Source organism: Pseudomonas sp. CFII68 (assembly GCF_000416195.1).
Lineage (GTDB): Bacteria > Pseudomonadota > Gammaproteobacteria > Pseudomonadales > Pseudomonadaceae > Aquipseudomonas > Aquipseudomonas kilonensis.
In genome coordinates this window covers 1-41,868 of sequence record NZ_ATLN01000103.1, presented here as the reverse complement: position 1 = coordinate 41,868, position 41,868 = coordinate 1, and the positions used below count along the sequence as shown (strand labels likewise).

29 protein-coding genes and 2 pseudogenes are annotated in these 41,868 nt (G+C 60.9%); 10 read left to right on the top strand and 21 right to left on the bottom strand.

From position 1 onward, the window contains the following. The 5 genes and pseudogenes from CFII68_RS08430 to CFII68_RS08450 form a co-directional block, all read right to left on the bottom strand. Positions 1-271: pseudogene (locus CFII68_RS08430) on the bottom strand (energy transducer TonB); the annotation flags it as partial. Continuing rightward, positions 268-714: a protein TolR gene (gene tolR / locus CFII68_RS08435; protein WP_018610437.1), complete on the bottom strand. Its 447-nt coding sequence runs from the start codon at positions 712-714 to the stop codon at positions 268-270. The gene tolR and the pseudogene CFII68_RS08430, both read right to left, overlap by 4 nt. 13 nt (positions 715-727) lie before the next feature. Beyond that, positions 728-1,435 (bottom strand): protein TolQ, encoded by a 708-nt coding sequence (gene tolQ / locus CFII68_RS08440; RefSeq protein ID WP_018610435.1) that lies wholly within the window; start codon positions 1,433-1,435, stop codon positions 728-730. Between the two features lie 64 nt (positions 1,436-1,499). Beyond that, positions 1,500-3,416: a phytase gene (locus CFII68_RS08445; RefSeq protein WP_371103552.1), complete on the bottom strand. Its 1,917-nt coding sequence runs from the start codon at positions 3,414-3,416 to the stop codon at positions 1,500-1,502. A 129-nt stretch (positions 3,417-3,545) separates the two neighbouring features. Next, a complete protein-coding gene (locus CFII68_RS08450) occupies positions 3,546-6,068 on the bottom strand; it encodes a TonB-dependent receptor (RefSeq protein ID WP_018610431.1) in 2,523 nt (840 codons plus the stop codon). A gap of 458 nt (positions 6,069-6,526) precedes the next feature. Between CFII68_RS08450 and CFII68_RS08455 the strand changes: the two genes are divergently transcribed. Further along, complete coding sequence (locus tag CFII68_RS08455) at positions 6,527-7,441, top strand: GGDEF domain-containing protein (protein ID WP_018610429.1); 915 nt, start codon at positions 6,527-6,529, stop codon at positions 7,439-7,441. After that, positions 7,438-8,475, top strand: coding sequence for an AraC family transcriptional regulator (locus CFII68_RS08460; RefSeq protein WP_018610427.1), 1,038 nt, complete (start codon positions 7,438-7,440; stop codon positions 8,473-8,475). The genes CFII68_RS08455 and CFII68_RS08460 overlap by 4 nt, the downstream gene beginning before the upstream one ends. Positions 8,476-8,582: 107 nt before the next feature. On the opposite strand, the gene CFII68_RS08465 is transcribed toward CFII68_RS08460, so the two are convergent. The 4 genes from CFII68_RS08465 to CFII68_RS08480 form a co-directional block, all read right to left on the bottom strand. Further along, the gene (locus tag CFII68_RS08465) at positions 8,583-9,023 is read right to left on the bottom strand and encodes a CBS domain-containing protein (protein WP_018610425.1); all 441 of its coding nucleotides are present in this window, start codon (positions 9,021-9,023) and stop codon (positions 8,583-8,585) included. A 174-nt stretch (positions 9,024-9,197) separates the two neighbouring features. Then, entirely contained in the window at positions 9,198-9,584 is a 387-nt protein-coding gene (gene nirD / locus CFII68_RS08470) for a nitrite reductase small subunit NirD (protein WP_018610423.1), read from the bottom strand. After that, positions 9,584-12,145 carry a nitrite reductase large subunit NirB gene (nirB, locus tag CFII68_RS08475; protein WP_018610421.1) on the bottom strand — a complete coding sequence of 854 codons (2,562 nt, stop codon included), beginning with the start codon at positions 12,143-12,145 and terminating at the stop codon, positions 9,584-9,586. Before nirB ends, nirD begins: the two co-directional genes overlap by 1 nt. 540 nt (positions 12,146-12,685) lie before the next feature. Continuing rightward, positions 12,686-13,309, bottom strand: a complete 624-nt coding sequence (locus CFII68_RS08480; protein WP_033062763.1) for a TetR/AcrR family transcriptional regulator — start codon at positions 13,307-13,309, stop codon at positions 12,686-12,688. Between the two features lie 86 nt (positions 13,310-13,395). On the opposite strand from CFII68_RS08480, the gene CFII68_RS08485 reads away from it, so the two are divergent. After that, positions 13,396-14,022, top strand: a complete 627-nt coding sequence (locus CFII68_RS08485) for an NAD(P)H-dependent oxidoreductase (RefSeq protein ID WP_018610416.1) — start codon at positions 13,396-13,398, stop codon at positions 14,020-14,022. 2 nt (positions 14,023-14,024) lie between these two features. On the opposite strand, the gene CFII68_RS08490 is transcribed toward CFII68_RS08485, so the two are convergent. Beyond that, positions 14,025-15,587: a murein L,D-transpeptidase gene (locus CFII68_RS08490; RefSeq protein WP_018610414.1), complete on the bottom strand. Its 1,563-nt coding sequence runs from the start codon at positions 15,585-15,587 to the stop codon at positions 14,025-14,027. Between the two features lie 162 nt (positions 15,588-15,749). On the opposite strand from CFII68_RS08490, the gene CFII68_RS08495 reads away from it, so the two are divergent. Continuing rightward, a complete protein-coding gene (locus CFII68_RS08495) occupies positions 15,750-16,433 on the top strand; it encodes a murein L,D-transpeptidase catalytic domain family protein (protein WP_018610412.1) in 684 nt (227 codons plus the stop codon). Between the two features lie 80 nt (positions 16,434-16,513). After that, entirely contained in the window at positions 16,514-17,467 is a 954-nt protein-coding gene (locus tag CFII68_RS08500) for a class I SAM-dependent methyltransferase (RefSeq protein ID WP_018610410.1), read from the top strand. 54 nt (positions 17,468-17,521) lie between these two features. Here CFII68_RS08500 and CFII68_RS08505 read toward each other — a convergent pair whose 3' ends face one another. The 4 genes from CFII68_RS08505 to CFII68_RS08520 all read right to left on the bottom strand — a co-directional run bounded on the left by CFII68_RS08505 (position 17,522) and on the right by CFII68_RS08520 (position 25,356). Then, entirely contained in the window at positions 17,522-22,621 is a 5,100-nt protein-coding gene (locus CFII68_RS08505) for a leucine-rich repeat domain-containing protein (RefSeq protein ID WP_018610408.1), read from the bottom strand. Positions 22,622-22,847: 226 nt separating this feature from the next. Continuing rightward, entirely contained in the window at positions 22,848-23,450 is a 603-nt protein-coding gene (locus tag CFII68_RS08510; RefSeq protein ID WP_018610406.1) for a LysE family translocator, read from the bottom strand. Between the two features lie 54 nt (positions 23,451-23,504). Next, complete coding sequence (locus CFII68_RS08515) at positions 23,505-24,341, bottom strand: AraC family transcriptional regulator (protein ID WP_018610404.1); 837 nt, start codon at positions 24,339-24,341, stop codon at positions 23,505-23,507. Positions 24,342-24,930: 589 nt separating this feature from the next. Further along, positions 24,931-25,356, bottom strand: a complete 426-nt coding sequence (locus CFII68_RS08520) for a heme-binding protein (protein WP_018610403.1) — start codon at positions 25,354-25,356, stop codon at positions 24,931-24,933. Positions 25,357-25,635: 279 nt separating this feature from the next. On the opposite strand from CFII68_RS08520, the gene CFII68_RS08525 reads away from it, so the two are divergent. Next, positions 25,636-26,721, top strand: coding sequence for an aromatic ring-hydroxylating dioxygenase subunit alpha (locus tag CFII68_RS08525; protein WP_018610401.1), 1,086 nt, complete (start codon positions 25,636-25,638; stop codon positions 26,719-26,721). Continuing rightward, positions 26,718-27,668 (top strand): PDR/VanB family oxidoreductase, encoded by a 951-nt coding sequence (locus CFII68_RS08530; protein ID WP_018610400.1) that lies wholly within the window; start codon positions 26,718-26,720, stop codon positions 27,666-27,668. Before CFII68_RS08525 ends, CFII68_RS08530 begins: the two co-directional genes overlap by 4 nt. Positions 27,669-27,957: 289 nt before the next feature. Here the strand turns inward: CFII68_RS08530 and CFII68_RS08535 are convergent, their stop codons facing one another. Continuing rightward, a complete protein-coding gene (locus CFII68_RS08535) occupies positions 27,958-28,671 on the bottom strand; it encodes a GntR family transcriptional regulator (RefSeq protein ID WP_003202123.1) in 714 nt (237 codons plus the stop codon). A gap of 100 nt (positions 28,672-28,771) precedes the next feature. Beyond that, positions 28,772-29,803, bottom strand: a complete 1,032-nt coding sequence (locus CFII68_RS08540) for an Ldh family oxidoreductase (RefSeq protein WP_018610399.1) — start codon at positions 29,801-29,803, stop codon at positions 28,772-28,774. 232 nt (positions 29,804-30,035) lie between these two features. Here CFII68_RS08540 and CFII68_RS08545 point away from each other — a divergent pair, with 232 nt between their 5' ends. From CFII68_RS08545 to CFII68_RS08555, 3 genes are all read left to right on the top strand, one after another. Next, entirely contained in the window at positions 30,036-34,868 is a 4,833-nt protein-coding gene (locus CFII68_RS08545) for a dermonecrotic toxin domain-containing protein (protein ID WP_018610398.1), read from the top strand. 160 nt (positions 34,869-35,028) lie between these two features. Further along, on the top strand, positions 35,029-36,030 hold the full coding sequence (locus CFII68_RS08550; RefSeq protein ID WP_018610397.1) for a FecR family protein: 1,002 nt from the start codon (positions 35,029-35,031) through the stop codon (positions 36,028-36,030). 631 nt (positions 36,031-36,661) lie between these two features. Then, positions 36,662-37,972, top strand: a complete 1,311-nt coding sequence (locus tag CFII68_RS08555; protein ID WP_018610394.1) for a sorbosone dehydrogenase family protein — start codon at positions 36,662-36,664, stop codon at positions 37,970-37,972. A 145-nt stretch (positions 37,973-38,117) separates the two neighbouring features. Here the strand turns inward: CFII68_RS08555 and CFII68_RS08560 are convergent, their stop codons facing one another. The 5 genes and pseudogenes from CFII68_RS08560 to CFII68_RS08575 all read right to left on the bottom strand — a co-directional run. Then, positions 38,118-38,654, bottom strand: coding sequence for a C40 family peptidase (locus CFII68_RS08560; RefSeq protein WP_018610392.1), 537 nt, complete (start codon positions 38,652-38,654; stop codon positions 38,118-38,120). A 164-nt stretch (positions 38,655-38,818) separates the two neighbouring features. Further along, positions 38,819-39,445: a C40 family peptidase gene (locus CFII68_RS0126110; RefSeq protein ID WP_024617519.1), complete on the bottom strand. Its 627-nt coding sequence runs from the start codon at positions 39,443-39,445 to the stop codon at positions 38,819-38,821. Between the two features lie 212 nt (positions 39,446-39,657). After that, positions 39,658-40,362: a DnaA regulatory inactivator Hda gene (gene hda, locus CFII68_RS08565; RefSeq protein WP_003178999.1), complete on the bottom strand. Its 705-nt coding sequence runs from the start codon at positions 40,360-40,362 to the stop codon at positions 39,658-39,660. A gap of 169 nt (positions 40,363-40,531) precedes the next feature. Continuing rightward, positions 40,532-41,605 (bottom strand): AI-2E family transporter, encoded by a 1,074-nt coding sequence (locus CFII68_RS08570; protein ID WP_018610388.1) that lies wholly within the window; start codon positions 41,603-41,605, stop codon positions 40,532-40,534. A gap of 32 nt (positions 41,606-41,637) precedes the next feature. Continuing rightward, positions 41,638-41,868, bottom strand: a pseudogene (locus CFII68_RS08575) (DUF2066 domain-containing protein); the annotation flags it as partial.

The following is a 41,868-nucleotide window of genomic DNA, read 5'->3' as shown; positions in this document are numbered from 1 at the left end:
CCAAGGTCGGCTCGACCGGCGGTGCTACAGGAATAACAGCGGCCGAGGCAGGCGCTTCGGGCGCCGGTGCCGCTGGCAACATCACCAGTTGCGTGCGCAACACCCGGGGCGCCTCGGCGGCGGGCTTCTCCACGCTCCAACCCAGCACCAACAACGCCACCACACCCGCGTGCAGGGCCACGGCGAGCCCCGCCGCCAGGCTGTTTTTCCAAAAGCGACGGCCCAGCGCAGGTACGCTCAAGGAGGGACTGTGCATGATCATTGCCGTCATCGCGGCGCCTCGGTCACCAGTCCCAGGTTGCTCACGCCGCCCTGCTGCAGCGCGGCCATGGCTGCAACGACCCGACCGTAATCGGCATGCGCGTCGGCACGGATGTACACCTGGGTATCGCTGCGCTCAGCCACGACCTGCGCCACCTTGGCGCGCATCTGCTCCAGGTCCACGGCGCTGTCGGTCTGGTGACGGGTGTCCAGCTCACCGCCCAGGTTCCAGTAGTAACCGCCCTCGGCCTTGACCGACAGCGTGAGGATTTGCTGGCGACTGTCGCTGGCCAGTGCTTCGCTGGCGACCTTGGGCAGTTCGATCTTCACCCCCTGGGTCAGCATCGGTGCGGTGACCATGAAAATCACCAGCAGCACCAACATCACGTCGATGTACGGCACCACGTTCATTTCGGCCTTGGGACCGTGCTTGCGTTGTGGCTTGACGAGCATCTGCCCTCTCCTCTCAAGCGGCCGTGGCCAGGTTCATCGGGGCACCGTGCAGCTTGCGGTGCAGACGCGCCTGCAGCTCGTTGCCAAAGGCGTAGTAGCGGGTCAGCAGGGTCTGGCCGCGAGCGGCAAAACGGTTATAGGCAATCACCGCCGGGATCGCCGCGAACAAGCCGATGGCCGTGGCGATCAACGCTTCGGCAATGCCCGGCGCCACAGTGGAAAGGCTGGCCTGTTGCACCTGGGACAGGCCGATAAAGGCATTCATGATCCCCCAGACGGTGCCAAACAAACCGATGTAGGGGCTGACCGAACCGACGGTGGCGAGAAATTGCAGGCCTTTTTCCAGCTGTATTTCCTGTTCGCTGATCGCCACTTGCAGCGCGCGCTCGACGCCTTCAAGCACCACTTGCGGCGTGCTTGAAGGTTGGCTGAGCTGAGTGAAGGCCAGCACACCCGCCTGGAAAATCGGCGTGACGCCACCGTCGTCTTCACGGACCTGTGCGTGCTCCCGATACAGGGGCAGCAGATCCTGGCTGCTGCGAAAGCGCTGCATGAAACCGTTGAGCTGGCGCTCGGTGCGTTGCAGCACGGCGCTGCGCTGGATGATCAGGTACCAGCTCAATAGCGAGGCCAGCAGCAATGTGAGCATGACCGCCTTGACCAACAGACTCGCGTCACTGATCAGGCCCCAGATCGTCATGTGTTCCAGAGTGGCTTGCATGGTTGAGACTCCTGTCTGGCGGTTATTCGATGAAATGTTCGTGACCGGTTGATGACAGCGTCGCTCAAGGCAGGCGCAGCGCTTTCGCCACGTCGGCCCAGGGCACGAACTTGAAGTTCTGGGTCTGCTCGGGCATGCGTTTGCGGCCGTCCTGGACCACCAGCATGCCCTGGCTCCAAAGCCCGCCGAGGTTCACCGAGGTTACCTCCAGGCCATCGGTTTGCGACGCACCATCAATGCCTGCGGCAGCGTTCAGACCGACCCGGAAAGCGCCGCGCACGGCATAGGGAGGCTCGGCATCGAGCACCAGGTAGCTGTCATTGCCCTGGCTGGAGATCACCAGGTAGTCGCGGCCCTCGGCCTGGTACAAGGCCATGCCCTCGACGTCAGCGTGCAACGCCGGGCCAACCTTGATCACACTGTTCAAGGTCGCCGGTTGGTCGGCCCGGGCATCCACCGCCCAGACGCCAACGTCCTCTTCACCGAGAAACAAGCGTTGGCGTTGCTCATCGGCGACGCAACCTTCGGGCTGGCTGTCGACGCTGAACTGGCGCACCAACCGGCCTTTCACCACGCCGTCCGGCGCGCTCAGGCGGTACTGCACGAAGCGCCCGTCCTTGCCGTTGGCGAAGGCATACAGTTCGCCTTCGGCAGGCTGGAACAGGCAGATGCCGTAGATTTCCTTCAATGACGTCGCAATCTCACCGGCTTCGCGCAACTCGCCACTGGCGCGGTCGATGCTGAACAGGCTCAAGCTGTTGCGATCTCGGTTGCTGGCCACGGCCAGATCAACGGTTTGCGTGCCCAGCTTGAAGTTCGCCCGCACATCGACGTTATTCAGGCGTCCAACCGCCAGTTCCTGCAGCAACTTGCCTTGCAGGTCATAGGCCAGCAGGCCTTGCTTCTTGTTGGTGCCCAGCACCCGGCTCAGCTCGGGCGTCGTCGGATGAACCCAGATCGCCGGGTCATCGGCTGCATCGCCCTGGCGGGCCACCGGTTCGCTCTGGACGATGGCAGCCACAGTGGGCAATACCGGCGGCAAAGGCGCTGGCGTGGGTTTCCAGCTGATTTCGCCTTGGTACAGGTGCCCGTTGTCATCGTCGCGCAGCAGCACCTCGACGCCACTTTTCGTCAGCCGCGCCGCGAGGTTTTCCGGCTCCTTCAGGCCCGCCAACGGCAGACTGGCTTTAGCACTCCACCCCTCTCCCTGCTGCTGATACACATGCAGTTGCGCCGCTTCCGGGTCCAGCCCCAACAGGCTTCCCGGCAACACGGCCATGGCCCCGGCGCTTTGCTGGAGGTCGCCGAACGGTGCGCGCATCGCCACGGGCACCCGCACGGTCTCGGCCTCTGAGGATGCCGGATAGGCCCACCAACCCACCCGCTCCTCGTTGACGAACAATTGACTGGCGCTGTCCTGCACCTGACAGGTCTTGGCGTCCGGCGGCAATGGCAGGCCGCGCACCCGTTGCGCGGTGTCGCTCAGGCGCTCGCCATTGCCCACCAGCCATTGCTCGCCCTTACCCTCCTCGCCAACCAGAAACACAAACAGGTTGCTCGCCTCGTCGCGATAAAGGCACAGGCCGTTGACCGGGAAATCCCGTGCGGGCAGGTACACCGGCATGCCCCACTGACGGTTTTGTGGGTCGAGGCTGACGACCAGGGCTTGCTGGCGCGTGCTGTCGAGGCTGGCGACCAACACGTTCGCGCCCTGGGCACGGCTATCGACACCTTCGAAGGTGCCCTTCAGGCGCGTCAGTTCGCGACCCTGGGCATCGAGCAAGAACAAGCCCTCGCGGGCGCTGGCCAGCCGCTCGGTCGTCGAAGGGCCAGGCAGGAATGCCAGGGCGTTGATCGCCAGTGGCTCGGTTTGAGACCAGGGTTGCAGTTTTAGCTTGAGCGCTGGGGCAGCCGCCAGGGCGGCGGCTGATGCCAGGCTGATCGCCATCGCCAACAGGTAGCGCTTAGGTAAGAAAAACATCGTGTTCAACGGGAAAATCCTTGTCGTTCAGTCAGACTCAAACGGGCTTGTGGCCCACTTCTATTGCCAGGGAATTCATCTGTGGGAGCAAAGCCAAATCCTCTTGCCACAAGTGATCAGGCTCGCGATTCAGAAATGGGTAAAGGTCAGCCCCAGCTTGTAGGTCGGGCCGTACTCTTCGTACTGGCCGTTGTAGGCGCGGTGACCGGTGTAGACGAAATACGACTCGTCGGTGAGGTTCTGGGCCTCCAGGCTGACTTGCAGGTTCTTGGTCAGCGAATAGCGCGCGCTGAAGTCGACGAAGGTCTGGGCGTCGACGTGCAAGTCGTGGTCGCGGTCGCTGATGGACGCCAGCTCGAACAGGTACGCTGACTTGTAGTTGGCCGACAGCCGCAGGCTCAGCTTGTCGTTTTCCCAACCCAACATCAGGTTGCCGACCGTGTCCGACTGGTTCGGCAAGTCGATGCTGCGTTTGCGCTGGGTACCACTGGCCTGGTCGAAGCCCTCGATCTCGGCGTCCGAACGGCTGAAGGTGGTGTTGGCGCCAAGCAGCAGGCCGTTCCAAGGGGCTGGCAGCCAGTCGAATTTTTGCGAGTAGGCCAATTCCAGGCCATACAGCTTGGCGCTGTCGCCGTTGGCGTAGCTGTGGGCTTCTGAGAAATCGGTCCAGGCACCCGTGCCGGCCAGGTCGGTGTTGTAGACGAAGTTCTTGATGTCCTTGTAGAACACGAAGGCCGAGACGGTGCCGGCGTGGCCCATGAAATGCTCGATGCCCAGGTCCAGGTTGCTCGATTCCAGCGGTTTGAGCTCCGGGTTGCCGAACGTGGCCTCGTCATCGTCGATGACAAAACCCGGCGCCAATTGCCCGAAGGTCGGACGCACCACGGATTTGGTCCAGGCCGCACGCACCTGGGTGTTTTTGTCCAGTTGATAGCGCGCGTGCAGGCCCGGCAACCAGTGGTGATACTTGCGCCGGGTCTCGGTATCGGTGAATACGCCGTCGGTGGCGCCGGTGCCCTTGGCTTCGAACTCGGTGCCTTCGTAGCGCATGCCGGCGATGAAGCGCCAGTCATCGATATCGACGGTGTTCATCAGGTATCCGGCGTTGATGTCCTCGCTCATCTTGAAGTCGTTGACTCGCGACTCCTGCTCGTCAAAAAACTCATCGCGATTCAGACCGCCGAGCAACTGTTTGATCGCGTCGGCGCTGATGCCCGGGCCGAAGCGGCCGAGGCGATAGTCCACGTTGCCTTTCTGGAACCGCCCGAGGTTCAACTGCTCGTCGGTGAAACCCAGGTCGTCAAAATCCTCGTAGACCCAGGCATTGAGGTCGTTGTCCTTGTCCCGCCGGCTGACTTTGCCGCCGAATTTGACTTGGGATGCATAGCCGCTGAAATCGTAGTCCCGGGCCAGGTCCAGGCGCAGGTTTTTCTCGGTGTCGGTGGTCGTCTGTTCTTCCCAGTCCACCTTGTCGAGGCTGAAGTTGGCCGGATCGTAGAACCCCGAGCCGATGATCGGCCGCGGCTTGTCGTTGTCGTAGAAACCACCGTTGAAACCATCGATGCCTTTGAAGGTGGCCCCGGCAATGTGGCCGGGGCTGTCTTCGCTGGATTGGCTATAGCCACCCTGGCCACTCAGGGTCCAGAGCCCGAACAGGCGTTCGCCACCGAGTACGTAGGATTGGATTTCCTGGGTTTCTTCACGTTGCTTGAGTTTGCGCTCGCCCTCGGCATCGCCCAACTCGCCTGCCGCTTGTGGGTCTTCAAAGGCAATACTGGCGGCGTTGCGGGTTTCGCTGTCCTTGTAGCGGCTGTACAGCGTGCGCAGGTAGTAGCTGCTGAAGTCATCGGGCTTGTAGTCGAAGTTCAACCCGCCACCGGCCCGCTCGCGACGGATGTCGTAGTCGCGCTGCTCGAACTCTTCGAGGCGCGAGCCTTGCTCGAAATCCCAGGCACCGCCGGTTTCGACGTTGTCCGAACCGAAGTCTCGCTTCTGCCAGCTCAGCGCTGCGGCCACGCCGAAGTTGTCGATGCCGTCGCCGAGGCTGAAACGGTCGCTGATGGCGCCGGAGAATTTCGGGCTGGTCTGACGGGTGTTCTTGTCATAGCTGGCTTCGCTGCTGCCGGTGTAGAACAGGCCCTTATGGTCGAAGGCCGAGAGGCTTTTGACGTCCACCGTGCCACCCAGGGAGTTGGCGTCCATGTCCGGCGTCAGGGTCTTGATCACCGACAACGATTGCACCAGCTCCGAGGGCAGCACATCCAGGGCAACGGCCCGGCGTTCGCTCTCCGGGGCTGGCACCAGGGTACCGTTGATGGTCACGCTGTTGAGGTCCGGTCCCAGGCCGCGCACGCTGACAAACCGGCCTTCGCCCTGGTCGCGCTCGACGCTGACACCGGGCAGGCGCTGCACCGCTTCGGCGACGTTTTCATCCGGCAACTGCGCAACGCCATCGGCATGCACCACGCTCTTGATGCTGTCAGCGCTGCGCTGCTCCTTGAGGGCCTGATCGATGCTGGCCGCCTGGCCGACCACTTCAACGTGTTCTGTGACCGCCTGCTCGGCGGCGCTCAGTCGCTCACTGGCAATGGCCATCGCCAACGCGGTAACAGTGAAACCGACGAGCCCGGCAGTGCTTGTGCGGTGATACATGGTGGTCCTCCCCAGGAATCCGGAAATCCGCCAGGCAATGGCCCGGCAACTGGGAGGGCACGCTAGGGGTGGGGGATGACGGTTCTGTGACAGGGTTTGGCTGGAGAGGCTGCAATCGGTTGATTTAGGGGGGCTGGCGAGCCGGAATGAGCTGAAATGACCTGTTTTACAGGCTCAGGGAATCTGAAGGGCGAAGGAATCACCTCTGCGGGAGCAAAGCTTGCTCGCGATGCAGGCGCCTCGATTCCCTGAAAAACCGCATCGTCTTCATCGCGAGCAGGCTTTGCTCCCACAAAATCCCCTCGCCACAATGAGATAGGTGGCGATGTCATGAATGAAAAGTTCAGACAATGGATGAGCTGATTCGACCTCCCCCACCCCGTCACCCGCCGTCACCGCACTGTCACATTCATCTGCTGTGCTGGGCCGCATTCCGCTTCTGGCAAAGGATTCCGGTCATGTTCTCCGTGCTGCGCCCGCACCGCCTCAAACTCGCCCTGCTCCTGCTGGCGGCCAACCTCGGGTTGATCCTGCACCTGGCCTGCGGCGAACTCAAACCCGTTGCCGAATGGGTCTGGCTGGACATCCTCGGCGAAGGTGGCTCGGCGCTGCTGGCGCTGGTCTGGTTGGGGCTGGTGCTGAAAAGCCGCCCGGCCGGACGGGTCACCAACTACCTGATCCTGGGCCTGGGCTGCATCTTCTTTTCCTGGTGGATAGACAGCCTCGATGAATTCATCCGCCTGCCCGACAGCATCACCTGGGACCACTGGCTCGAATCCGGGCCGATGCCGGTGGGCATGATCCTGCTGACCCTCGGTATCTATCACTGGCACCGGGAGCAACTGGCAATCAACGGGCAGATGGAGAAGCGCGAGCGGCTGTTCCGTGAGCATCGCCTGTTCGACAAACTCACGCCGTTGGGGGGCGCCGACTTTCTCAAGCACGAACTGTCCGCCAGCCTGGAAGACAGTCGACGCCGCCAGCAACCCTTGTCGCTGCTAGCCCTGGACCTGGACAACTTCACCGCCATCAACCAGCGCTTCGGCCACGGCGAAGGCGATGCGGTGTTGCAGGCTGTCAGCCAGTTGCTGGTATTGAACCTGCGGCGCCAGGATCTGCTGTGCCGCCTGGCCGGTGATCGCTTCGTGGTGCTGCTGCCCGACACCGGCGAGAGCCAGGCCCGGCGCCTGGCCCTGGAGCTGGAAATTGCGGTGCGCAGCCTGGCCCACAAGACCCGGCAACACAGCGAACGGTTGCAACTGGTCGCCAGCACGGCGGTGGTGATGGCGTTCGACGAGTCCCCCGAGGCCTTGCTCAAGCGCCTGAACCTGGCGCTGGCCCAGTCCCGGACCACGTTGGCGAAAAGCGCATGACGCTCAAGACGTGCTGGTACGAAACCGACAGCCGCTTCATTCCGGGGCACTATCAGCCTGCCGCGCTGATCGACCTGGCGCTGTCGCGGGACATCGACAGCCATCGCCTGCTGCGCGGCACCGGGTTGTTTCACGACGATATCCTCGCCGGACAGAGCCGCATCAGCCCGCAGCAGTTCCTCGGCCTGATCGACAATAGCCGACGCCTGCTGGATGCCAGCGACAGCAGTTTCCTGTTTGGCCAGCGGCTGTTGCCGGGGCACTACGGGCCAGCGAGCCACGCCTTGCGCCACGCGCAGAATCTGCATCAAGCCCTGCAAACCCTGATCGACCAGCAGGCGCTGCTCAGCCCGTTGGCCGCCCCGAGGCTGCTGTTGGACGAGCACTATACCTATGTCCATTGGCTGGATAGTTGCGGCGCCGATGAACAATGGCGCTTCGTACTGGAGGCGAGCATGACCTCGATGGTGGCGATGAGCGCCTGGCTCAGCGGCGAACGCCTGCCCTGGCAGTGCAGCTTTCGCCACAGCGAACCGCGCTACGTCGAGCAATATTGGGTGCACCTGGGTGAGCACACCCAGTTCGACCGCCCCCTGGACCTGATGCGCCTGCCCCGCCACTGCCTCGCCCAGCCCTGGCCCAACGTCTCGGCCACCGCCGGCCAGGTGGCGCGGATCGAAGCCCGGGAACAGCTCGATCAACTGGGCTTCGCTTCAAGCTTCCTGGATAGCCTCTACGACTATCTGCACGCTCATGTGCAGCAGACGCCCAGCCTGGAACAGACCGCCCAAGCCTTCGCCATGAGCCCGGCAACCCTCAAGCGCAAGTTGCACAAGCACCACACCGGGTTCCAGCAACAGGTGGATCGGGTGCACACCCACGTGGCCTTGTATCTGTATCAGGTCAAGGGCTTCAGCAACGAGGAAGTGGCGCAGTACCTGCGATTCAACGATACGGCGAACTTTCGTCGCTCGTTCAAGCGCTGGACCGGCAGTACGCCGAATCTGATCCGGCAATTGCTGATGTTGGGCTGAACTGTGGGAGCAAGGCTTGCCCGCGATGCAGGCGCCTCGGTTCACCAAGGACCGCGTTGTCTGCATCGCGGGCAAGCCTTGCTCCCACAGATAAACTCCCTATGGGTTCAATGCCCGCGAATGTAGTGCTCCAACTGCCGGATCAAATCCGCCTGCTCGACAATCGCCTCTTTCACCAGGTCACCAATGGACAGCAGGCCGATCAACTGCCCGTTATCCAGCACTGGCAGGTGCCGCAAGTGGCTGTCGGTCATGACTTCCATGCAGCGGTCGATGCTCTGCTGGCTGTCGGCGGTGATCACTGGCGCGCTCATGATGGTGCGTACCGTCGTCCCCACCGATGAGCGCCCCTTGAGCACCATCTTGCGCGCGTAGTCCCGCTCGCTGAACACACCCACCACCTGGCCGTCCTCGATCACCGGCAACGCACCGACATTTTTCTCGGCCATGATCTGCAGCGCTTCGAGCACCGTCTGCTCCGGTGCGATGCTGTGGACCTGCTGGTTCTGCACACTCTTGAGTCTTACCAGTTGGGCGGCGGTTTTCATTACTAATCCCCAGGTTGCGAATCAAACAATAATTCGAGCTAAACCATTCCTGTGGCGAGGGGATTTAGCGAAACGTCGCACCGCCCCGCTCGGTTGCGTAGCGACCGTAAGATTTTTGGGGCCGCTGCGCAGCCCAGCGGGGATAAATCCCCTCGCCACAAATGGGTAAGCTGGTCAGTCTTCGCCAATCTCCACCACATCGCCGTTGAGCCGCACCGGCCATACCCGCAGGCTTTGTTCCGGGTATTCCAGGCAATGGCCGTCTTCCAGGCGGAAATGTTGCTTGTACATCGGCGAAGCAATCACCAGGTCACCCTTGATGCTGCCCAACAGACCGCGGCCGATGACGTTCGCACCCGACTTGGGGTCGCGGTTGTCGATGGCGTACAGCGGCTTGTCCTGATGCTCGGGCAGGTACAGCAACGCCACTTGGCTGCCGTCGTGCCAGGCGACCACGCCAGAGTTGGGCACCAGGTCGTCGCGGCTGCACAGGGCACGCCATTGCGCCGGTTCCTGGGCGACATTGCGGGCGGGAATACGAACGACGTTTGACTGGCTCATCAGAGCACCTCCTCGGTAACGGGAATCAGGTGGAGTTCGTGGGCGTGAACCGGCCGGCGCTGGCCGCGTTCCCTGACGAAATGAACATCCGGATCGCCGCGCCCATCGTTGACGAAGGTGCGGAAACGCTTGAGTTTGTCCGGATCCTTGAGGGCATTGGCCCATTCGCATTCGTAGCGGTCGACCACCAGTTGCATCTGGGCTTCGAGCTCGGCGCCCAGGCCCAGGCTGTCGTGGATGATCACGTCCTTGAGGTAGTCCAGGCCGCCTTCCAGGCTTTCGCGCCAGACCGAGGTCCGTTGCAGTTTGTCGGCGGTACGGATGTAGAACATCAGGAAGCGGTCGATGTAGCGGATCAGCGTGGCGTCATCCAGGTCCGTGGCGAACAGCTCGGCGTGACGCGGGCGCATGCCGCCGTTGCCAGCCACATAGAGGTTCCAGCCCTTCTCGGTGGCGATCACGCCGACGTCCTTGCTCTGGGCCTCGGCGCACTCGCGGGTGCAACCGGACACCGCGAACTTGAGCTTGTGCGGCGAGCGCAGGCCTTTGTAGCGATCCTCGATGGTCAGGGCCATCTGCACGCTGTCCTGCACGCCGTAGCGGCACCAGGTGCTGCCCACGCAGGATTTCACCGTGCGCGTGGATTTGCCGTAGGCATGCCCGGTTTCGAAACCGGCTTCGATCAGCTCGGCCCAGATGTCCGGCAACTGGTGCAACTGGGCGCCGAACAGGTCGATGCGCTGGCCGCCAGTGATCTTGGTGTAGAGGTCGTATTTCTTGGCGACCACGCCGATGGCGATCAGCTTGTCGGCGGTGATTTCCCCACCGGCGATACGCGGTACCACCGAGTAGGTGCCGTTTTTCTGCATGTTCGCCATGAAGGTGTCGTTGGTGTCCTGCAACGGCACCAGGGACGGGTCCATGATCGGCTGGTTCCAGCACGACGCCAGGATCGAGCCCACTGCCGGCTTGCACAGGTCGCAACCGGTGTGACCACGACCGTGCTTGGCCAGCAGTTCGTCGAAGCTGATGATGCCTTCCACCCGCACCAGCGCATACAACTCCTGGCGGGTGTAGGCGAAATGTTCGCACAGGCTCTTGTCGACGCTGACGCCGCGGGCAGTCAACTCATGCTCGAACACTTGCTTGACCAGGGCCGCGCAACCACCACACCCGGTACCGGCCTTGGTGTCGCATTTGAGCTGGCCCAGATCAGTGCAGCCACCGTCGATGGCCGAGCAGATCGAGCCCTTGGTGACGTTGTGGCACGAGCAGAGGGTGGCGGTTTCGGGCAACGCCGCCGGGCCCAGGGTCGGGGCGCCTGCGGACGACGGCAGGATCAGGCTGGCAGCGTCCTTGGGCAAGGCGATACCGTTCTGCATGTATTGCAGCAAGGTGTCGTAGTAGCTGTTGTCGCCCACCAGCACCGCGCCGATCACGCGTTTGCCATCGGCGTCCACCACCAGTCGCCGGTAGCTGGCGCTGGTTTCGTCGATGAATTGGAAGCTGCGCGACCCCGGGGTGTTGCCATGGGCGTCGCCGATGGAGCCAACGTCCACACCGAGCAACTTGAGCTTGGTCGACATGTCGGCGCCGGTGAAGGCTTCAGCGCTTTCGCCGCACAGCCGGGCCGCGACATTGCGGGCCATTTGGTAACCCGGGGCGACCAGGCCGAAAATGCTGCCGTTCCAGGCCGCGCATTCGCCGATGGCGTAGATGTCTGGGTCGCTGCTCTGGCAATGGTCGTCGATCACCACGCCACCGCGCGGGCCGATCTGCAGGTCGCACTGACGAGCCAAGGCATCCTGGGCACGGATACCGGCGGAAAACACGATGAGGTCGGTTTCCAGGAAATCGTCGTCGCCGAAGTTCATCCGATAACGGTACTGTTCACCGGCGCTGATGGACTGAGTGCCCTTGGACAGGTGCACGCCGACGCCCAGCTTCTCGATACGGGCCTTGAGGGCCAAGCCGCCCTGGATATCCAGTTGCACCGGCATCAGCCGGGGGGCGAATTCCACCACATGGGCTTCAAGGCCCAGGGTCTTCAGGGCGTTGGCCGCTTCCAGGCCCAGCAGGCCGCCACCGACCACCACGCCACGACGGGCATTGCTGGCAGCAGCGCGGATCGCGTCCAAGTCTTCCAGGGTGCGATAGACCAGGCACGAATCGCCTTCGGCGCCTTCAATCGGTGGCACGAACGGGTAGGAACCGGTGGCGAGCACCAGTTTGTCGTAGTGAAGGCGATCATGGGCGGTCACCACCTGATGCGCGTCACGGTCGATTTCCAGCACCGGCACACCCAGGTGCAACGTCACGCCGGGAGTCTGGTACAACGACGCTTCGCCAAGGGCCAGGGACTCGGCATCGCGACCCGAGAAGTACTCGGACAGGTGCACACGGTCGTAGGCACGCATCGGCTCTTCGCTGAACACATGCACACGGTAATGATTGAGGGCACCGCGCTCGATCAGTTGCTCGACACAGTGATGGCCGACCATGCCATTGCCGATCACGATCAGCGTTTGCAGCTTGTTCAGAGAAGCAACGTTGGAATTCATAAAAAGCACCCGACAAAAGCCCATCACGATTTTGAAAGCAAAAAAAAGACGCCTGAAACCTTGCGGTTCCAGGCGTCTTTGCCTGTTCTGTGCGGTATCGGCCCGGCGACTGCGCCCTGACCTACCGTTGTCCCCCGACCTGCTGGCACTCGATCTTCGTTGACCGACGGGGCTGCCCACTCGACTGTGTTCGCGGTGGGCCTGGATAGCCTCTTGCAGCGAGCGTGCCAAACCTGCGTCCCCCCTTATTCACGCCCTCCCGTTCACCCACAATCCCCTGTGGGAGCGGGCCTGCCCGCGAAGACGCCAGCTCAGTCACCGCAAGCCAACCGGCGCCCGCCGCCGCTGCGCAAGCACCGCCAACTGCCTTGCGATGGTGCGATCACCCCGTCAGCGGCTTCATAAAAGTGCAGCCCGCCCTCAGGAAGGGCTTGCTCTCGATATCAGTCGGTCAGTGGGCAAAGATGCCGGATGTGCCGCCGCCATCGCGAGCGAGCTCGCTCCCACAGAGGTAAGTGGTGAGCTCGCGATGGCGGTGGTTCAGCTTGAAAGGGTGTCGACGGTCCTGTTCACCATCGCAACGATACTGACAAGAAGCTCTTCCTTCGCCTCGCCAGCGCTGATCTCCCCGGTGGCAGCGGCGTTGGACAGGGCCTCCGCCGCTCCCAGCATCGCCCGCAAACCGGCCTGGGCGATGCCTTTCGTGCCGGCGAACGGTTCCAGCACGGCGCGGCACTTGTCGAGGAAAATCCCCTCGTATTCGCGCTTGATGCGTTCCAGTTCCGGCGAGCTGGTCAATGCCGCGATCACCCCGGGAATCTCCCGACCTTGCAACAGCACGCACTCGACGTAGGAAGAAGCAATCACCGCCGCCCGGCTTTGCAGGGTCGCGTCGCTGGCGTCCAGGGCCGCGTCCATCAACGCGGTCTGGCGGGCGTCGAAATCCTGGTACAGCGCCGCCAGCAACCCGGACCGGGTGATGAAGTGGTCGTAGACGATCGGCTTGGTCACCCCCGCCTGATCCGCCAGCCGAGCCAATGTCAGGGCGTCGCTGCCCTCCTCCCTCACCAGTCGCCAGGCGACATCCAGCAATTGTCGCTGCCGGTCATGCCGGGATAAACGACGACGAGGTGAAGACTGCGGATGTTCGTCAGTGCTTGACATGCTAACTTTACCAACCGTAACTTACTAACCGTAACTTAACCCAGCATACCTGTCTTCCAGACTGCGTGACCAGAAGGAGTTTCGCCATGCATGCATTGATCGTTGTGGCTCACCACGACCCTCGTTCCCTCACCCACAGCCTGGCCGGAAAAATCGCCGAGGGCATCACCCGCGCCAACCCCGCCGATACGTTCGAGATCGCCGACCTGGCCGCCGAAGGCTTCGATCCGCGCTTCAGCTTCGCCGACCATGCCGTTCACCACCGCGAAGCCTTGCCGCCCGCGGATGTGCTGGCCGAACAAGCCAGGATTGATCGTGCCGATACGTTGGTGCTGGTCTATCCGATTTACTGGTGGTCCATGCCGGCGCTGCTCAAGGGCTGGATCGACCGGGTGTTTTCCAACGGCTGGGCATTCGATTTCAGCCTCGACAAGCCGTTTGTCCAACAACTGCAGCACTTACGGGTGCACCTGGTGGCGGTCGGTGGCGCCGATGCCGACAGCTTCCAGCGCCACGGTTACGGCGAGGCGATGACCACGCAGATCGACCATGGCATTTTCGATTACTGCGGCGCCCGCGTGGTGAGCTCCCAACGTTTGCTCGAATCGGAAACCGTCGATCCGCACCAGCATTTGCAGGTCGCTAGCGTTATCGGCCAGCGGCTGTTCACGACGCTCGACGAGACCACACACGCCGCCACCGCCTGCGCGTGACCTCAGAGTGCTCGACCCCGGGCAGCAGACAGTGTCGCGTCACGAGCATAGATATCCGGGATGTACAACGGCTGGCCCTGGCTGTCCGCTTGTGCTGTCCAGTACCCCAGCAGGATCGGCACGGGCCGGGCCAACCGGAATTCATGGGTCGTCTCGGTGGCCAGCAGCGTATCGGTACGCGCGCGTTCGGCCGGGCTTACCAGCAGGTCGCGCAAGCTCATCACTTGCTCGATCCGCACGCAGCCTGAACTGAAGGCTCGCGGGCCTTTGCTGAACAGCGCCTGGCTCGGGGTGTCATGCAGGTACACCGAGAACGGATTGGGAAAGCGGATCGCCATTTTGCCCAACGGGTTCTTCGGACCTGGATCCTGGCGCAGCATGACGTTGCCCGGGTGCTCCCAGTCGATATCCTCTGCCAGCAACGGCAGGCCTTCACTGTCGAGGATCCGCAGGTTATGACGGGCGAGAAACTCCGGATCGCGGCGAATCTCGGGCAGTTTGTCTTCACGCATGATGGTCGGCGGAATGGTCCAGGTCGGGTTGAGCGTCAGCCGGGTGACATGGGATTTGAGCAACGGTGTCTGCCGTTGCGCTCGGCCCACCTGGGTGCGGGTTTGCCAGACTGGCGCGCCGCCTCGATAAACCGTCAACTGGGCCGCCGCCACGTTGACCAGGACACTATCGTTCTCCACGTCCTGGGCCAGCCAGCGCATGCGTTCCAGATTGATGCGCAACTGCTCGCGACGCGTGGCCGGGCTGACGTTCAGCTCGGTCACGGTCCACGGCCCCACCACGCCATCGGCCTGCAGCGAATGCTGGGTCTGGAAGCTTTTCATCGCGTCCACCAGCGTGGGGCTGTAGTGCTCATCAGTCAGCAGCGGCGGTGTACTCAGGTAGCCCTCGCTGAACAGTCGCTGGGCCAGGGCGGGTACGCGGGCGTCCTGCTTGTCCGGTTGCAGCAGCGGTCCGCCCGGCACGGGTTGCCAGTCGGATAGAGGCTGTTGCCGCAGCCGGGCATAGAGGCCACGCAGGTTGCGATAAAGGTCCAGGTTCGGCCGGGCCTGTTCAAAAGCAGCGGCGACGTCCCGCAGGCCGAGGCCGGCGATGGCCAGCACCACGGCCTGATGATCCTGCGGTGGCGGATTGGCCTTCCATACCGGCTCCAGCCGGGCTTGGGGCAGGTAGCCGAAACGCAGGTCATGCAAGGCTTGCAGGTAGCGCTGGCTGATGGCGATGTCGACGCAGTGAGCGCCCTGGGCTGCCCCCTCGACCGGCAGGCCATAGCGTGTTGGATCCAGGCCGTCATCGGCCAATTGTTGCAACTGGAACTGCAACGCCCCCCGTCGTTCGTCGTCCAACCAGATTTCCTGGCCTGCGTTTTGCTGATAGAACGCCTGCAAGTCGAGCAGCGTCGGAAAGTCGACGCCCGCCGCGACGTCCGGGCACGCGACCGCCAGTTGCGCCAGTGTGGTCTGCACGAATGCAGGATCGCTGTCTTCGGCTGTCGCGACCAATGGCGCAGTGAGCAATAAAAGGCTCAGGTAACATGCGGACTTTTTGAACAACTGCTTTACTCCAATCCATGGCCGTCTCGTTGACGGTGAATTTTGCGACAGGTACGACCCGCCATCATGCAAACAATCAAAATCGGACGGGATGCCGCTAACGAACACCACGCTGGAAACGCTTCGCCTGTACAGGGCTTTTTGCGCCGATTCTGTCTGGTCATGCTGGGCCTGGGCGTCATTTGCAGCCCGGCGCTGGCGGAAAAAAAGGCGAATTCGAAAACGCTCTACCACAGCCTCGCCTACGCAGCGCCGGAACTCAATCCCCTGGCGCTCAAAAGTGCCTTGAGCGCCATGCAATGTGCGGTCGCCAACGGTGCCAACCCAGCCCGTCACCTCGCGGTCATCGACTACTCGCAACCCTCCACCGCCCGTCGCCTGTGGATCTTCGACCTGCGCCAGAAAAAGCTGGTGTTGCGCGACCTGGTGGCCCATGGACAAAAGTCCGGGGAAAACTTCGCGACACAATTTTCCAATCGCCTGGGCAGCTACCAGTCCAGCCTGGGCCTGTTTCGCACCCAGGAAAGCTACCAGGGTGCCCACGGCTATTCGCTACGCATGGACGGCCTGGAGCCGGGTTTCAATGACCAGGCCCGTGATCGGGCAATCGTGATCCATGCCGCCGACTACGTGAACCCGTTGTGGAGCGTGCGCCAGGGACGCATCGGGCGCAGCCAGGGCTGCCCTGCCGTACGCCCCCAGGTGGCGCGCCAGGTGATCGACAAGCTCAAGGGCGGTCAATTCATGTTTTCCTGGTACCCGGACCCGGGTTGGCTCAAGCGTTCGGCCTATCTCAATTGCCAGCCGCAACAGGTGGCGAGCATTCTGGCTACCAGCGGCGGTTAGATGGCACCTTTGTGGCGAGGGGATTTATCCCCTCGCCACAGGTTAAAATGCCGGCCTTTCGAATCCCTGGCGTTGCCTGAATGAATTGCGTAGCCCTTCAAACCCTTCACGACCATTTGCTGACCGCCCTGGAATCGGTGCCGGAAGAAACCCGGCGCCTGTTCCATGGCCGCGGACGCTGCTGGCCAGGCCTGGAGCAGATCACGGTTGACTGGTTGCAAGGGGTGGTGCTGGTCTCGCTGTTCAAGGAGCCTGAACCGACGCACCTGGACGATTTGATCGCGACACTACTGGCGCTCACTACGTCGCCGGCCTGGCAACACAGCAAGGCCCATACACTGGCGGTGCAGCACCGCTACCTGCCGCAAAGCCTCACCCAATGGCTGGTGGGCGAGCCCATTGACGAATGGACCTTGACCGAAGGTGGCCTGCGCTACCGGATCGACCTGGGCAAAAAGCAGAACAACGGCCTGTTCCTCGACATGCGTTATGGCCGCGACTGGGTCCGGGCCAACGCCGAGGGCAAACGGGTACTGAACCTGTTCGCCTACACCTGCGGCTTCTCGGTGGCGGCCATCGCTGGCGGCGCGCAGCATGTGGTCAATCTGGACATGTCCCGCGCAGCCCTGAGCCGAGGCCGCGACAACCATCGACTGAACGGCCACGACCTGAGCCAGGTGAGTTTCCTCGGCCACGACTTGTTCAAGTCCTGGGGCAAGGTGATCAACAGTGGCCCGTACGACCTGGTGATCATCGATCCGCCGACCTTCCAGAAAGGCAGCTTCCTGCTGACCAAGGATTACCAGCGGGTATTGCGCCGCCTGCCGGAACTGTTGGCCACCCACGGCACGGTGCTGGCTTGCAGCAACGACCCGGCCACCGGCCCGGACTTCCTCATCGACGGCGTTACCCGCGAAGCGCCCGGGCTGGTGTTCGAAGCACGCCTGGACAATCCGCCGGAGTTTCCTGACGCCGATATGGCTTGCGGGTTGAAAGCATTGGTTTTCAAGTCGGCGACGCCTGGCGCGGGATAACGCATGCGAAGAGACCCGCCGCGGCGGGCCTCTTCATCTTATGCGTGTGAGAGACTAGCGCGGTCGCAGCGGCCACCAAGGGTTGACCAGCTCTGCTGTTATTCGCCGTACCTGGGCCTCGATTTGCTGACTTCTGACCGAACGGTAGATAGCCATGGTTCGTCGTAGCTGGTCTTCGGTCAGGGTCACCGGTTGACCAGCGGTCCACTCTACATCCGCCACCGGTTCGAGGGTCGTGCGGCGCCAGACGTGCTGATCGCCTTGTGTGACTGGCTCCCATGCACTAGGCAGGTCGGCATCCGGTCGTGCAAGGTTATCCAGCAGCACCTGGGGCCAACTGGACGGGTTCACGGACTCGCTGTAGGCATCGATAATCGTTTCGTCTACCCCCGCCCAGGCCTCCAGACCTTCGGCCCAAGCCTCGGACATGATCCCGAGATAAGGCCGCCAGATCATTTCCCCGACCCGAGGATTTTGATCGTTGTTATTGAAGGTGTCCTGTGCATCGCTGAGCCAGTTGATGAAGTGTTCCCGGGTCATATGGGGCTGTCGCTCCAGCGCATCGGGAAAGCGCTCAATCTGCACGTGAGTCCAATAAGTGTATTGGTCCACCAGGAAACTTGCGAACGGCACACTTTGCTGCGCCAGACGAGCCCGTAGAACCGACTCGAACATCATCATGTGCAGTTCTAATTCCCAGATATTCGGTTTTAACCTGTCCAGGGTTCGGTCCCGCAGGCGCACGCGCAGTTCGGTCATCCGCTGATCGAAATCGGTAACTGCCGTTGATAGGGGCTCATTCGCGTTTTGATACCCGATGAAATGCTCCAGAATGAAGGCACCCCTTGTACGAACCTGGAAGGTCAAGCCCAATGCCGTACGGCGATCCGAGTCACGCATCATCCCTGAAAACCAGTCGATGAACTCACGGTTTACGGCATCGTCGCGGGCGGCTTCCAGTGCGCTCCGTAGTCCTGGGTTGATATACAACCAATCATCGATGGTGTATCTGAAAATTCCGTTATCCCACTGGTGAAGTGCGTTTATTTGTACGCTGGGCAGCGGGTTGTCGTCGAGCAACACGCCAACGCTGCCCCCTTGCAGCCGCTCAAGAACAGGCAGCAGGTCGTCCTGAATATCGGTGATGTTATTGTTGCTGAGATCGATACTGTCGACCTCTTCAGCCGATGGCCTCGACAGCATCGCCAACGCCAGCGCCGGTACCCGCGTGAGCCCCGTATCGGACAGCTCAAGGTCCCGGAGTGCAACAAGCTCAGGCAAGTCTGGCAAATCCCGGCAATTATTGCCGTTGAGGCTCAGGTCCTCCAGGGCGGTGGCGCTTCGCAGGAATTGACTGCCCTCCTCATCCAGGCGCAGGCCGCAGCGCGACAAATCCAACGAACTCAATTGAGGTAAAGCGGTGATGGCTCGCAATTGCTCCTCGGTGAAATGGATGTTGTCGCTCCAGGACACCTCACGCAACGATGGAAGCTCGGCCAGACGGCCGATAGCACTGACCGCCATCCCGGTGTTGCTACGGATTCCGGACAGGTCCAGGATTTCCAGCTGTGGAGCCAAATCGGGGCCGAGCAAAGGGGCGAATACATCAGCGGTCAGGGCGAGCGGGTTTGCGCTCAATGAGAGCTCCATCAGCCCACGCAATTGGCCGGCAGCCAGTGGGATTGCAGTGAGTTGATTACCCTGCAGGTGCAACGTATCGATATTGGGAAACAGGCGCAAAAAGTCCGAAGGGTCTTCGCTCAGGCCCATGTCCATCAGAACCAACTCTTCGATGTGTTCAAAACCCACACTGATCGGCGGCAAACGGCCAATGTTTTGCCCCCCTAAACGCAATGCCATGTCGCTGCCTTCGTTACCGGGATCCGGCACACGCCGCCAGGCGCTACGAATTTGCGCAGCCACAGCCCTACGCTGTGAAAGCCGAACCTCGACATCGACGCTGCCCTCGGCTGGGTGATGTAGCTCTTGATGCGCCTCCCATTGCTGCAGCTCATTGTCAAGCGTCGTCCATTCATTTTCCAGCCGAGTGACAAAGCTCTGCAACTCGACGCCCTGGCTCCTCGCCTGCTGGGCCAGGGTATCTTTTAGCATCTCAAGATCAGGCCCCGCATAGCTAGGATATAGCTGCTCGAGACGCTCCGAGAGCCCATGCCGCCAGGCCATCAGCGGGAGCCGTCCACGTCCGCTGGCCGGATAACCCAGGCGTCCATTAATCCATTGCAGACGAGCCCCGCTCGTGTCGAGGCGCCTTATCATCAAATAGGGACGCAACCCTTGCCGATCATCCAGGGCTTGGGCAAGCAAGCGGGTCCGAAGCATCGTCCCTTCCCAGATGTTCAAGCCCAGCGCTTGCCGTGCGTCGTCCGGCATCGCCCTGAGCAATGCGTCTTCCAGGCCCAACGCATCAGCGAGCTCGTTCCCTTCATCGTCAAAGGGCCGGTACAGCTCGCCTTCCTGGCGGATGATCTTCCAGGGCCCCGCCTCGCCCACCTCGATTGGACTCAGGGCTTCGCGCAATAACAGACGCAGCCGCACCCGGCTCTGCAATTGGGGAGTGCGCCCCACCAGGCCCATGACGATACGATCCCGGTCGGCACTGCTTTCGCCGCGCTCCAGATCGCGCAAGGCACGGGAGAGGCGCAGCTCACGCAGCGCCTCGGCGCACTGGCTACCAAGGCCCGCACTCACGCGCCCTTCCCGCAGGCGTACACGGTCCTGTCCCACCGATTGGCTGGCAAGCTCAGTGGCCATTGATTCTGGCAGGCCCGGAAAATCCCGCACCAGGGGGGCTGCCAACGGATCGAGCCCAGTGGGGCGGGCCATACCGGCAATGATCCGTTTCGTATTGTTTTCCAACTGCCGGGCCCAAAGTCCGGCAAGCCGACGGCTGCGCTCCAGCGCGCTCAGGCCGAAGCTGTTTTGCCCCAACAGTGCAGCCTGTTCATCGATGCTGAAGCCGGCCAGGATGCGGCTCGCCCAGGTATCATCCTCCAGGTCCGATTCGGTCAGCAGAAGGCTACGCCTGCTGGTTGCATTGCCCAGGGAGTAAAGCTGTTCTCCGTCGTTGTAATGCACTGCAACCCCTTCAGGCCAACCCGGCAGTTCGAGCAAAATTTGCAGGGTACGAAAATGCACCCGGCCTGGCGCCTTATCGAGGTTCAATTGCTCAATGGTATGTCGCACCCATCGCCAATTGCGTGCTTCAGCCAAGGCATCGGACAAGATCGCCGGCATCGGGTGTCCCTCGACTTGCAGATACCGCAAATGCGCCTCGCTGATACCGACCTGTCGCTGCACTGCAAGGATTGCACTGTCGTCGAGTTCGCTCGGCGTCTCGGCAAAATTGTGCAGCAATTGCAAGTTGCTTCGTTGCAAGGGATTTCGATGCGCCCACTGCCAGCCGCGGGTACGACTCCACTCCAAGGGCGGCCTCACGCCTCGGTGCCCGGCAGGCAGGCGCAGCGCCAGGTTGTCGCCCGCACCACGCACCTCGAAATAACGCTCCTCGACTTGCACCCAGGCGTCGTCTGCCGTGCGCCAGACACCCCAGGCGTCCTGCACAGCCTCCACTGGCGGCAGCCGCCGTGCCGCGAAAGGCTCGACATCGCCGTTCCACAGGCGCGTGCTCCCGTCACTGACCGGCATGGGTTCGATGACCGCGCCTACGAATCCCAGATAAGCACCTTGGGCAATCCCGAACAGTACATTGAAGATATGTTCGATGGCTTCCTGGGAATGGCCTTCGTTGAAAGCCTGGATGCCCTCGAAAATTTCATACACCAGGCGAACGCCCCCTACTACCGCAGCGGCCATTCCGATAGGGGCGAAGAACGGAAAAAAGACCGCGGTGAGCATCAGCGAACGTTCGACAAGACCTTCCCAATAAGCAAGACGAGCCAGCAGCGCCTGCCAGTCGAGATCTTCGGTCGGCACCATCAGCGCTGCGGCATTTGCCAAGGTATTGCCGCGCCATTCGTGGTAGTAGGCATGCCAAGGGTCAACGCGTAGATCCCTCAGGCTCCAGGTCACCCTCGGAACAGGGATCCGAATGCGCCTACGACTGCCGTCCTCGCCTCGCTCGCCATCGCGCCAGCCACTGATCCGGCCATAAATCTCCTGGATCAAGTTCGGGTGAGGCTCTACTCTCCATTCCACTTGATCATGCAAGGCCTCACCCAGTTGGGCCTGCAAGCGCAGCGGGAAATAACGCATCAGGCTCTGGCGATAGCTGCGTTGGCGGACTCTGGCGGTCAGTTCCGCCGACATGGCTTGTAAACTGGGGAACTGCCTCACGGGTGCAACCGGATCATGAGGGATGTGCAAGACGATCGGTCGCACCCCATTGGCGTCGCCTTTCACACCCCAATACACCCGGGCGCCGAACAGTGGCACCGATAAAAATTCGAGCGACTTGATCTCACAGGCCAAAGGGACAACAGGCTTGTTCTCAAGGTGCACGCCGGCATCGGCCAACAGCCGTTCGCCGACATCATCGAGGCGCCCGTCCAGTTTCGCCTCGTAAGCGTCGTGGGCCAGGAGGCTGCGGGCATACGCCATGTAGGCGCTCGCGACAGTAGGCACCGTGCTGCGGATGCGAGGCAATTTGCGTTCAAGTGCCTTGCGGTAAGCGCCCCCCACGTTCGCGCGGCGACAGATGCGCGCGAACTCGGCCGGCGTCGTGGGCAAAACCACGGAGTCCACCGGGACATCCCACTGGTAGAACTCTTGCGGATTACCTTGGATGAAAAGCTGGCCTTTTTTATCGAAATCGCTGTCGGTGGCGGCATCGGCAGGCGGATAGTTGCGCATTGCCGCTTCGATCAGTGATTGCGAAGGGGTATATGGAGCGCGCTTGACTCGTGCCCGGCGCACTGCGTCGACGGCAATACGAGTGCCATCGACAGGGCCGCTCACGACTTCCCAGGCTTGCACCTCCGGTTGGGCGGCCAACACGTCATAGGTAAAGGTCTGCGGTACAGGAAGATCAACCAACAGTGCGTTGAGTGCATCGCTATCGCGCTGCAGTTGTTGGGTAAGGACCTTGAAGCGTTCCTGGTGAACCCGGGACGCTCGTTTCAACCAAGCGGGTAGCCTGGCTTGGATAAATTCAATATGAGTCTCTGGGGCAGACATGAGAAACCTCCTTCCTTGGAGTTGATTGGTTGTTCGAGCGCGAAGAAGCGCCTGCGATGCTCTCGAAAACAAGCGCTCTTTGAAATCATCCAACCGTTGCAAGGGGTTGCGAGGCGTGTAGGGATGTATTTGCATGGCGTGGGGACGGGAAACAGGGGCGGTACAAGGTCCGACTCGGCCGGCAACCTGGAGGTTTCGAGAGAAAAGTTACAATTCTGTCAGCCGCTCAGACCACCAGCGTCAACCACGCCGACACCAGCAGCATCACCGCCATGACCCGATTGAATCGGCCCATCGCCACGGCCGAACGGCAGAACCTGGCGGCGCCGCGGCCCAGGTAGGCCCAGGCGGTCATGCACGGGATCGAAATGGCAAAGAACGCCAAGGACAGCCAGAGGACCCGCACGGTGCGGTCGGCCTCCGTCCCCGCGAAGACGCTGACCACCGCCAACGCCATCATCCAGGTTTTCGGGTTCACCAACTGCAAACCGGCAGCCCCCGCCAGACCCAGCCGCGGGCCTTCGACCGGCCGGTCCGGGTCGATGGCCTGGGCCGGGGCGCTGAAAATCTGCCAGGCCATCCAACTCAACCAGGCGATGCCCGCCCATGAGAGCAGCGTCTGAATCGTGGCATGGCGCGCCAGCACGTCCCCCAACCCGGTGCCGACCAAAAGCACCAGCAAGGCCGCTGCCGTGCAGGCACCGAGGATGATCGGCACAGTGGTTGCCAAGCCGAAGCGCGAGCTATGGCTCAGCACCAGGATATTGGTCGGGCCCGGGGTGATGGAGGCGACAAACGCGAACACGGCAAACGGCAGTAACTGGTCCATTGAGCAACATCTCGGTGAATGATCGATCGCTTGATCATCCCCATGAAGCCGTGATCAGTCTGGAACAATTGAGCAGCGCTTGCGGTAGTCCGCCGGGCTCAGGCGATAGGCGCGCTGGAACCAGCGGCCCAGGTGGCTTTGGTCGGCAAAACCGAGCATGGCCGCCACTGCCACGGCACTCTCGCCACGCGCCAGCAGGCGCCGGGCGCGGGCCAGGCGCAACTGGATCAGATAGGCATGGGGCGCCAGGCCAAAAGCCGCCTTGAACGCACGGGTCAGACGGAAACGATCCACGCCGGTGACCTGCGCCAGGTCATCCAGGCCGATGTCTTCGCTCAGGTGACTGTGCAGATAATCCCGGGCCTGCTGCGCCACCAATGGCAGCCGCGGATCCGGGTTGATCCGCGCCCGCCAGTGCAGGTGTTGGGTCAGGTTGGCCAACAGCGTATCGAGGGCCGTCTGGCGCACGATGCGAATCTCCTGCTCGTGCAGGCTCTGGAAAGCCATGGCCGTGGCACTCGCCAGCCGCGCATCGTCGGTCAGGGTCGCGGCAAACCCCAACTGGGCGTTGTCCGGCGCCACGTCGAACAAGGAACGCAATTCGCGCTCCAGCCATTGAGGCTCCAGGTACAACGTGCGGTAGGTAAACCCGTGGTCGTGGGGGGCATTGCCGTCATGCAGCTCGCCGGGCTCGAGCAGGAACACTTTGCCCGGCGTGCTGTTGTGCTGCTGGCGCCGGCAATGAAACTGCTGCACCCCCTGCTCGGTCACGCCCACCAGATAGGCATCATGCCAATGGGGATCATAGGCATGCCCCTCGAAATGCGCGCGCACGGTCTCGATCCCGGACGTGGCGTCCTGCTTGAGATCGATCCAGTTGCGCGCCGTCATGCCCTATCCTGCTTGGTGAATGTGCTCTTGGCAGATTAACTGCTGATGAGGAGAGTGTCTGGAAGATTTGTGCAGGCCTTGTGGAATTCGGGTCTGCTCACGATGGTGTTCGGTCTGTAGATGCATCTGTGACTGACCCACCGCTATCGCGAGCAAGCTCGCTCCCACACTGGATCTTCAGAGGGCAAAAAACTTGTGTTCGGCACAAATCCCTCTGTGCGAGCTTGCTCGCGATAGCGGTGGGTCAGCTTGCATCAATGGTGCATGTGCCGCCGTCATCGCGAGCAAGCTTTGCTCCCACAGAAAAAACGCGGTCTCCACCAAGAACCAGGTCGGCTACTAGGCCGCCTCGTGGTGGACGTTGATCTCGGACGCCCCGTTAACCACGCTGGCCGAACGCAGGCATTGCGCAGTGGGCATCCCGAGCCTAGGCGAGGCACCGAGTGGTGGGGCATGAGCGTTTTGCTTACTTTTGACTGGGCCGGCTTCCGGGCTTCTCAAAAGTGACCCGCTGTAAGAGCGGAACCCTAAGCAGCCGTTACCGCGAAAATGGATATGTACCCGGTCAACAAAACCGGCCGATCCCACCTCAGGCATCCGGAGTGATCGCTGGCAACACCGTCTCCACCGCCAAACGAGCCAATTCAGCATCCTGCTCAGCCTTGACCCCTGACACCCCGATAGCCCCAATGCACTGCCCGTCATGACGAATGCTCACCCCACCTTCAAGCATCCCCTGCAGGTGCGGAGCGCTGAGAAACGCGTAACGACCACCATTGATCATGTCTTCGAAAACCTTGCTATCACGCCGCCCCATGGCGGCCGTGCGGGCTTTTTCGGTGGCGATATAGGCCGACAACGGCGAGGCATCGTCCAGGCGCAGCAGCCCCAGGGGATGACCACCGTCGTCCACCACACAAACCGACACCGCCCATTGACGCTGGTGAGCCAGCTCCTTGGCCGCCACCAGCAATTGCGCAACGTCCTGCTCAGTCAATACCGCTTTGCTTTTCATGGATCACTCCGTGCTATGCCACAGGAGGCCCGCGAGACAATCAGGCGCCGCCCAGCAAGCCGAGGAATATTTCCTTCTGCGAACCATAGCGCACATCCAGCGGTTCATTGAAGCCCGGGGGCCGGCGATCTACCGCGGGTGACACGAACATCCATTTCGCCTCAATGGATCCACGACTCAACCAATTGTCCGTAAAAACAGCAAAAACGTTGACAGAGAAATTAGTTAAGAGAGTTAATGGATCCACAGACAAGAACAACATCCGCCTGGAGATCCCTCATGTACCCCAAAAATGCCTGGTACGTTGCCTGCACCCCCGATGAAATCGCCGACAAGCCCCTGGGTCGCCAGATCTGTGGTGAGAAGATGGTTTTTTACCGGGGGCATGAAGGCAAGGTCGCGGCGGTGGAAGACTTCTGCCCCCATCGCGGCGCCCCGCTCTCCTTGGGTTATGTCGAAAACGGCAACCTGGTGTGCGGCTATCACGGCTTGGTGATGGGCGGCGACGGCAAGACCGTCGAGATGCCGGGGCAACGGGTACGAGGCTTCCCTTGCAACAAGACCTTTGCGGTACAGGAACGACATGGGTTCATCTGGGTCTGGCCCGGTGACCAGGCGCTGGCCGATCCGGCACTGATCCACCACCTGGAATGGGCCGAAAACGATGAGTGGGCCTACGGTGGCGGCCTGTTCCATATCCAGTGCGACTATCGCCTGATGATCGACAACCTGATGGACCTGACCCACGAAACCTACGTCCACGCCTCGAGCATCGGCCAGAAGGAAATCGACGAGGCGCCGCCGGTGACCACGGTCGACGGCGATGAAGTGGTCACCGCCCGGCACATGGAAAACATCATGGCCCCGCCGTTCTGGCGCATGGCCTTGCGCGGCAACAACCTGGCCGACGACGTGCCGGTGGACCGCTGGCAGATCTGCCGCTTCACCCCGCCCAGCCATGTGCTGATCGAAGTCGGCGTGGCCCATGCCGGCAACGGCGGTTATCACGCCGCGCCGCAATTCAAGGCGTCGAGCATCGTGGTGGATTTCATCACGCCGGAAACCGAGACGTCGATCTGGTACTTCTGGGGCATGGCCCGGCACTTCCAACCCCAGGATGACGCCCTCACCGCGTCCATTCGCGAAGGCCAGGGCAAGATTTTCAGCGAAGACCTGGAAATGCTCGAACGCCAGCAGCGCAACCTGCTGGACCATCCGCAACGCAATTTGCTCAAACTCAACATCGACGCTGGCGGCGTACAGTCTCGCCGGGTGCTGGAGCGCTGGATCGCACGGGAACGGGAAGCACAGGCCGGGTTGATCGCCAGCAGCCATCAACCGCAACAGGTGGAGCAACGGTCATGATCGAAGTCCAGGTCGCGGCGCGACACAACGAAGCCCTCGATATCTGCAGCTACGAATTGACGCGTGTCGATGGCCAGCTGTTGCCGGCCTTCACCGCCGGCGCCCATATCGATGTGCACTTGCCTGGCGGGCTGATTCGCCAGTACTCGCTGTGCAACCATCCCGAGGAGCGGCACCGCTACCTCATCGGCGTGCTCAAGGATCCGGCGTCCCGCGGTGGTTCGAGCAGCCTGCATGAGCTGATCCAGCCAGGTATGCGCTTGCACATCAGCGAACCGCGCAACCTGTTCGCTCTCGCCCCGCAAGCCCGGCGCAGCCTGCTGTTTGCCGGCGGCATCGGCATTACGCCGATCCTGTGCATGGCCGAGCACCTGGCCCAGAATGGTGGGGTGTTCGAGCTGCATTACTGCGCCCGCGCCCGGGACCGAGCGGCCTTTGTCGAGCGCCTGCGCCAGTCTCCTTATGCCGACCGGGTCTTCCTGCATTTCGATGAAGAACCTGAAACCTTGCTGGACGCCGCCAGGGTGTTGGCTGCGCCCAGTGACGACGCGCACCTCTACGTCTGCGGCCCTGGCGGGTTCATGCAACACATCCTCGACACCGCCAAGAGCCAGGGCTGGCAGGAAACCTGCCTGCACCGCGAATACTTTGCCGCCGCCCCTACCGACACCCGTGCCGATGGTAGTTTTTCGGTCAAGCTGGCCCGCAGCGGCCAAGTGTTCGACGTGCCGGCGGACTGCAGTGTGGTGCAGGTGTTGGAGAGCCATGGCATCGAGATTCCGATCTCCTGCGAACAAGGTGTCTGCGGCACCTGCCTGACCCGTGTGCTGGAAGGTGTGCCGGAGCATCGGGACATGTTTCTGACCGAGGCTGAACAGGCCTGCAACGACCAGTTCACGCCGTGTTGCTCCAGGTCCAAGACACCGATCTTGGTACTCGACCTCTAACACAGGACATTGTGGGAGCGAGCTTGCTCGCGATGGCGTCGGCTCAGCAGCATTGATGGTGACTGACACACTGCTATCGCGAGCAAGCTCGCTCCCACAGGGGATTGGTGGTGAGTTCACAAATCCAGCATCCACTCGGTAAATATTGTGGGAGCGGGCTTGCTCGCGAAGAGGTCGGAACATCCAGCATTGATGCAAGCTGACCCACCGCTTTCGCGAGCAAGCCCGCTCCCACAGGGGGATTTGTGGTGGGCTCACGAATCCAGCAGTCATTCACAACTGGGGCTGTTCATTCCGAGCGAAGAATCACCGTCATTCGCTCGTCAGCCAGCGTCGAGCCGAAGACTTCGGCGTAACGCAGGGTCGCGTTGGCATGCTCGCGCATGATTGCCTCGGCGCGGCCGCTCTGGCGGTTGATCAGGGCGTCGAACACCGAGTGGTGTTGCATATGGGCATAGTTGAAGCGGCGAAATTCGCCGGCCATGTTCTGGCGATCCACCGCCAGGGCGGTGACTGAGGCGAATGGCAGATGATCGTTGCGGGCCAGGGCATCGGCAATCGCCGGGTTGTGGCTGCCTTCGACGATCACCTGGTGAAAACGCATGTTGAGGTCATGATAGACCTCCAGGTCGTCCTCGGTCACATAGCCCTTGGCGAACAGTTCATCGCCCTGCACCAGGCATTGCTCGAGTATCGCGCGGGCCTCTTCAGACAAACCGTGCTCGGCCGTCTGCCGTGCCGCCAGGCCCTCCAGTACGCCACGCACCTCCACGGCCCCGGCGATCTGCTCGGCACTGACCGAACGGACCTGGAAACCTCGCCCGCCGAAGCGCACCAGCAACCCTTCCTGCTCCAGGGTGCGGAACGCCATGCGCACCGGCATGCGCGAAACGCCGAACAACTCGGCCGTGGGGATTTCCATCAAGCGCTCGCCAGCGGCCAACTCACCCGAGGCGATCATCTTGCGCAGCGCAACCAGCACCGTTTGGCCGGGCTTACTCATCCAGGCGATTCCACAGAAAAGAAGCCGTCATAGTAGAAGGCTTGGCGCAGCGTGTCACGGCAAGGCAGTGGCAGCCAGGCTGGCCGCCACAGCGGGTTGTTCAAATCCCCGCCAACTCGCGCAACTGCGCCAAGGTCTGCTCGTCCAAGGTAATCCCGTGCTCATTGGATTTGCTGCGCTCGCGATGGCGACGGTCTCCCGGCAAGCGCCGCAACCCGACGCCATGCATCTGCCTGACCAGTTCCTGGCTGCGCTCGGCGAAGTTTTGCCCGGCGGTCTTGCTTGGGTCGATCACGATCAACAACTGACCGGTCCACGGGGTCTTGGCGCCCGGATGGTTATGCCAGTCGAACTCGAAGGAAAAATTGCCGCCCGTCAGGGCTGCCGCCAGCAATTCGACCATCATCGACAACGCCGAGCCCTTGTGCCCGCCAAAGGGCAGAAGCGCTCCACCTTCGAGAATCGCCTTGGGGTCGCGAGTCGGCTGGCCGAGGCTGTCCACGCCCATTCCTGGCGGCAACAACTCGCCCTTGCGTGCAGCAATCTGTACGTCGCCGTGGGCAATGGCGCTGGTGGCGAGGTCGAAGACAATCGGCTCACCGTCAGCCCGTGGTGCGGCGAAGGCAATGGGGTTGGTGCCGAACAATGGGCGGTCCGCGCCATGGGGCACCACACACGTCATGCTGTTGACCACACTCAACGCCACCAGGCCTTCATAGGCAAACGGCTCGACATCCGGCCAGAGGGCGGCAAAGTGGTGGGAATTGCGAATGGCCAGGACGGCAATACCGGCGCTGCGGGCCTTCGCCACCAGCAATGGACGCGCTGCGGCCAGGGCGGGCTGGGCAAACCCGTTGCTGGCGTCCACGGCGACAAACCCTGACGCGACGTCCTCGACCACCGGCACGGCCTTGCCGTTGACCCAACCGCTGTTGAGCGTCGAGACGTAACCGGGAATGCGAAACACCCCATGGCTGTGGGCGCCATCGCGCTCGGCCCCGGCGCAGTTTTCAGCCAGGCACCGAGCGACTTCGGTCGACGTGCCATGACGCAGGAAAATTTTCTCCAGCAAGCTCACCAGAGCATCAAAAGACAAGGTGCAAGAAGCGGCATGATCGGATGGCGCAGACATCTGAAGCTCCAGAATGATTGTTGGAGGTAGCAACAGCGTAAAGGACCCGCTGGGTGATTAAACACCGTTTCAGGCGCGCACTGTCAATCCTTGTCCACGGCATCTGCCCGGCCTGGCGGGTCAAAAAAAGCGTGCGGTAACTATGTACCACCTTTGCTCACTCGTCGTTGCCTAGTCTGGCGGCTTCCTCCACGTTCGCGCCGTTTTGAGGCGCCCTGATCGAGAAGCCACGATGCTCACTGAAACCACGCCACTTTTATTTCCCGAGGTATTGCGCGCCCGTCGCCTGGACGAATTGACCGCCACCCACGGCCTGACACAGGCCGACCTCGACTGGCTGCAGCACATCGCCCTGCCCGGCCACACCCAGCGCGCAGCGCAGACACCCCCGATGTTCGCCGAAACCATTCTGTTGCAAGCCGATGAAAAACCGCCCATTGCACTGGCCGGCTGCTTTGTCCTCAGCACCTCGTCTAACAGCAGCGAAACCAGCACCCACCCGGTGTTCCTCTACACGCCGAGTGGTGGCATCGAAAAATTCGACAACCAGGCGTCCCTCGAAGAAAAGATTGACCGGATGCGCCGGGACACTGCGCAACGCGACGACCTGTTTCGTCTCTTGTCGATTTCCCAACGCAGTGAACTGAACAGCACCACCGACATCAGGCAGGCCCGGCAACTCATCGAAGAGGATGTTTTCAAGACCCAGCTCGAATCCATCGAGCACGCCCAGAGCCTCAATGCCCTGGTCATGGTGAATGAACTGATCAAATTGCCCTCGTTAAGATCGATGCTTGACCAGGTATTGAACGAGGCGCTGCCGGACCTGGATCATCGACAGATCCGCGTGGCGTTCACCAAGGAGATTCACCCGCAAGATCCAAAGGCAATCCCGGTGACTGAAAGCATCCCACTGAGCGATGCAGTCCTGGACTACTTCCATCAACAGGGGTGGCGTGCCGGGCATGACATCGATCTGACTCATCCGGGTACACCTGCATCGTCCTACACCGCGCGGCAATGGGAAAGCTTCATAAGGGACACTGCCACCACACTGATTCCAACGCTGATCAGCTGCATCGATGCCTTTTGGGAGGGAAGAGCCGCCTCTTTCTATATATCACGACGCAAACTTCTATCTCGCGTCATTCACGATGAGTTATGGGCGTCCATCCTGATCGAACGGGAGAAAGGACAACTGACGGATGAGCAGAGTCGTGAGCTGTTTCGGTTATTCCGTCCCTCTCGCCGAGACGAAACACTGCTGTTCATCGAAACGATTCGACTCTGGGAGTATGAACCGGACTACGTGGAGCTAGCCGGCTCCATGATGATCAGCGCCAAGGGGCATTATCTTTATACGCCCCTCGACGGCGTTCAAAAGATCACCAACTATTCGGGCTTCAAGGACAGGTTGTACGGTCAATCCGCAAGCACTGTAGAAAAAGAGAAAATCTATAGCCTCTTGAGCCTGGAAGAGCGTAACCGCTTCCAGCGCTTCGATGAGCCGCAGCTTTCGGGCAAGTCACTGGACCTACCGGTCGCCGAAACCCTGGCAAGCGCGATAATTGAAAAGCAGAAGAATAACTTCCATTACGCATTGGAGATGTCTCGCCAGGCCGATGTCGACATCCACTCGCTCATTGACAAGGCGCTGGATATACGCGCTTTCATCAACAAACGACTCTTGGCGCAGCCAACCGCCGGACATTGGGGAACTCGTCCCGCGTTTCATGGGGACCTGCGCCCATCCAATTTCATGGCCGATCAACTGGAGAGAAGGGGCAAGAGCTATACCGATGTGGAAGAGGCTTTCGACGGTCTCTTTAGTCAGTTACCAACGTCCTCCAACGCTTCGCTGCACAACGGGCTGAGGCCGCTACTGGCTGAGCTGACCAATGTTTTTTCTTTGGGTATCCGCGCCGAGGCCGAACTCAGGGAGCTTGGTTCGAGTCTGTCGTCGATTGCGAATAACCTGATCAGAACAGTTTTCGTCTACGACCCAGACTACCCGGACCGCTCGCAACGCAAAACGGTCAGGGGCTTTCGGCCGGATGTCTATTCGTTGACGCTCGCCTGTGGCGAAAAAGGCCGAACGGTCCTGCTGCCGCTCGCCAATTGTTTTTTATTAACCGAGCGTGGAGGGCTGGATACTCCCCACTCAGGCATGGCGATCCTTTGGACACCTGCCGATGGCTTGCGGGCTTTTCCTTCCGTCGAGGTGGCCACCCGGCAATTGAATCAAGATCTGCTCGACTCCCAAAGACGCTTTGCATTGCTTGAAAATTTAACGGTCACTCAACGCCTGCCCCATAGGCGCTACCAACTCCAGGCCTATGAATTGATCGAAGACAACGTACTGATCAATCGGATGAGTTCGTTTATCAAATACTTTGAGGCCGAGTATGGCTATCTGAGCACATTAAAAGCCGGTGATTGGCAACTGACCGGATCGGCATTGGTCCACAGTCTTCAGGCGCTCCTGAACAAAGGCGCGCCCACCAATCTGAAACGCGCTACCGCTATCGCCCAGGCAAATGAACGCCAACAGAAACTCCCTGCCTGGCTTGGCACTGCGTCCCTTGAAGAAAAACGCCTGCACATCGAAGTGCTTGAGCAATATAAAAACAGCGTGTCCGATGGCAAGGATTACCTGGACGGTATCGAGCCCCTGCGCACCTATGTGCATAAAACACTGCAAACGCTATTGGATACGCGCTTTCCTCGGAAAAACCTGAACCCGGAAACGATCCAGATCACGCCCAACCTCGCGATCGTGGGACCGGCCAGCTCGCTGACCGATTTTGCGTTGAATCACATCGAGGTGACCGAAAAGGGTTTCAAGGTTTCATCAACATCCACGCAGCCGTTGCCCGATGGTTTGAACGAGACCGCCGTACGGCAAATGTTGTCGTCGCTGGATATCCCGACCACCTATAAAAACCATGTAACCCAAGCACTTTCCAACAGTATTGTGGATGTCCAGCCGAGAAAGCGGCGCTTTCGGCAACAGTTGCCGTGGCAATTGTTGCAGTACGCTCACGCACGGTATCTACAGCAACACCTTTCCCCTCCGGCATTCGACCTGTTCCGGCAAGTCATGGACATGCCGGACGCCATCGCTCGTCAAGCGGTCGAGGGCGTCAGCGCATTCTTCCGCCCTTTGGAGCTGATCAAAACCGAAGGCGGTGCCGCGATCAAGGCATTGGGGCTTTACCTGTTCAGTTCGGCTACCGATGCAACCAGCCCTCACGTCCTGTATTCGCCCTACCATGACGGCGAGCTGTTACAGGAGTTCAAGGATGAAGCGAGCATCGTCGCGGCATTCAATACACCCGGCGCGCTCCAGGATTTGTTGATTCGTCGGCTTCCCCAGGACCAGCAAGCCACGTTCAAAAATCTCTTCGCAGCCACGCGCGGAAAACAATCGGAAATGACCTTGGGCTTCAGCCCCATCAATACAAATATTCTGCATACGCTGTATGACGACAACGCAACATTGCTGGCAGATATGTTGACCGCGCAAAACCAGGACCATCGTCAGTCTGATTGGGCAACGGTGCTGCATCTGTTCAGCTCCGGGGTCAGGATGTTGGGAAGACAGTTACCGGCCAAACTGACTTTCCTGGAAACGCTCTGGGAGAGTTATCAGGACTTCAAGGGCTCAGCCGAAGCCTTGCAACAGCATGACTGGAAAACAGGCCTGCACAATTTTATCGCAGGCGCCGCGGAGATGGTCTCGCTTGGCTTCTTGAACCGCGAGGATACATTCGGTCTTCTCGACCCTATCGAACCGGTTTCTGGAAACGCTACACCCGCGACAAACTGGAAGGACATCGCTTGCACGGCTCCGATGCGCACCGACCTCCAGGTCTTCGAAGCCTCGGACGTCAGCCTCTCGAATCTTCAACTTAGCCTGAGCGACGGGATCTATAAGGTTGCGGCGAATGGCAAGTCTTTTATCCCACTCGCCGGCAAGGTCTATCAAGTGGCAAAAGCCGGCCAGACCTGGCGAATCATTCACGAACACGGTGAAGGGCCTTTATTGAAAAAGTCCCCGGACGGCCGGACATGGGAAATCGACCCGCAACGCCAAACCATTCGATTCGGCAAGGCCGGGTCGAAGCTGGCCATCACCTATAGCGACTTAAAGGCCAAAGGTTCATTGAACATTGAAGCACGGGGCATGGCCGAGATACGCAGGAAATATCCGCACCGGGCCAATGCAATCGTGCAGGCACTGGAGACCGCGAGGTTCTACTCATTCAACGCCCTTCACAACTTCGAGCAATTCAAGCGACAACCACTTGTGGGCTCTCGGCTGGATCATTTCCTGAGATTGTTTTTTGGGGTCAACAGCGTCGACGCCCGTCTTATCAGCAAAATTGAGGCGGCGATTTCTCCCATATGCCAGGCATTGGCCGATCCATCCTGGGCGCTACAGAATGCCGACCGCATCGTGATCGGCAACCTCAAGCACCTGGAAGATCGAGCAACCGCCTTCGTACTCGAGCCGGCAGCCGTGGGACGAATCTATATCACGCAGTTTTTTTTCGACCTGGGCCTGGATTGGTACAAGGCCGTCGTACCCGACATCTTCAATGTCGATGCACATGCCCAGGGAGCGACCTTCATCCACGAAATTTCCCATCAGTTGTTCAATACGTTCGACATCATCTACCTGGACGCCGCACTACCATTTCTCGATTTGATTTCAACAGCGACTTACGCCGCAAAGTTGCAATACGACAAGCAAAGGGAGCTGCAACTCAACGGGCTTTCATTGACCACGCCAAAGTCAAAACTGTTCACGCAATGGGACAGCACGGATAACACCTACAAAAAGCTGGAGCTGTTGCCTGGATACAGGCAAACCACCCGGGAAATCCTGAAGATAACCGGCGCCAGAACCATGGATAAAGCTCGCGATGATTTTCTCGATCCGATTTTGCCGGACAAGCGCATCGACGTCATACTTCGCAACGCCGACTCGCTCACACTCTTGATTTGTGAATTGGGACGCCAACTCGACCCCACTCCATCACGGCAAATTGCCGCGCCATGAAGGGTTTGGGTGGTTGATCTTTTTTTCACGCCCTGTATGCGACGGTAGGCGACAACGAGTGTTTGAGTAAAAAAACAGGCTCATTGATGCGTAAACGCCATGACGGTTGTTCTCGGCAGCTCATGCCGAAGGTTAGAATGCGGCAAACCAGGAAGAGTCAATGACCGAACATCCCCTCTCGGAAGCCGAATACGACGCCATTACCGATGCCGCTGCCCATTGGTGCATGCGCTTGCATGCCGCCGATTGCACCGATGCCGAACGGCAGGCGTTCAAGCAATGGCACGATGCCGATCCCCTGCATGCTTTCGAATACGAAGCCATGCTGGAGATCTGGGCTGTTGCCGATCATCTGCCGCGTGTCGAGTCAACGCCGACTGCTCCAGCACGCCGCACCCAGTCGCGCTGGAGCCGGTTGGCGGTCGCCGCTGCGGTGTTAGTCGTGGGCATGCCCCTGGTCGCTTACACCGGCTGGAACCTGGGCTGGGTTGCCAATTCCTACCAGCGCTTCGAAGCCGGCGCCAGCGTACGCCATATCACCCTGGGTGACGGCAGCCAGGTCGAACTCAACCTGGGCAGTGAGCTGGTATTTGCCAACTACAAAAACGAACGCCGAGTGACGCTGAAAAAGGGTGAGGCGTTTTTTGACGTCAGCCATGACAAACAGCACCCGTTTGTGGTTCGGGCCGGCCAAGGCCAGGTGCGTGTGACCGGTACACGCTTCAACGTATGGATGTACCAGGACCAGGTACGGATCACACTACTGGAGGGCTCGGTGAGGGTGACCAGCAACCAGGCACTCACCCGTGACGGCCTGCCGCTTTCCCCGGGCATGCAGGCCAGCTACAAGGCGGGCGACCAACAACCGCAAGTTCGTGAGACAGACGCCAATGACAGTTCGCTGGCGTGGCGCAACGGCAAGCTGGTGCTGGATAACCTTGCCCTGAGCGATGCACTGCCGCTGATCAACCGCTACCTCGACCGGCCCGTCATGCTGGCCGACAACAGCACCGGGGGCCTGCGTATCGGTGGTGTCTACAACATCAGCGAAGTGCAGAACCTGGTGCCTTCGCTGCCCAAAGTGCTGCCGGTCTACCTGACCCGGAACAAGGACGGCAACCCGGTCCTCAACTCCATCGGACAACGACCGGCCACTCACTGAAAGCTTTTCTCTGAGGGAGAAGTGGGTCAGCCTGACTCGATGTTGAATGTAAAGCCGTCATCGCGAGCAAGCTTTGCTCCCACAGCTTGAATCGGTGCCAGCCTGCGATTTCCCGGCCAACACAAATCCCCTGTGGGAGCAAAGCTTGCTCGCGATAGCGGTGGGTCAGTCTGCCTTGATGTTGGACGTGCCGCCGTCATCGCGAGCAAGCTTTGCTCCCACAGTTTGGATCGGTGCCAGCCCGCGATTTCCCGGCCAACAAAAAATCCCCTGTGGGAGCAAAGCTTGCTCGCGATGGCGGTGGGTCAGCTTGCCTGGATGTTGGCTGTGCCGGCCTCTTCGCGAGCAAGCTCGCTCCCACACTGGATCTTCAGTGGACAAGAAACTTGAGCCCAGCACAGATCCCTCTGTGGGAGCAAAGCTTGCTCGCGATGGCGGTGGGTCAGCTTGCCTGGATGTTGGCTGTGCCGGCCTCTTCGCGAGCAAGCTCGCTCCCACACTGGATTTTCAGCAGACACAAAATCCATATGCATCACAGGGACCTGCCTGGCTGACAGTCCTACCCACGGTTGAACCATCACGCGTCTATGCTCCTCTATGATTAACTACATGCATTCATAGGGAAGCCCGCATGCTCAAACCCACCCATCTTTTGATCGTCACCGTTGCCGCAGGACTTGTCGCTTGTGGCGAGTCGTCCACCTTGCAAGTCTCCGACGGCACCGGCCCAGCGCCGAAACTGCCCGAACCGAACAAGACCCTGATCCCCACCCTCAACATCGCCGAAGCCGTCGGCTGGCCGCAAGGCGCCAAGCCAACCCCGGCCCCGGGCCTGCAAGTGGGCGCGTTCGCTGAAGGACTGGACCATCCGCGCTGGCTCTATGTACTGCCCAATGGCGATGTGCTGGTGGCCGAAACCAACGCCCCGCCCAAGCCGGACGACGCCAAGGGCATCCGGGGCTGGGTGAAGACAAAAGTCATGGACCGAGCCGGCGCAGGCGTGCCCAGCCCCAATCGCATCACCCTGTTGCGTGACGCCAATCACGACGGCATCGCCGAAACCCGCACGGTGTTCCTGGAAAACCTCAACTCGCCGTTCGGCATGACCCTGGTCGGCAATGACCTCTACGTGGCCGATACCGACCGGCTGATCCGCTTCCCCTACAAGGACGGTGATACGCAAATCCAGGCGCAGCCGACCAAGGTCGTTGATCTGCCCGGGGGCACACTCAACCGTCACTGGACCAAGAACGTGATTGCCAGCCGCGACGGCAGCAAGCTGTACGTCACCACCGGTTCGAACAGCAACGTCGCGGAAAACGGCATGGAGGCCGAAGAAGGTCGCGCCGCCATCTGGGAAGTGGACCGTGCCAGCGGCAATCACCGCATCTTCGCCTCAGGCCTGCGCAACCCCAATGGCCTGGCCTGGGAACCCCGCAGCGGCGCGCTCTGGACAGCGGTGAACGAGCGGGATGAGATCGGCAGCGACCTGGTGCCGGACTACATCACGTCGGTCAAGGACGGGGCCTTCTATGGCTGGCCCTACAGCTACTACGGGCAGAACGTCGATGTCCGGGTCGAACCACAGAACCCGGCCCTGGTGGCCAAGGCCATCGCCCCGGACTACGCCGTCGGCCCTCACACCGCCTCATTGGGCCTGACCTTCGCCGAGGGCAGCAGCTTGCCTGCACCGTTTACCGAAGGGGCTTTCATCGGCCAGCACGGCTCGTGGAACCGCAAGCCCCACAGTGGTTATAAAGTGATTTTCGTACCGTTCAACGGCGGCAAGCCGGTGGGACAACCCGTGGATGTGCTCACCGGCTTCCTCAACGCCGACGAAAAAGCCCTGGGGCGGCCAGTGGGCGTAGTGATCGACAAGCAGGGTGGGTTGTTGGTGGCCGATGATGTGGGGAACAAAATCTGGCGGGTGTCAGGCAAATAAGACCGACACACCTGTGTGGCGAGGGGATTTACTCCTGACCTGTGGGAGCAAGGCTTGCCCGCGATGAAGGCGATGCGGTCTTTCAGAGATCGAGGTGCCTGTTTCGCGAGCAAGCTTTGCTCCCACAGATCAGGGCAACAACAACTCAGGGATTGCGCGCCAGGTGTTCCGGCTGCAACACACGCTTGGCGCCCAGGTAAGCCTTCTGCCAATAGGCCTTGGACAGGCTATCGAGCTTGACCGTGCCACCCGTGGCCGGCGCGTGAACAAAACGCCCCTCGCCGACATAGATCCCGGCATGGCTGACCTGGGAACCGCCGTTGGTGGCGAAGAACACCAGGTCACCGCTCTGCAGCGCGTCCTTACCCACTTCAGGGGCCCGCATGCTGATCATTTCCCGCGTGGAACGTGGCAGGGCAATACCCGCAGCGTCGCGGTACACATAGCCAATCAGGCCACTGCAATCAAAACCCGAATCCGGCGTGTTACCACCCCAGCGATAAGGCGTGCCCACCAGGCCAAGCGCCCGGAAGAGCACATCTTCGGCGGCCGGGGAAAAGGGTTGCGCGGGAGCAAAGACTATCGGAGCCCGCACTGGAGCAGGCGGCGGTGGCGTGCGGCTGGCGCACGCGCTGAGCAGCGCGGCGAGGAACATGAGAGCGAGGCGGGCCGACGTCGACATATGCAGAACAATCCTGATCTGGATGCGGCTTTTCTGCCGTGGGCATGAAAACAAATCCGCCTGCGGAGTACGCAGGCGGATTGCCATCAAACAATGATCAGGATTCTAGCGACTATATGGCAAACTTCAAGTAAGACTTTAAGTTTGCCTTACAAACTGTGTGCTTACTTTCGGGCAGTGACCACAGTCGGTGCCATGGCGAGCGCGCGCTTGGCTTCGATGAAGGTCTTGCTCCAGTAGCTGTCGCCCAGGCTGTCGATCCGCACGCCACCGCTGCGGCGGCTGCTGGAATGGATGAACTGGTTGTCGCCCAGGTAGATACCGGCGTGGCTGACACGACCGCGACGACCGTTGGTGCTGAAGAACAGCAGGTCACCGGGTTCCAGTTGGTTGCGAGCCACCAGTGGGGCGTTCACGTTGATCATTTCACGAGTGGAGCGCGGCAGGTTCATGCCGGCCTCTTCGCGGAACAGATAACCGATGAAACCGCTGCAATCGAAGCCGGCTTCAGAGGTACCGCCAAAACGGTAGCGGGTACCGATCAACGACATGCCGCGTTCCAGGATACTGTCAGCCAGTACTGGAAGCTGGTAAGGCTTGCTGCCGGCGAAGGCGGCGAGTTCTTTGTCGGAGGCCATTTCTTCCTGGAACGCAACGGAGGAAGACTGGGCGGTAACGGTATTCTTGACCTGAGGTTGTGGCGCTTGCTGGGTCACTGGAGAGTGGGCAGCGCAACCAAACAACAGGGTAACGAGTGCGAGAGGCACGAGGGGTGCGAAGCGATTTAGCATGGGCACGACCGTGGCTGAAGTAGTAAAGATGGCGAGACTATGCCTTCTATCAACCTCATTTGCAAATTCAATCGATGCAAATGTGACTTCTCGGTTTTACGTTTACATCTAAGCGCTTAAGCCCATTTTGAACGTCTCGTGGCCTGCCGCCCAGCAGGACCGCGGGTTTCGCCGCGTCCAGAGCAGGCCATGAGCCACTACCTGCAACGGTTCTACCAGCCCAAAGTTTCTTTCAAAAAAGGAATAGTCAGCTTGCGCTGGGCCTGGAGCGAGGCCTGGTCGAGGCGTTCGAGCAGCTCGAACAACGCGCTCATGCTGCGGGTGCCCCGGGTGAGGATGAAATGCCCGACTTCGTCGGTCAGGTGCAGGCCACGCCGGGACGCACGCAGCTGCAAGGCACGAAGTTTGTCTTCGTCGGAGAGCGGGCGCATCTGGAAAATCAGCGCCAGGGTGAGACGGGACTTGAGGTCCGCCAGCTTCACCGGCAGCTCCCGTGGCGACGTCGACGCGGCGATCAGCAAGCGCCGACCGCTGTCGCGCAACCGATTGAACAGGTGAAACAGCGCTTCTTCCCAGTCAGCCTTGCCGGCCACGGCCTGGAGATCGTCCAGGCAGACCAGTTCGTACTGTTCGAGGTTGTCGAGGATTTCAACGCCGCGATCGAGCAACTCGGCCAACGGCAGGTACACCGCCGGTTCGCCCAATTGCTCGAACCGCAGGCACGCGGCCTGCAACAGATGCGTGCGCCCTACCCCGTCCTTGCCCCACAGATAGATCAGGCTTTCGGTCCAGCCGGCGTCGGCTTCGCAAAGCCGCTCGACATAGCCGAGTGCTGCGGCATTGGCGCCTGGGTAGTAATTGATAAAGGTGGCGTCATCACGCAGACGCACACCTAGGGGCAGCTGAATCGGTTTCATGCTGACTGAACAGTTCCCAAGGAACCGTTAGTGGCCTCTGTGTAAAGTGCGCAAAGTTTATACCCGTGGCGCGGACCGCACAATGCGCCGGACCACGAGCAAAATCAAAGGTTTGCAGCGGCAAGGGCACGGAGCGTCAGTTTCCCTGACACCCCGCCGGCCATTCGCCCTACAGATCAGGGTCTTCGGCGCCACTATAGATGTCCGAATCCTTGTACAAATCGTGCATATGACGCACCAGCACCATGATCACCGCCGCCACCGGCAGCGCCAGCAGGATCCCGGTGAAGCCGAACAACTCGCCCCCCGCCAGGATCGCGAAGATCACCGCCACCGGATGCAGGCCAATGCGGTCGCCCACCAGCAGCGGCGTCAGCACCATGCCCTCCAGGGCCTGACCGACCATGAACACCGCGACGATGCCCACCATCGGGTACAGGTCGCCGCCGAACTGGAACAATCCGGCGATCAATGCCGCACCAATACCAATCACAAAACCCATGTACGGCACGATGGCGGCCAGACCGGCGATCAGGCCGATCAACAGGCCCAGCTCCAGGCCCACCAACATCAGCCCTGCCGCGTAGATGAAACCCAGGGCCACCATCACCAGCAGTTGCCCGCGCACGAACGCCCCCAACACTTCGTGGCATTCGCCGATCAGGGTCATGATGCGTTCTTCACGGTGACGCGGCAGCAGACTGCGAATCTTCGCCATCATCAGGTCCCAGTCCCGCAGCAGATAGAAGGCCACGACCGGAATCAGCACCAGGTTCGCCAGCCAGCCGATCAACGCCAGGCTCGAGGCCGTGGCCTGGCTCAACACCACGCCGACGATGTCGGTGGTCTGGCCCATGTGCTCGCTGATAGCCGCCTTGACCTTGTCAAACTTCCAGAAACCGTCCGCCAACCCCAGCTTCGACTGCACCCACGGCACCGCGCTGTGCTGCAACCAATCGAGCATCTGCGGCGCCAATTCGTACAGGCGCAGCAGTTGCTTGGCGAGCATCGGGATCAGCACCAGCAACAGCGCGCCCACGATCAAGGTGAACAGCGCAAACACCGCCACCACGCCCCAGGTCCGCGACAGGCCGAGTTTTTCCAGGCGATCCACCACCGGGTCGAACAGATAGGCCAGCAGCAGCGCAACCAGGAACGGCGTAAGGATCGGATGCAGCAAATAGATTAGCGCAATCAGCAGGGCAACCCCGCCCAACCAGAACCAACGCCGCGTATCGCCCATGAACCACTCCTAGCTATATAAAGAAAGAAAACCTACCAGCGGAACCGCAGATTGGCTGCCGGCGCCGGCACAGGTGCTGCAACCGGGGCCGAGCCATCGGCGGCGGGCGGCGCCACTGGCACTGGCGCGACGGCCTCGCCGGGCGGGATCTCCTGCAGTTTCGCCAGGGCCAACTGCGCCTTCAGTTGTTCGGCACTGCCGTTGACCCGATAGACGATCCGGTCGCCTTCGACCCGCTGCAACTGCCCACCAAATGGTTCGAG

Excerpts from the sequence above, each read along its gene's own strand:
- tolR (WP_018610437.1), bottom strand. The coding sequence starts at position 714 with ATGCTCGTCAAGCCACAACGCAAGCACGGTCCCAAGGCCGAAATGAAC.
- tolQ (WP_018610435.1), bottom strand. The coding sequence starts at position 1,435 with ATGCAAGCCACTCTGGAACACATGACGATCTGGGGCCTGATCAGTGAC.
- CFII68_RS08445 (WP_371103552.1), bottom strand. The coding sequence starts at position 3,416 with ATGTTTTTCTTACCTAAGCGCTACCTGTTGGCGATGGCGATCAGCCTG.
- CFII68_RS08450 (WP_018610431.1), bottom strand. The coding sequence starts at position 6,068 with ATGTATCACCGCACAAGCACTGCCGGGCTCGTCGGTTTCACTGTTACC.
- CFII68_RS08455 (WP_018610429.1), top strand. The coding sequence starts at position 6,527 with ATGTTCTCCGTGCTGCGCCCGCACCGCCTCAAACTCGCCCTGCTCCTG.
- CFII68_RS08460 (WP_018610427.1), top strand. The coding sequence starts at position 7,438 with ATGACGCTCAAGACGTGCTGGTACGAAACCGACAGCCGCTTCATTCCG.
- CFII68_RS08465 (WP_018610425.1), bottom strand. The coding sequence starts at position 9,023 with ATGAAAACCGCCGCCCAACTGGTAAGACTCAAGAGTGTGCAGAACCAG.
- nirD (WP_018610423.1), bottom strand. The coding sequence starts at position 9,584 with ATGAGCCAGTCAAACGTCGTTCGTATTCCCGCCCGCAATGTCGCCCAG.
- nirB (WP_018610421.1), bottom strand. The coding sequence starts at position 12,145 with ATGAATTCCAACGTTGCTTCTCTGAACAAGCTGCAAACGCTGATCGTG.
- CFII68_RS08480 (WP_033062763.1), bottom strand. The coding sequence starts at position 13,309 with ATGTCAAGCACTGACGAACATCCGCAGTCTTCACCTCGTCGTCGTTTA.
- CFII68_RS08485 (WP_018610416.1), top strand. The coding sequence starts at position 13,396 with ATGCATGCATTGATCGTTGTGGCTCACCACGACCCTCGTTCCCTCACC.
- CFII68_RS08495 (WP_018610412.1), top strand. The coding sequence starts at position 15,750 with ATGCTGGGCCTGGGCGTCATTTGCAGCCCGGCGCTGGCGGAAAAAAAG.
- CFII68_RS08500 (WP_018610410.1), top strand. The coding sequence starts at position 16,514 with ATGAATTGCGTAGCCCTTCAAACCCTTCACGACCATTTGCTGACCGCC.
- CFII68_RS08505 (WP_018610408.1), bottom strand. The coding sequence starts at position 22,621 with ATGTCTGCCCCAGAGACTCATATTGAATTTATCCAAGCCAGGCTACCC.
- CFII68_RS08510 (WP_018610406.1), bottom strand. The coding sequence starts at position 23,450 with ATGGACCAGTTACTGCCGTTTGCCGTGTTCGCGTTTGTCGCCTCCATC.
- CFII68_RS08515 (WP_018610404.1), bottom strand. The coding sequence starts at position 24,341 with ATGACGGCGCGCAACTGGATCGATCTCAAGCAGGACGCCACGTCCGGG.
- CFII68_RS08520 (WP_018610403.1), bottom strand. The coding sequence starts at position 25,356 with ATGAAAAGCAAAGCGGTATTGACTGAGCAGGACGTTGCGCAATTGCTG.
- CFII68_RS08525 (WP_018610401.1), top strand. The coding sequence starts at position 25,636 with ATGTACCCCAAAAATGCCTGGTACGTTGCCTGCACCCCCGATGAAATC.
- CFII68_RS08530 (WP_018610400.1), top strand. The coding sequence starts at position 26,718 with ATGATCGAAGTCCAGGTCGCGGCGCGACACAACGAAGCCCTCGATATC.
- CFII68_RS08535 (WP_003202123.1), bottom strand. The coding sequence starts at position 28,671 with ATGAGTAAGCCCGGCCAAACGGTGCTGGTTGCGCTGCGCAAGATGATC.
- CFII68_RS08540 (WP_018610399.1), bottom strand. The coding sequence starts at position 29,803 with ATGTCTGCGCCATCCGATCATGCCGCTTCTTGCACCTTGTCTTTTGAT.
- CFII68_RS08545 (WP_018610398.1), top strand. The coding sequence starts at position 30,036 with ATGCTCACTGAAACCACGCCACTTTTATTTCCCGAGGTATTGCGCGCC.
- CFII68_RS08550 (WP_018610397.1), top strand. The coding sequence starts at position 35,029 with ATGACCGAACATCCCCTCTCGGAAGCCGAATACGACGCCATTACCGAT.
- CFII68_RS08555 (WP_018610394.1), top strand. The coding sequence starts at position 36,662 with ATGCTCAAACCCACCCATCTTTTGATCGTCACCGTTGCCGCAGGACTT.
- CFII68_RS08560 (WP_018610392.1), bottom strand. The coding sequence starts at position 38,654 with ATGTCGACGTCGGCCCGCCTCGCTCTCATGTTCCTCGCCGCGCTGCTC.
- CFII68_RS0126110 (WP_024617519.1), bottom strand. The coding sequence starts at position 39,445 with ATGCTAAATCGCTTCGCACCCCTCGTGCCTCTCGCACTCGTTACCCTG.
- hda (WP_003178999.1), bottom strand. The coding sequence starts at position 40,362 with ATGAAACCGATTCAGCTGCCCCTAGGTGTGCGTCTGCGTGATGACGCC.
- CFII68_RS08570 (WP_018610388.1), bottom strand. The coding sequence starts at position 41,605 with ATGGGCGATACGCGGCGTTGGTTCTGGTTGGGCGGGGTTGCCCTGCTG.